52 protein-coding genes and 4 pseudogenes (1 of these 56 cut by a window edge) are annotated in these 57253 nt (G+C 71.2%); 40 read left to right on the forward strand and 16 right to left on the reverse strand.

What is annotated here, in order from left to right; translation table 11 throughout:
- On the forward strand, positions 1-266 hold the final stretch of the coding sequence (locus tag Pma05_RS44315; RefSeq protein WP_239312356.1) for a hypothetical protein. Its footprint begins 769 nt before the window's first position; the window shows 266 of its 1035 coding nt (coding positions 770-1035); its start codon lies off the left edge, out of view; it ends in the stop codon at positions 264-266.
- A gap of 485 nt (positions 267-751) precedes the next feature.
- Here the strand turns inward: Pma05_RS44315 and Pma05_RS14520 are convergent, their stop codons facing one another.
- Positions 752-2149 (reverse strand): MDR family MFS transporter, encoded by a 1398-nt coding sequence (locus Pma05_RS14520; RefSeq protein WP_203857909.1) that lies wholly within the window; start codon positions 2147-2149, stop codon positions 752-754.
- A gap of 187 nt (positions 2150-2336) precedes the next feature.
- Here Pma05_RS14520 and Pma05_RS14525 point away from each other — a divergent pair, with 187 nt between their 5' ends.
- The gene (locus tag Pma05_RS14525; protein WP_203858062.1) at positions 2337-3104 is read left to right on the forward strand and encodes a phosphoglyceromutase; all 768 of its coding nucleotides are present in this window, start codon (positions 2337-2339) and stop codon (positions 3102-3104) included.
- A 60-nt stretch (positions 3105-3164) separates the two neighbouring features.
- Here Pma05_RS14525 and phoU read toward each other — a convergent pair whose 3' ends face one another.
- Complete coding sequence (gene phoU, locus Pma05_RS14530; RefSeq protein WP_203857910.1) at positions 3165-3812, reverse strand: phosphate signaling complex protein PhoU; 648 nt, start codon at positions 3810-3812, stop codon at positions 3165-3167.
- A gap of 219 nt (positions 3813-4031) precedes the next feature.
- On the opposite strand from phoU, the gene Pma05_RS14535 reads away from it, so the two are divergent.
- Together Pma05_RS14535 and Pma05_RS14540 are read left to right on the forward strand one after the other, a co-directional pair.
- Positions 4032-5315 (forward strand): sensor histidine kinase, encoded by a 1284-nt coding sequence (locus Pma05_RS14535; RefSeq protein WP_203857911.1) that lies wholly within the window; start codon positions 4032-4034, stop codon positions 5313-5315.
- A 34-nt stretch (positions 5316-5349) separates the two neighbouring features.
- Positions 5350-6033, forward strand: a complete 684-nt coding sequence (locus Pma05_RS14540) for a response regulator (RefSeq protein ID WP_203857912.1) — start codon at positions 5350-5352, stop codon at positions 6031-6033.
- A gap of 84 nt (positions 6034-6117) precedes the next feature.
- Here the strand turns inward: Pma05_RS14540 and Pma05_RS14545 are convergent, their stop codons facing one another.
- Positions 6118-7017, reverse strand: coding sequence for a DUF3109 family protein (locus tag Pma05_RS14545; protein ID WP_203858063.1), 900 nt, complete (start codon positions 7015-7017; stop codon positions 6118-6120).
- A gap of 80 nt (positions 7018-7097) precedes the next feature.
- Between Pma05_RS14545 and Pma05_RS14550 the strand changes: the two genes are divergently transcribed.
- From Pma05_RS14550 to Pma05_RS14580, 7 genes are all read left to right on the forward strand, one after another.
- Positions 7098-8063, forward strand: coding sequence for a Ppx/GppA phosphatase family protein (locus Pma05_RS14550; RefSeq protein ID WP_203857913.1), 966 nt, complete (start codon positions 7098-7100; stop codon positions 8061-8063).
- A 147-nt stretch (positions 8064-8210) separates the two neighbouring features.
- Entirely contained in the window at positions 8211-8948 is a 738-nt protein-coding gene (locus tag Pma05_RS14555; protein WP_372441479.1) for a sugar phosphate isomerase/epimerase family protein, read from the forward strand.
- 125 nt (positions 8949-9073) lie between these two features.
- Positions 9074-10126: a helix-turn-helix domain-containing protein gene (locus Pma05_RS14560; protein ID WP_203857915.1), complete on the forward strand. Its 1053-nt coding sequence runs from the start codon at positions 9074-9076 to the stop codon at positions 10124-10126.
- Positions 10123-10485, forward strand: coding sequence for a hypothetical protein (locus Pma05_RS14565; RefSeq protein WP_203857916.1), 363 nt, complete (start codon positions 10123-10125; stop codon positions 10483-10485). Before Pma05_RS14560 ends, Pma05_RS14565 begins: the two co-directional genes overlap by 4 nt.
- 13 nt (positions 10486-10498) lie before the next feature.
- The gene (locus Pma05_RS14570) at positions 10499-10795 is read left to right on the forward strand and encodes a hypothetical protein (protein ID WP_203857917.1); all 297 of its coding nucleotides are present in this window, start codon (positions 10499-10501) and stop codon (positions 10793-10795) included.
- Positions 10796-10804: 9 nt separating this feature from the next.
- On the forward strand, positions 10805-10954 hold the full coding sequence (locus Pma05_RS14575) for a hypothetical protein (RefSeq protein WP_203857918.1): 150 nt from the start codon (positions 10805-10807) through the stop codon (positions 10952-10954).
- Between the two features lie 85 nt (positions 10955-11039).
- Positions 11040-11381 (forward strand): MmcQ/YjbR family DNA-binding protein, encoded by a 342-nt coding sequence (locus Pma05_RS14580; protein ID WP_203857919.1) that lies wholly within the window; start codon positions 11040-11042, stop codon positions 11379-11381.
- A gap of 282 nt (positions 11382-11663) precedes the next feature.
- Here the strand turns inward: Pma05_RS14580 and Pma05_RS44320 are convergent.
- Positions 11664-12020, reverse strand: a pseudogene (locus tag Pma05_RS44320) (cellulose binding domain-containing protein); the annotation flags it as partial.
- A 498-nt stretch (positions 12021-12518) separates the two neighbouring features.
- A pseudogene (locus Pma05_RS44325) lies at positions 12519-13847 on the reverse strand (DUF6055 domain-containing protein); the annotation flags it as partial.
- Between the two features lie 240 nt (positions 13848-14087).
- Between Pma05_RS44325 and Pma05_RS14590 the strand changes: the two are divergent.
- The 6 genes from Pma05_RS14590 to Pma05_RS14615 all read left to right on the forward strand — a co-directional run bounded on the left by Pma05_RS14590 (position 14088) and on the right by Pma05_RS14615 (position 22369).
- Positions 14088-15533, forward strand: coding sequence for a family 43 glycosylhydrolase (locus tag Pma05_RS14590; protein WP_203857920.1), 1446 nt, complete (start codon positions 14088-14090; stop codon positions 15531-15533).
- Between the two features lie 315 nt (positions 15534-15848).
- Entirely contained in the window at positions 15849-16727 is an 879-nt protein-coding gene (locus Pma05_RS14595; protein WP_203857921.1) for a hypothetical protein, read from the forward strand.
- The gene (locus Pma05_RS14600) at positions 16724-17893 is read left to right on the forward strand and encodes a hypothetical protein (RefSeq protein WP_239312360.1); all 1170 of its coding nucleotides are present in this window, start codon (positions 16724-16726) and stop codon (positions 17891-17893) included. The genes Pma05_RS14595 and Pma05_RS14600 overlap by 4 nt, the downstream gene beginning before the upstream one ends.
- A gap of 49 nt (positions 17894-17942) precedes the next feature.
- Entirely contained in the window at positions 17943-19466 is a 1524-nt protein-coding gene (locus Pma05_RS14605; RefSeq protein WP_203857922.1) for a hypothetical protein, read from the forward strand.
- Positions 19467-19483: 17 nt separating this feature from the next.
- Entirely contained in the window at positions 19484-20860 is a 1377-nt protein-coding gene (locus Pma05_RS14610; protein ID WP_203858066.1) for an AAA domain-containing protein, read from the forward strand.
- A 12-nt stretch (positions 20861-20872) separates the two neighbouring features.
- Positions 20873-22369, forward strand: a complete 1497-nt coding sequence (locus Pma05_RS14615; RefSeq protein ID WP_203857923.1) for a DUF4246 domain-containing protein — start codon at positions 20873-20875, stop codon at positions 22367-22369.
- A 1001-nt stretch (positions 22370-23370) separates the two neighbouring features.
- Here the strand turns inward: Pma05_RS14615 and Pma05_RS14620 are convergent.
- Positions 23371-23940: a cysteine hydrolase family protein gene (locus Pma05_RS14620; RefSeq protein ID WP_203857924.1), complete on the reverse strand. Its 570-nt coding sequence runs from the start codon at positions 23938-23940 to the stop codon at positions 23371-23373.
- Positions 23941-24228: 288 nt separating this feature from the next.
- Between Pma05_RS14620 and Pma05_RS14625 the strand changes: the two genes are divergently transcribed.
- Both Pma05_RS14625 and Pma05_RS14630 read left to right on the forward strand, forming a co-directional pair.
- On the forward strand, positions 24229-25440 hold the full coding sequence (locus tag Pma05_RS14625) for a helix-turn-helix transcriptional regulator (RefSeq protein WP_203857925.1): 1212 nt from the start codon (positions 24229-24231) through the stop codon (positions 25438-25440).
- A 389-nt stretch (positions 25441-25829) separates the two neighbouring features.
- Positions 25830-26090, forward strand: coding sequence for a hypothetical protein (locus Pma05_RS14630; protein ID WP_203857926.1), 261 nt, complete (start codon positions 25830-25832; stop codon positions 26088-26090).
- Between the two features lie 167 nt (positions 26091-26257).
- Here Pma05_RS14630 and Pma05_RS14635 read toward each other — a convergent pair whose 3' ends face one another.
- Positions 26258-26797 (reverse strand): flavoprotein, encoded by a 540-nt coding sequence (locus Pma05_RS14635; RefSeq protein WP_203857927.1) that lies wholly within the window; start codon positions 26795-26797, stop codon positions 26258-26260.
- On the reverse strand, positions 26794-28047 hold the full coding sequence (locus tag Pma05_RS14640; protein ID WP_203857928.1) for a helix-turn-helix domain-containing protein: 1254 nt from the start codon (positions 28045-28047) through the stop codon (positions 26794-26796). Before Pma05_RS14640 ends, Pma05_RS14635 begins: the two co-directional genes overlap by 4 nt.
- Before the next feature lie 243 nt (positions 28048-28290).
- Between Pma05_RS14640 and Pma05_RS14645 the strand changes: the two genes are divergently transcribed.
- The 7 genes from Pma05_RS14645 (at position 28291) to Pma05_RS14675 (ending at position 33951) form a co-directional block, all read left to right on the forward strand.
- Positions 28291-28554 (forward strand): hypothetical protein, encoded by a 264-nt coding sequence (locus Pma05_RS14645; RefSeq protein ID WP_203857929.1) that lies wholly within the window; start codon positions 28291-28293, stop codon positions 28552-28554.
- Positions 28551-28895 (forward strand): DivIVA domain-containing protein, encoded by a 345-nt coding sequence (locus Pma05_RS14650; RefSeq protein ID WP_203857930.1) that lies wholly within the window; start codon positions 28551-28553, stop codon positions 28893-28895. Before Pma05_RS14645 ends, Pma05_RS14650 begins: the two co-directional genes overlap by 4 nt.
- Positions 28892-29152, forward strand: a complete 261-nt coding sequence (locus Pma05_RS14655) for a hypothetical protein (RefSeq protein ID WP_203857931.1) — start codon at positions 28892-28894, stop codon at positions 29150-29152. Before Pma05_RS14650 ends, Pma05_RS14655 begins: the two co-directional genes overlap by 4 nt.
- A gap of 234 nt (positions 29153-29386) precedes the next feature.
- Positions 29387-30148, forward strand: coding sequence for an HNH endonuclease (locus Pma05_RS14660; RefSeq protein WP_203857932.1), 762 nt, complete (start codon positions 29387-29389; stop codon positions 30146-30148).
- Between the two features lie 162 nt (positions 30149-30310).
- Positions 30311-31084 carry a hypothetical protein gene (locus Pma05_RS14665; protein WP_203857933.1) on the forward strand — a complete coding sequence of 258 codons (774 nt, stop codon included), beginning with the start codon at positions 30311-30313 and terminating at the stop codon, positions 31082-31084.
- A 127-nt stretch (positions 31085-31211) separates the two neighbouring features.
- Entirely contained in the window at positions 31212-31805 is a 594-nt protein-coding gene (locus Pma05_RS14670) for a hypothetical protein (protein WP_203857934.1), read from the forward strand.
- Positions 31806-32067: 262 nt separating this feature from the next.
- Positions 32068-33951, forward strand: a complete 1884-nt coding sequence (locus Pma05_RS14675) for a LamG-like jellyroll fold domain-containing protein (RefSeq protein ID WP_203857935.1) — start codon at positions 32068-32070, stop codon at positions 33949-33951.
- Between the two features lie 140 nt (positions 33952-34091).
- Here the strand turns inward: Pma05_RS14675 and Pma05_RS14680 are convergent, their stop codons facing one another.
- Positions 34092-34973: a serine hydrolase gene (locus Pma05_RS14680; protein WP_203857936.1), complete on the reverse strand. Its 882-nt coding sequence runs from the start codon at positions 34971-34973 to the stop codon at positions 34092-34094.
- 59 nt (positions 34974-35032) lie between these two features.
- Between Pma05_RS14680 and Pma05_RS14685 the strand changes: the two genes are divergently transcribed.
- The 3 genes from Pma05_RS14685 (at position 35033) to Pma05_RS14695 (ending at position 37247) form a co-directional block, all read left to right on the forward strand.
- Entirely contained in the window at positions 35033-36007 is a 975-nt protein-coding gene (locus Pma05_RS14685; RefSeq protein ID WP_203857937.1) for a LysR family transcriptional regulator, read from the forward strand.
- Positions 36008-36121: 114 nt separating this feature from the next.
- The gene (locus Pma05_RS14690; protein ID WP_203857938.1) at positions 36122-36649 is read left to right on the forward strand and encodes a GNAT family N-acetyltransferase; all 528 of its coding nucleotides are present in this window, start codon (positions 36122-36124) and stop codon (positions 36647-36649) included.
- Positions 36650-36794: 145 nt separating this feature from the next.
- Positions 36795-37247 carry an Rv0361 family membrane protein gene (locus Pma05_RS14695; protein WP_203857939.1) on the forward strand — a complete coding sequence of 151 codons (453 nt, stop codon included), beginning with the start codon at positions 36795-36797 and terminating at the stop codon, positions 37245-37247.
- An 88-nt stretch (positions 37248-37335) separates the two neighbouring features.
- Here Pma05_RS14695 and Pma05_RS14700 read toward each other — a convergent pair whose 3' ends face one another.
- Genes Pma05_RS14700 through Pma05_RS14710 form a run of 3 tightly spaced genes read right to left on the reverse strand, consistent with a single transcriptional unit; the run spans position 37336 to position 39368 of the window.
- Positions 37336-37917 carry a CGNR zinc finger domain-containing protein gene (locus Pma05_RS14700; RefSeq protein WP_203857940.1) on the reverse strand — a complete coding sequence of 194 codons (582 nt, stop codon included), beginning with the start codon at positions 37915-37917 and terminating at the stop codon, positions 37336-37338.
- A gap of 18 nt (positions 37918-37935) precedes the next feature.
- Entirely contained in the window at positions 37936-39117 is a 1182-nt protein-coding gene (locus tag Pma05_RS14705) for a glutathionylspermidine synthase family protein (RefSeq protein WP_203857941.1), read from the reverse strand.
- A gap of 2 nt (positions 39118-39119) precedes the next feature.
- The gene (locus tag Pma05_RS14710; protein WP_203857942.1) at positions 39120-39368 is read right to left on the reverse strand and encodes a hypothetical protein; all 249 of its coding nucleotides are present in this window, start codon (positions 39366-39368) and stop codon (positions 39120-39122) included.
- Between the two features lie 183 nt (positions 39369-39551).
- Here Pma05_RS14710 and Pma05_RS14715 point away from each other — a divergent pair, with 183 nt between their 5' ends.
- Positions 39552-40472: a proline dehydrogenase family protein gene (locus Pma05_RS14715; RefSeq protein ID WP_203857943.1), complete on the forward strand. Its 921-nt coding sequence runs from the start codon at positions 39552-39554 to the stop codon at positions 40470-40472.
- Between the two features lie 109 nt (positions 40473-40581).
- Entirely contained in the window at positions 40582-41352 is a 771-nt protein-coding gene (locus Pma05_RS14720) for a DUF1963 domain-containing protein (RefSeq protein ID WP_203857944.1), read from the forward strand.
- Between the two features lie 161 nt (positions 41353-41513).
- On the opposite strand, the gene Pma05_RS14725 is transcribed toward Pma05_RS14720, so the two are convergent.
- Positions 41514-43787, reverse strand: coding sequence for a hypothetical protein (locus Pma05_RS14725; protein WP_203857945.1), 2274 nt, complete (start codon positions 43785-43787; stop codon positions 41514-41516).
- A 415-nt stretch (positions 43788-44202) separates the two neighbouring features.
- On the opposite strand from Pma05_RS14725, the gene Pma05_RS14730 reads away from it, so the two are divergent.
- The 9 genes and pseudogenes from Pma05_RS14730 to Pma05_RS14770 all read left to right on the forward strand — a co-directional run bounded on the left by Pma05_RS14730 (position 44203) and on the right by Pma05_RS14770 (position 53904).
- Positions 44203-44907 (forward strand): permease prefix domain 1-containing protein, encoded by a 705-nt coding sequence (locus Pma05_RS14730; protein ID WP_203857946.1) that lies wholly within the window; start codon positions 44203-44205, stop codon positions 44905-44907.
- Positions 44908-44950: 43 nt separating this feature from the next.
- Positions 44951-46759: a YML083C domain-containing protein gene (locus Pma05_RS14735; RefSeq protein ID WP_203857947.1), complete on the forward strand. Its 1809-nt coding sequence runs from the start codon at positions 44951-44953 to the stop codon at positions 46757-46759.
- Positions 46760-46912: 153 nt separating this feature from the next.
- Positions 46913-48271 carry an efflux RND transporter periplasmic adaptor subunit gene (locus Pma05_RS14740; RefSeq protein WP_203857948.1) on the forward strand — a complete coding sequence of 453 codons (1359 nt, stop codon included), beginning with the start codon at positions 46913-46915 and terminating at the stop codon, positions 48269-48271.
- 113 nt (positions 48272-48384) lie between these two features.
- Positions 48385-49344, forward strand: a pseudogene (locus tag Pma05_RS14745) (ABC transporter ATP-binding protein); the annotation flags it as partial.
- A 152-nt stretch (positions 49345-49496) separates the two neighbouring features.
- Complete coding sequence (locus Pma05_RS14750) at positions 49497-50681, forward strand: ABC transporter permease (protein ID WP_203857949.1); 1185 nt, start codon at positions 49497-49499, stop codon at positions 50679-50681.
- Positions 50682-50842: 161 nt separating this feature from the next.
- The gene (locus tag Pma05_RS14755) at positions 50843-51055 is read left to right on the forward strand and encodes a helix-turn-helix domain-containing protein (RefSeq protein ID WP_101369425.1); all 213 of its coding nucleotides are present in this window, start codon (positions 50843-50845) and stop codon (positions 51053-51055) included.
- Positions 51056-51449: 394 nt separating this feature from the next.
- A complete protein-coding gene (locus Pma05_RS14760; protein ID WP_007465623.1) occupies positions 51450-51551 on the forward strand; it encodes a 30S ribosomal protein bS22 in 102 nt (33 codons plus the stop codon).
- A gap of 119 nt (positions 51552-51670) precedes the next feature.
- Entirely contained in the window at positions 51671-52795 is a 1125-nt protein-coding gene (locus Pma05_RS14765; protein ID WP_203857950.1) for an NAD-dependent epimerase/dehydratase family protein, read from the forward strand.
- A 251-nt stretch (positions 52796-53046) separates the two neighbouring features.
- The gene (locus Pma05_RS14770) at positions 53047-53904 is read left to right on the forward strand and encodes a lysophospholipid acyltransferase family protein (protein ID WP_203858068.1); all 858 of its coding nucleotides are present in this window, start codon (positions 53047-53049) and stop codon (positions 53902-53904) included.
- A gap of 22 nt (positions 53905-53926) precedes the next feature.
- On the opposite strand, the gene Pma05_RS14775 is transcribed toward Pma05_RS14770, so the two are convergent.
- The 3 genes and pseudogenes from Pma05_RS14775 to Pma05_RS14785 form a co-directional block, all read right to left on the reverse strand.
- Entirely contained in the window at positions 53927-54805 is an 879-nt protein-coding gene (locus Pma05_RS14775; RefSeq protein ID WP_203857951.1) for an HAD family hydrolase, read from the reverse strand.
- A gap of 316 nt (positions 54806-55121) precedes the next feature.
- A pseudogene (locus Pma05_RS14780) lies at positions 55122-56009 on the reverse strand (DUF5667 domain-containing protein); the annotation flags it as partial.
- Positions 56010-56263: 254 nt separating this feature from the next.
- Positions 56264-57130, reverse strand: a complete 867-nt coding sequence (locus Pma05_RS14785) for an ECF subfamily RNA polymerase sigma factor, BldN family (RefSeq protein WP_203858069.1) — start codon at positions 57128-57130, stop codon at positions 56264-56266.
- Between the last annotated feature and the right edge of the window lie 123 nt (positions 57131-57253).

The raw sequence follows: 57253 nt of genomic DNA on the forward strand, positions 1-57253 counted from the left end.
ACCACGACGTGATCCGGCGCTGGGCGGAGGGCCGGAACGCCCAACCGGCCACGATCGAGGGCACCGAACGCGAGGGTCGGCTCGGCGTACTGACGTTTGACTTCCCCGGTTGGCGGGAAGGCGGACGACTGAAGCCGGTCAGCTGGGACGAGTGGTTCCACACCTTCGACCTACGCCAACTGAATTTCATTTACCAGGAGCAGCTTTCCGACGGTCGGCAGAGCAACTTCTTCCGTACCGAATCGCCGATGCGCGAGGACGGCTGAGTTCCGGGTGGGTGGACCGGGAATGTTCCGGGGTACCTGCGGTGTTGCACAACGATGGCGCCGGAAATCGATCGCCCTTGGATGTGATGGGCGAGACAGAGTTACCGGCTTGTGTCGGTCATCCGGCGACAACTAACGTTATTGCACGCGCCACGCTCGGAAGCGTTCGGGGGAACGGCAGATCGCGCAGATCTGTGCACCGGGCACTGGCGCTGGGGGACGGGTGGCAGTCGAAGCCGTTGGGGGACGGCGCCGCCACCTGTAACCGGCGGTGTGTGCGGGCGACGTTTACGGGGGTGAACGTCGCCCGCCGCCGCCGGTCCACCCTGTCCGGTCTCGTTACCCGGCGGTGAAATCCCTTGTCGCCCACCGCGTCGTCGCGGTGTCGATCTCGACGACCTCTCCGTTGCCCGCTACGCCGATTCCCCGTCAGGCGAGCCAGGTGAACGGAATTCCCCGCGCGACGTCCGGATCCGGATTGTCCGTCAACTGGAAGTGGACATGTGGTTCGGTCGAGTTGCCGGAATTCCCGCACTCCGCAACCGGCTGCCCGACGACCCGCCGGCCGGTACGCCCACCTCCGCCTCCGGTCCGGGCGCGTCGGCCTTCGGTTCGGCCGGCTCCGCGGCTCCGGCCCCGGTCGTGCGTAGCGCCCTGACCCGCCGTTCCCGGGCCGGGCCGGAGAGCAGGTGGGCGACCGCCACCACCCCGCCGAGCGCCGCGCAGCCCAACCAGAGTGCCGCGTTGCCGAACTGTTCCCGTACGAAGCCCCCGGTGATCGGGGCGGCGAACGTCGCCACCGACCAGGAGAGCGAGAAGAGCCCCTGGTAGCGACCGCGCAGCGCCGCCGGGGAGAGCTCGGCGATCAGGGTCGAGTTGGACGGCGAGTTGAGCATCTCGCCGAGGGTCCAGATCAGTACGGTGAGCACGTAGAACCAGGCCACGTCCGCGAACGCGGTCAGCCCGAAGCCGACCCCGACGATCAGCGCGGCCAGCGCCAACACCCGGGACCGGCCCCGTCCCCGGATCAGTCGCGGTACGAAGAGTTGCCCGGCCACGATCAGCACCCCGTTGACCGCGATCACCGACCCGTACGTCGACGGCGACAGCCCGTCCTGGCCCATCGCGATCGGCAGCATCGAGATGTGCTGCATGAAGACCAGCGCCATCAGGACGTTCAGCGCCACGAAACCGACGAAGACCCGATCCCGCAGCGCGCTGCCCAGCCCGCCCCGGTGCGGAGCGGCCCGCCCGGCCCGGTGCGGAGCGGCCCGCCCGGACGGCTCGGTACGGACCCGCCGGGTCTCGCCCACCTTCAGGAAGATGATCAGCGCGGTGCTGACCGTGGTCGCCGCGTCGACCACGAAGAGCAGCAGGTAGCTCGCCTCGGCGGCCAGCCCGGCCAGGATCGCGGCGGATGCGAAGCCGAGGTTGATCGCCCAGTAGTTCAGGGTGAAGGCGCGCAGCCGGTCCCGTTCGGGTACGACGTCGACCATCATCGCGCCGAAGGCCGGCCGGGCCGCCTCGGCGAACATCCCGAGCAGCAGCGCGCCGAGCCCGACCAGCCACAGGTCCCGGGCGAACCCGAGCGCCAGCATCATCGCCGCCGCGCCCAGGTGTGCGGTGAGCAGGGTGGGTCGCCGGCCCCACCGGTCGGCGAGGATCCCGCCGGTGAGGGTGCCGACCGCACCGCCGGCGCCCCAGAGCCCGAGCACGATCCCGGCCTGGAACTCGGAGAAGCCCCGTGCGGTGGTCAGGTAGATGGCCAGGAAGACGAGGACGAAGGAACCGAGCCGGTTGACCAGCGTGCCGGCCCAGAGGTACCAGAAGGTCCGGGGTAGACCGCCGGTGGTGTCCTGGAACCACTTCCCGACCGTCCGCATCCGCCGCCCCCGTACTTGTAATGACCGCTTATCCTCAAACGCCTTACGAAGCTAGTGCGGCGGGTCCGGCCTGGTCATCCCGTTTTCCACGTGTCGGTCGTCACCCCGGGTCGTCGCGTGCCGGCCAGCCGGGTCCGGCAGGATGAGTTCCATGACTGCGAGCACGAGTGATCGGCCGGAGGAAACCGTGGTGGCAGGCGAGGGCGCCGCGGTCGGCACGTTGGTGCTGCTCCGGCACGGCGAGAGCGACTGGAACGCCAAGAACCTCTTCACCGGCTGGGTCGACGTGGACCTCACGGCCAAGGGTGAGAGCGAGGCCCGGCGCGGCGGCGAGCTGCTGCGCGAGCACAACCTGCTGCCCGACGTGCTGCACACCAGCGTGCTCCGCCGGGCGATCCGCACCGCCGAGCTGGCGCTGAACGCTGCCGACCGGCACTGGATCGCGGTACGCCGCTCGTGGCGGCTCAACGAGCGGCACTACGGCGCGCTCCAGGGCAAGGACAAGAAGCAGACCCTGGCCGAGTACGGCGAGGAGCAGTTCATGCTCTGGCGCCGGTCGTACGACACCCCGCCGCCGCCGATCGCCGACGGCGACGAGTGGTCCCAGGTCGGCGACCCGCGCTACGCCCTGCTCCCGCCCGAGCTGATGCCGAAGACGGAGTGCCTGAAGGACGTCGTCGACCGGATGCTGCCGTACTGGTTCGACGCGATCGTGCCGGACATCCTGGCCGGCCGGACGGTGCTGGTCGCCGCGCACGGCAACTCGCTGCGGGCACTGGTCAAGCACCTGGACGGCATCTCCGACGAGGCGATCGCCAAGCTCAACATCCCGACCGGGATCCCGCTGCGCTACGACCTCGACCGGTCGATGCGCCCGCTGGTGACCGGCGGGGCGTACCTCGACCCCGAGGCGGCCAAGGATGCCGCCGCCGCGGTCGCCAACCAAGGCCGCTGAACCGTCCCGCTACGCCGAGAGCCCCTTCCCGACCGGGGAGGGGCTCTCGGCGTCCGCGGCTCAGTCGGTGACGGTCTCGCCGGTGACCAGGTAGACGACCCGGCGGCCGGCGTTCACCGCGTGGTCGGCGTACCGCTCGTAGAAGCGGCCGAGCAGGGTCGCGTCGATGGCGGTCTCCACCCCGTACGGCCAGTCGTCGGCGAGCAGCACCGCGAAGAGTTGCCGGTGCAGGCTGTCCATGGCGTCGTCGTCCCGGTCCAGTTCGGCGGCGAGGTCGGCGTCGGGCTTGGAGAGTACGTTCGCGATCTTGTCGGCGATCCGGTCCGCCACTCCGGCCATCTCGGTGAAGACCGGGCGCAGTTCGGCCGGTACGGCGGGCGACGGGTGCCGGCGTACGGCGGTCTTGGCCACGTGGTCGGCGAGGTCGCCCATCCGCTCCAGGTCGGCGGCGACGTGCAGGGCGGTGACCAGGGCGCGCAGGTCGGAGGCGACCGGCGCCTGCCGGGCCAGCAGGTCGCAGACCCGCTCCTCGACCTGCCGGTAGAGGGAGTCGATCTCCGCGTCCCGCTCGATCACGGTCTCGGCGGCCGTCCGGTCGGCGGTGAGCAGTGCCCGGGTGGCCTGGCGCATCGCGGCCCGGATCGCCTCGGCCATGTCGACCAGCAACTGGCTCACGATGTTCAGGTCGATCCGGAATTCCTCGCGCATGATCACGTCCTGGTGGGAGTGGCGGTTTCGCCGACCGTGGTGGTTTCGCCCACGGACGGTCGTACAGGTGTCGGTCCCGACCACGGTAGGGGGATTGGGCGGCGCCGTGGTGAACATCTGTGAACGGCACTGGGCCGGGGGGTGAACATTCTCCGATCGGCGCGTGATTCGCCCAATTTTGCCTGGTCGACAGGTTAACGATGACCCTACGATCGCCGCGTGGAATGGGGGGTGGTCGCGGGCGTGCTCGTCGGGCTCGGTCTCGGCCTGTCCCTCGGTCCGCTCCGCCACCGGGTCTCCGGATGGTTCTCGGCCGGCGGCACCACGACCGGACGAGGCGGGACACGCAGTAACAGGAGGCCGGCGATAGGCACTGACGAGCAGGCCGGCGGGTTGCCGGGACTCGGCCGCAAGAGCCTCGACTCGCTCCGGGTCGGGGTGGTCGTCCTCGACGCACACGACGTCCCGGTCCTGGTGAACCCGGCCGCCCGGGCGATGGGACTGCTCCGGGTCGGCAGTACCCCCGGCACGGTCGTCGCGCACCCGATCATCCGTACCCTGGCCGGCCAGGTGCGGCGCACCGGAGTGCGCCGCGAGGTCGAGCTGGACCTGCCCCGGGGTCGCGAGGGTGGCATGTCCGACCCGCTCGGCGTGCACCTGCGGGCGATGGGCCTGGGCTCCGGCTACATCGCGGTCGAGGCGGCCGACGTGACCGAGTCGCACCGGGTCGCCCGGGTCCGCCGGGACTTCGTGGCCAACGTCAGCCACGAGCTGAAGACCCCGATCGGGGCGTTGCAACTGCTCGCCGAGGCGCTGCTGGACGCCACCGACCAGACCGCCGGTAACGCGACGCTGGACCCCACCGAGGACATGGCGGCGGCCCGCCGGTTCGCCGAGCGGATCCAGCACGAGTCCACCCGGCTCGGCAAGCTCGTCAACGAGCTGCTCGAACTCACCCGGTTGCAGGGCGCGGAGCCGCTGCCCGCGCCGGAGCCGGTAGCGCTGGACTGGGTCACCGCCGAGGTGGTCGACCGGACCCGCACCGCCGCCACCGCCCGGGAGATCACCGTCGTGGTCGAGGGCGAACGGGACCTCACCGTCTACGGCAGCGACAGCCAGATCGCCACCGCGGTCAGCAACCTGGTGGAGAACGCGATCGCGTACTCGGCGGAACAGACCCAGGTCACCGTGGCGATCAAGAGCACCAGCGAACACATCGAGATCGCCGTCACCGACCAGGGCATCGGGATCGCCCCGGACGACGTGGGCCGGATCTTCGAGCGGTTCTACCGGGCCGACCAGGCCCGGTCACGGCAGACCGGCGGGACCGGCCTCGGCCTGGCGATCGTCAAGCACATCGCCACCAACCATGGCGGCCGGGTCGAGGTTTCCAGCACTCTTGGTGGAGGCTCGACGTTCACCCTCCGGCTTCCCGCGCGTCCGCCGGACGCCTTCCTACCGCCAGCCCCGTCAGTTGAGATCGAGACCGGTTCCTTCGGATAGTTCCGAGGCGGACCGTCACCAGAAAGGAAAGTCCGTGGCCCGCGTACTCGTGGTCGAGGATGAGGAGTCGTTTTCCGACGCCCTCTCCTACCTGCTGCGCAAGGAAGGATTCGAGGTCTCGGCCGCGGCGACCGGCACGGCGGCGCTGACCGAGTTCGACCGTACCGGCGCGGACATCGTGCTGCTCGACCTGATGTTGCCCGAGATGTCCGGTACCGAGGTGTGCCGGCAGCTCCGCCAGCGCTCCCAGGTGCCGATCATCATGGTCACCGCCCGGGACAGCGAGATCGACAAGGTGGTCGGGCTGGAGATCGGCGCCGACGACTACGTGACCAAGCCGTACTCGCCACGCGAGCTGGTCGCCCGGGTCCGGGCGGTACTCCGGCGGCGCGGCAACGAGACCGTCGAGCCGGGCACCCCGACGCTGACCGCCGGCCCGGTCCGGATGGACATCGAGCGGCACGTGGTCACCGTCGACGGCGCCCCGGTGCAGCTTCCGCTGAAGGAGTTCGAGCTGCTGGAGCTGCTGCTCCGCAACGCCGGACGGGTGCTCACCCGGGGACAGTTGATCGACCGGGTCTGGGGCGCGGACTATGTCGGCGACACCAAGACCCTCGACGTACACGTGAAGCGGCTGCGCTCGAAGGTCGAGCCGGAGCCCTCCGCGCCGCGCTTCATCGTCACCGTCCGGGGCCTGGGCTACAAGTTCGAGCCGTAGGCCGCGCAGCCGGTCGGGGCCGTGGTCCGCAGCCGGGTCGAGGCCGGCGCGGGGCGTCGCCGTTTCCGGGCGGCGGGCGGCGGCTCAGCCTCTGGTGCCGCGCGGCCTGCGCTGCGGTGCCGGCCGCCGGCCGGCGGTGGCGGCCCTCGGGCTGGCCGGCTCCCGGCCGCCCTCCTCCCGGCGGTCCAACACCGGGTCGGCCCCGGCGGTCGCCGGGTGTGTCGCCACCAGGCCGCGCCGCTCCCGCTCCGCGCAGAGCTCGGCCAGTTTCGCGTACGCCGGCTTGCCGACCAGCGCGGTCAGCTCCGGCTCGTACGACAAATACATCGGCTCGGTGCCGACGTGTGCCTCCGGCGACGAGGTGCACCACCAGTCGAGGTCGTGACCGCCCGCGCCCCAGCCGCGCCGGTCGAACTCGCCCAGCGTCGAGACCAGCACCTTCGTCCCGTCCGGTCGCTTCACCCAGTCCTGGTCCCGGCGTACCGGCAGTTGCCAGCAGACGTCCGGCTTGTATTCCAGCGGGTGTACCCCGTCGCGCAGCGCCTGGGCGTGCAGCGCGCAGCCGCCCCCGCCGGCGAAGTCCGCGTCGTTGAGGAAGACGCACGGCGCCTCCTCGCCCCGGGTCGCCGTACGCCGGGCCGGGGTCTCGCCGTCCACCGAGTCCAGCTCGGTGTAGTTCTTGAAGCCCCGCCGGTAGTGCTGCCAGGTCTGCGGGGTGAGCCGCTTGACCGCCGAGCGGACCCGCTTCTCGTCGTCGGCGTCGGTGAAGAACGCGCCGTGCGAGCAGCAGCCGTCGGCGGCCCGGCCGGCGATGATGCCGTGGCAGGTCTGGCCGAAGACGCAGGTCCACCGGGAGAGCAGCCAGGTCAGGTCGGCCCGGATCAGGTGCTCGGGGTCGGCCGGGTCGGCGAATTCGAGCCACTCCCGGGGAAAGTCGAGCGGGACCTCCCGGCCGCGGGGGTCGTCGGGGTCGTCCACCAGGATCCGGAGCTGGTTACGTGCTGTTGCCACCCGGCCAGCCTACGCCCGCTATCCGCCCGCGACCTGCGTCTAGTGTCTTTCCCATGCGACTCGGCGTGCTTGATGTCGGTTCCAACACCGTGCACCTTCTGGTCGTGGACGCGCACCACGGCGCCCATCCCTGGCCGGCACACTCCGAAAAGGCGGTGATCCGGCTCGCCGAGCAGATCGGCCGGGACGGTGAGCTGACGGTCGCCGGGGCGGATGCCCTGGTCGAGGCGGTGAACGAGGCGAAGATGGCCGCGGCCCGGCTGACCGCCGACGACCTGCTGGCCTTCGCGACCTCCGCGGTCCGGGACGCCACCAACGCGCCGGAGGTGCTGACCCGGGTCCGGACCGAGACCGGGGTACGCCTCCAGGTGCTCTCCGGCGCCGACGAGGCCCGGATGACCTTCCTCGCCGTACGCCGGTGGTTCGGCTGGTCCGCCGGTCGGCTGCTGGTACTGGACATCGGCGGCGGTTCGCTGGAGCTGGCGGCCGGGATCGACGAGGAACCCGAGTTCGCCCACTCGCTGCCGCTCGGCGCCGGCCGGCTCACCCGGGAGTGGCTGGACGTGGGGCCGGACAGCCACCACACCCCGTCGTCGGCGGCGGTGACCAAGCTGGAGGCGTACGTCGAGGAGATGCTCGACACCGTGGTCGACGACACCGTCGAGGTCGGCTGGGACCAGGTCGCCGCCACCAGCAAGACCTTCCGGAGCCTGGCCAGGCTGGCCGGGGCGGCGCCGTCGTCGGACGGGCTCTGGGCGCCGCGCAGCCTCTCCCAGACCGGGCTGCGGCAGGTGATCGGCTTCATCCGGCACATCCCGCCGAGCAAACTCTCCGAACTCGAAGGGGTCAGCGCGCGCCGGGCGCACCAGTTGCTGGCCGGGGCGATCGTGGCCGAGGCGGCGATGCGCCGGCTCGGGGTGGAGAACCTGGACATCTGCCCGTGGGCGCTCCGGGAGGGTGTGATCCTGCGCCGGCTCGATCTGCTGGAGCCGGCACAGGGTCCGCGGCAGCCGGTGTGACCTGCTGTTTTGTCCGTTGCTGCGGCTTTGGGCCCGATCCGCGGCCGGGTGTGGTGTGCCTGGTCGGGCTACCCTGAGACCGTGACCACCCGCGTACTGCTGTCGAGTTCCTCGGTCTTTCCCGAGCCGACCGCAGCCGCCTTCGAGATGGCGGCGGCGCTCGGCTACGACGGCGTCGAGGTGATGGTCTGGACCGACGCGGTGAGCCAGGACGCCGGAGCGCTGCGCGGCCTGGCCCGGCACTACGACGTACCGGTGCTCTCGGTGCACTCGCCCTGCCTGCTGGTCACCCAGCGCGTCTGGAGTTCCGACCCGTGGGAGCGGCTGCGCCGCTCGGCGGTACTGGCCGAGACCCTGGAGGCGCCGACGGTGGTGGTGCACCCGCCGTTCACCTGGCAGCGGGAATACGCCCGCTCGTTCGTCGACGGGCTCGGCACACTCGGCGAGGAGCACCCGGGGATCCGGTTCGCGGTGGAGAACATGTACCCGGTCCGGATGGCCGGCCGGGAGTTCGTGCCGTACATGCCGGGGTGGAACCCGACCGAGACCGGCTATCCCGCCTACACCCTGGACCTGTCGCACTGCGCCGCCTCGCACAGCGACGCGCTGGAGATGGCCGACACGATGGGGGCCGGGCTGGCGCACGTACACCTCGGGGACGGCACCGGCGAGGGCCGGGACGAGCACCTGGTGCCCGGCCGGGGCACCCAGCCCTGTGCCGAGCTGCTGACCTCGCTCGCCGGGCGGGGCTTCACCGGCTCGGTCGCGGTCGAGGTCTCCACCCGGCGGGCCCGCAGCCGGGCCGACCGGGAGGGCGACCTGCGGGCGGCGCTGGAGTTCGCCCGCCAGCACCTGGCCGCGCCGACCCCGGTCGACGCCCGCTGAGTTACCGTCCGCGACTGCATCTGCCGTCGGCCGCCACCGCCGATTGATAGATATACTTCGATTTCTACATCTCGCCCCCTCGTGCCCCAGGGCATGCTATAAGTATTGTCAGAGGAGAGCTGATAATGCTTATGTCGTCCCGGCCATGGCAGGCTCTGGCCGACGCGGGCGTTGTCGTCGTGCCGGTCGATGCCGAGCGCGTCGAGCTACGTCACGCCGAACACCATGCATCGACCAAAGTCCTCGCCCGGGCGAGACCACTGCACCCTCGCGATCTCGTCGGCATCCTCGAACGGCAGACAGAGCCGGGGTTGCTGATCGTGCCGGCGGCGTCCCCTGCGGTGCGGGCGATGCTGGATGCCGCTGGTTGGTCCTGGCTCGTCGATGACGGTCGGCAGGTCACGGGTGTGTTGCGCGTCGCGGGGAATCGGCTGGACGTCGGGGCCTCCGGCAACGAGGTCCAGCGCCGTTCCTCGGGGCGGCGCCGGACCGGCCCGGTGCCCTGGGGAACGTTCACCCTGGTACGCCGGCTTTTGAAACAGCCGTACGCGACCCAGCAGCAGTTGGCGGATCTGACGGGGCTCTCGCAGCCCCGGGTGTCCCAGGCACTCCGGTGGTTCACCGACCAGGGGCTGGTCGAGCGCACCGGAGTGGGCTGGCGGATACGAGACTTCGACCGCCTGCTGGGCTGGTGGCTGGCGGAGTATCCCGGCCCGGGCGGGCTCAGCACGTACTGGTACAGCCTGGACCCCGCCATCACGCAGGCACGCACGGTGATGGAGCAGGTCGACACGGCCACTCGTCGGGCCACCACGGTCGACCAGCCCGCGGCCGTGCTGTCCGGTGACGTCGCCGCCGACCTCATCGCGCCGTGGCGCAGTCCGAATCGCGCGGTCGTCTACGCCCGCAACGGCGTCGATCCGGCCGCGTCCGGGTTCGTGCCGGCGGCGGAGGAGGACGCGACACTGGAGTTCATCGTGCCCCAGGATCCGGGGGTGTGGCCGGTCGGTGTGCCGGGCGCGTCCCGACGGAGCACGCCGTTGCCGCTGGCGGACCTGATGCAGGTCATCTGGGACGTCCACCGGGCACCCGGCGCGGACGCCGAGGAGGCGGTGGTGCGGTTGTGGCGAGAACTGCGGAGCCGCAGTCGGCGCGCGTACGGAGAGGCCGTGGCATGACAGGTCGATCGCCGACCGGAGCTGCGGCGCCGCCGCCGGCACTTCCGATCTCGATCGTCTCCACCAGTCGAGCGGCGGACGCGGGCTACCTGACCCTTGCGGATCTCTCGATGATCGCGGCCACGCTGGGTGTGGACTATCGAATCGTCGGCGGGCACATGGTGACACTGCTCGTCGCCGTACACGGAGTCGCGGACCAGGTGCCGATGCGGGAAACGGCGGACGCGGACTTCGCGGCGCTGCCGGCGGTGATCGCCGACCCGCGTCTTCCGCCGGCGCTGACCAGGCACGGGTACCTGCCGCGCGGGGCGGCCAACCCGGTTCGTGCGGGAGCTGTCCGACCCGTACGGGCCGCTTGAGTTGGTGATCGACGTGCTGGCCCCTCATACCGAGGCGCGCTCGTACCGAACCAGCGGCACGGGGGAACTCGTCGTCGATGAGGTGCCCGGACTACTGCTGGCACTACACCGTCCTGGCGCGGTCGTGGAGGTTCAGGTACGCCTCACCAGCGGAACCGAACTCGCAATCCGGCTCGTGCTGCCAGAACTCATCTCGGCGGTGTGCCTCAAGGCGCTGGCCTACCGGGGGCGGTTCGCCGCGAAGGACGCGGTAGACCTCTGGCGACTACTGAATGCCGCGTACGCCGCTGGCCTGCGGGAGTCGGCATAGCCGAAGACGGTGACCGGGCGCCAGGCCGCACTGGTGCTGTGCCGATTCTTCGGCGCGTCGAACGGTGCTGGTCTGAAGCAGATGTCGGCCTCGTCCACCGAACGGACCCGGATGCGGGCGCTGGTCCGCCGGCTCGTACCAGAGGTCGAGTCTTCGTGACTCGTGCAGGGATTGCACGGATCACCCGTTTCCCGGTGCCGGCCGAGTCGACCAGAGTGTCGGTGCTCGGCGCTACGCTCGGCGGGTGGTGACCGTAGCCGACGTGCGGGCGCTGGCCCGGACGCTGCCGCGCAGCAGCGAGCACCTGATCCGTGACCGGGTGAAGTTCCGGGTCGGCGCGATCGTCTACGTCGCCTTCTCCCGCGACGAGACGACGATGGGCTTCGGCTTCCCCAAAGAGGAGCGCGACGCCCTGGTCGCCAGCGACCCGGAGCTGTTCTTCCTGCCCGGCGAGTCCGACCTGCGGTTCAACTGGGTCTGCTGTCACCTGGCCCGGCTCGACCACGACCAGATGACCGAGCTGGTCACCGAGGCGTGGCGGATGGTCGTGCCCAAGTTCCTGGCCCGGCAGCGGCTGGGCGGCTGACCGTCAGCCGCCCATCTTCGGTGGCAGCACCACCCGGGTGACGCCGGGCAGCCGGCAGAGTTCGACAGCCGGCCAACCCGGCGGCCAGCAGGGTCCCCAGGATCAGGGCTGTCGCCAATCGGCTCGGGCCTTGGCGGCCATCCCCGCGCGGGCCTTCACCCCCGCCCTGAAGGGCGGAGTACTGGCCCGCATTCCGGTAGCGAAGCGCCTCGTCCCGCCGCAGCCCGGACTCGGGGCGGCTTCCGGGGTGGGGCGGCAACCGTGCCCCACCCCGGTCGGCCGTCAGGTGGTGCAGGGGGAGCCGTTCAGGGTCCAGCCGGTGGGCGGCTGGTTGGTGCCGCCGTGGGTGCCCTGGAAGCCGAACGAGGCGGTGCCGTTCGGTGTGATCGAGCCGTTGTGGGCCGCGTTCCGGGCGGTCACCGTCGATCCGCTCTGCGTCACCGTGGCGTTCCAACTGTTGGTGACCTGCTGACCGGTCGGGAACGAGAAGCTCAGCGTCCAGCCGTTGACGGCGCTGGTGCCGGTGTTGGTGACCGTCACATCGCCGGTGAACCCGTTGTTCCAGGAGTTGGCCGCGTACGCCACCCGGCAGGCGGCCGTGCCACCCGGCGGCGGCGTACTGGCCGGTGGCGTCGTCGGTGTCGGGGTGGTCGGTGTCGGGGTGGCGGTGGGCGGCGGGGTGGTGGGATTGGTCCCGCCGGTGATGGCGAGTTCGTCGGAGCTGAACGTGCCGTGCGGCGGGTTGACATCCGCCTCACCGCCGCCGCCGTCGCAGCTCCGGCTCGGGTTGAACATCAGGTACGTGCCCGACGAGCAGTTGCCTCCGGTCGGCCCGGCCGGTGGTTCGGCGTCGCCGCCGACCACCGCGCTGCCGCCGATGGTCACGCCGCCGTGGATGATCGCGTTGCCCTTGACGACCGCGTTTCCGTTGACGGTGCCGCCGTTGACCCAGGCCAGATCCTCGATCCGGGCGTTGCCGGTCACCGATCCACTGTAGACGGCGGCGCGCGGCCCGACGTACGCGGTCGCGGCCACGTTCGCGTTGCCGGCGACCCAACCGCCGCCGTTGGAGTGCCAACGCCCGCCGTTGGTGGCGGCCGGCTTCTGGTAGCCGGGCTCGTGGCCGGACGGGATCGCACCGGAGATGCGGAACTCGTACGGGTAGCGGCGGTTCTTCGGCCAGCCGTCGAGGAACGCGTACTTCGGCACCGCGCTGGCCGGGGTGCCGGTGACGACCAGGAACACCTCGCGTTCACCGGGTTGGGTCTGGAAGCTGAGCTGACCGGAGGTGCCCTGGGTCAGCGGCCCGTACCTGGGTGTGCCGTTGCGCACCGCGACGAACCCGAACGTCCAGCCGGTGGCCCCGGTCTCCGCATGACCCTTCAGGTGCAGGCGGATCAGCGCGCCGTCGCTGTCCGGAACGAGCTGGATCTTGTTGTAGCCGTAGTCGGACGGCGCCATCGCGTCGGAGACGCGGTAGTGCCGGGCGCTCGCGTTGACCGCCTCGACCGGTACGCCCTTGTAGGCGTTGAGGAAACCGGCGCCGTAGACACTGTTGATGAACGGCATGAAGTCGGCGCGGTTGGCGTAGTCCCAGGTGACGTTGTGCTGGGCGTACTCGCCGACGCGCCGGTTGAGTTCGGCCTGGTTGATGCCGGTGATCCGCCGGTACACCTCCAGCGGGTGTTCGGTGTTGCGGGCCTCGTTCCAGATCCGGTTGACCATCTCGATGCCGTCGCGGTCCTTGATGTACTGCAACAGCATCCAGGCGCCGTAGTGGTGCCGGGACGAGGAGTAGTACAGGTTCTCGGTACGCAGCCAGCGGGTGAGGTCACCGGCGCCGCCGCGCGGGTAGACCTGCATCGCCATGAACTCGGCGCTGGCCTCCCAGAAGGTGCCGGCCGAGGCGTGCGTGAAGCCCATGCCGGAGCGGCCGAGGAACGTGTAGTTCTGCATCACGTGCCCCAGCTCGTGCGCCAGGCCCCAGGAACCGGGCTGCGCGGCACCGGGCGCGATGTTGATGACACCCACCCGGCCGTCGGTGGAGCCGCCGGTTGCCCAGGCGTCGAGCGCGGTCCGGTTCCAGGTACGCGTGACGATCACGATGATCTTGTGCTGGGCCAGCAGCCCGGTCTCCGGCGTGAACCGCATCGTGTTCACGTAGAACGAGTACAGGTTTTCGAGTTGGCTGAGGATGTTGTCCGGGTCGAACCGGTACTCGCCGGGCGCGGTGAGCGGGTTGGTGCCGGACTTCTCTCCCCAGAGCAGGATGAAGTTGGTCGATTCCCTGGTGCGGTTCGACGCCCAGGGCACCTCGCCGGTGCTCTGCCAACGGTCCGGAATCCAGACCGTCTTGGCCGCCGCTTCGGCGGCGGGCGCCAGTTGCGGCGCGACCAGCGTCGTCGTACTGGCTGCGACCAGCGCGAACGCGGCCAGCCAGCGACGCCATGCGGATCGGGTTTTCATCGTCGCATCCCTACGTGTCCGGGGCAGATACGGGTGTGGCCGCCGTGATCCCTGCCCGGATCAGGATGCGTGGAGTGGCCAGTCACCACATCTTGGGTGGGGTACGCCGACACTGTCAAGCGATTGATCTCAATCGTTTGCGGTGCCTTGCGGGGACGGAGATGATTGACATACGTTGATGCATGAAGCCGGCTCCCGGGCGACCGCCTTCGTCATGACCCCTGCCATCGGGAGCCACCCATGCGCCTCACACGATTGCGCTCTGTCATCGCCGCCGTGGCCGTCTGTGCCGTCGGATCGGTCGGCGCCGTCACCGCCGTCACCGCGGCCTCCGCCGCCGCCGGATGCTCGGTGACCTACCGGATCGGGTCCCAGTGGCCCGGCGGGTTCACCGGCACCGTCGACCTCAGGAACCTCGGCGACCCGCTCGACGGCTGGACCCTGACCTGGTCGTTCACCGCCGGGCAGCAGGTCAGCCAGGGCTGGAGCGCCGTCTTCAGCCAGAGCGGGGCCCAGGTGACCGCCCGCAACCAGAGCTGGAACGCCGGGCTCGGCACCGGCGCCCAGGTCAGCATCGGTTTCAACGCGTCGTGGAACAACTCGACCAACCCGGCGCCGACCAGCTTCGCGCTCAACGGCGTCGCCTGCACCGGGGCGACCACCCCGACGACCGCGGTGCCGACGACCGCCGCGCCGACCACCGCGCCACCGACCACCGCGCCGCCGCGCACCACCTTCACGAACCCGCTGAAGGCGCGCGGCCCGGATCCCTGGTTGACGTACTACAACGGGTACTACTACCTGGCCACGACGACCTGGAACAACACGATCACGATGCGTCGCTCGCGCACGCTGGGCGGTCTGGCCACCGCGGCGGACACGCTGTTGTTCACGCTGACCCGGCCGAACGGTGCCGGCACGATGTGGGCGCCGGAGTTCCACCTGCTGGACGGGCCGAACGGGCGGCGCTGGTATTTCTACTACACCGCCGGTCGTGAGCCCTTCGACCTGGGCAGCCAGCGGATCCACGTGTTGGAGAGCGCCGGGTCGGATCCGATGGGGCCGTACACGTTCAAGGCGGACCTGCTCGACCCGACCGCGGACAACACCTGGGAGCTGGACCCCGGCATCCTCCAGCTCAACGGCAACCTGTACCTGCTCGGCACGTTCTACAACGGTTCGCAGCCGATGTTCATCCGGCCGCTGTCCAACCCGTGGACCGCCAGCGGTACGCGACGGATCCTGTCCACGCCGACCTACGGCTGGGAGACGGTCGGTGGCGCGGTGAACGAGGGTGCGGAGGTGTTGCAGCGCAACGGCCGGACGTTCATCGTCTACTCGGCCAGCCACTGCTCCACCCCGGACTACAAGCTGGGCATGCTCACCTACAACGGTGGCGATCCGCTCAACTCGTCGTCCTGGGTGAAGTCGTCGCAGCCGGTGTTCCAGCGCAGCAACGCCAACGGCGTGTACGGGCCGGGCCACAACGGCTTCTTCACGTCGCCGGACGGTACCGAGGACTGGATCGTCTACCACGCCAACAGTTCGGCCGGTGGCGGCTGCGACATGAACCGCTCCACCCGCGCCCAGAAGTTCACCTGGAACGCCGACGGCACACCCAACTTCGGCACCCCCGTGCCACTCGGTGCGCAGTTGGCCGTACCGTCCGGCGAGCCGGCGGCTTGACCGCGGGCCGGGTAGCCGAAAGCCTTCCGAAATGTCTTTCGAAACAGGGGACAATGCGCCCGAGGTATAGACACTCGTCTTGACGTGCCTGTCCTGGTGTGCCTACATTGCCGAAAAGGATTTCGGGGCGGTGCCCCGATGGGTCCCCGGCTGGTGGCTCCGACCTGTGCCCGGCTCGTCCGGGCCGCCAGCCGGTCCCGGGTGCCTGCGCGGCAGCGATCGGGGCAGCGGTTCGGCGGCTCGCCCGGTGCTTCGTCTGCGACACGAGAATCAGGGTGATTGCTGGAGAACACTGGAACTTGTACCCTCCGGCTCGTGGCCGAGTCCATGGAAGCGCTCGAACGCAGGATCGACGCCCTCCGGGCCGAGATCCGGCGCTCGGTCGTGGCCCGGGACACCGCCCGCACCAAGGGGCTCCGCGCCGAGCTGCGGATCGCCGAGCAGGAGTGGGAACAGGCCATCAGCGACCTCGCCGAGGAGGCCGGTGACCCGCCGCCCGCCGCTGCCGGCCGGTCGTCCGCCGGCTCCCTGCTGCCGGTACGCGAGCAGGTGCACCACGCGCTCACCCTGCTCTCGGTGCCGGCGGCGCCGAAGCTGGTCGCCGAGGTGCACGCCGCGTTCTTCGGTGCGGCGGCGGCCGGTGGACTCGCCGCCGGCAAGCTCACCCACCTGCGCCGGGACGAGAAGCGCTCGTTCGGAACGGCGCCGTACGCCCGGCCGTACTATCTCTGCGCGGCGCTGACCGCCGAGCACCTGGCGCCGGCGCGCGGCCTGGTCGCGGTCTCCACCTGGCCGCTGGAGCGGCGGATCGTCGGCCCGCTCAGTCCCCGGGTCGACTTCCTGACCGCCGCCGTCCGGGTTGCCGAGCGCGCCGGTACGGTGCCGGCCGGCAGCAGCACGCTCGCCCGGCTGGTGTGGCGGTTCGCCAGCAACATCCCAGGCGCGCTTGACATCGCCGGCCGACCAGACACAGTGGACCCGGTGACGGTGATCAGGGCCGCCGAGGCGGAACGCGTGGTGCACGCCGACGCCGACCGGGCGCATCGGGCGGCGGCGGCCGAGCGGGCCCGCCGGCAGCTCGACCAGGTCGACCAGCTCTTCGGTAATACGCTGCGGACGCTGCCGGGCAAGGTGACCCGGCGGGGCGGGGCAGTGTCGCGGGGCAACCCGACAGTCCAGGAGAAGACGGCATGACGAGCATCAGCATGGGCACCAGCAGGACTACCGCCGAGCGGCTGGCCACGATCCGGGGCGGGGCGAAGCCGAAGCGGCACAACGCCCGTACGATCGCCGCGCTGACCCGCAATCCCGGGTGTGCCCGGCGGGCCGTACTCGACACGGCCGGGGTGGACAAGCAGCGGCTGGCGGCGTATATCGACTTTCCGGCCCGGTTCGGGCAGTCGGGGTTCGCCATCGCCCGGGGTAACGCGTTCGAGGCGCAGGTGAAGGCGAGTGGCGCCGCCGAGCTGGTGAAACTGCTCCGGGAACGGCTCGGGCTGCCGATCCCCGAGGTGGCGTACGACGACCTGGAGACGGTGACCGGGCGGGAGAAGGAGACCGCCGAGGTCCGGTACGCCCGCTCCCGCGCCCTGCTGCTCCGGGCCGCCGCCGGGGAGGACGGCGCCGGCACGCTCTTCGACCATCCGCTGCTCGGGCTGGACGTGGCCGGCCAGCGGGTCTATCTCGAACCGGACCTGATCGCCTTCCAGCACGAGGGGCGGTTCCACGTCGTCGAGATCAAGTCGTTCGCGGTGGTGGACGGGCAGGCCGACCCGGGCAAGGTGTCGGCGGCGGCGATCCAGTCCGCCGTCTACGTGCTGGCGATGCGGCAGATGCTGGCCGAGGCCGGACACGACCCGGAGATCGTGGCACACGACGTGGTGCTGGTCTGCCCGCGCGACTTCTCCAACCAGCCGACGGCGGTACTGGTCGACGTACGCAAGCAGTTGGCCGTGCTGCGGCGGCAGCTCGGCCGGATGACGAAGGTCGAGGAGATGCTGGCCGTCCTGCCGCCGAACCTCTGTTTCGACCTGGCGCCGGACGCCGACGGGGTGCCGACCCGGGCCCCGGAGGCGCTGGTTGACGCGTTGCAGACGGTCGACGCCCGGTACGCCCCGGACTGCCTCTCGGTCTGCGAGCTGGCCTACTTCTGCCGGGCCGAGGCGCGGGGCTGCACGGCCGCGCTCGGCACCTCGGCCCGGGAGGAGCTGGGCGGGATCGAACGGGTCGAGACCGCGCTCGGGCTGGCGAAGGGCGAGCTGACCCCGGCCGACGACCAGGCGGAGGCGGCGACGCTGCTCCGGAACGCCGCCCGGCTCCGCGCCGAGGTGCTGGTGGCGGCGGCCGGGGCGGCCGGATGACGCTGCTGCCCGGACCCGCCGGTTCGGTGGCGGGTGCCGGGGCGGTGGTGTGAGTACGCTGACCGCGCTGGCCCGGGCCGAGGCGGTGGCGGTGGGGCAGGCCCAGCGGATTACGACCGTACGCCACCTGCACGTCGCGGACCGGCCGCTGGTGTTCATCCCGCTGAGCATGGCCGGCGAGGCGAACGCACCGCTGGCCGCGCTGGTCGGCACCGTGCCGGATGATCCGAGACTGCTGGTGGTGCCGCAGCCGCGCAACCGGGACCAGCGGTTCGGCTTCGCCGCCGAGCTGGCCGAGGTGCTGCTGCCCTATCTGGACAGCTTTCGCGGCGTGACGGAGGCGGTCGCGGCCAACCGGGGCAAGGAGGTCCGCTACCGGTACGTCGACGCGCCGCAGGTGCTGGTGCCCAACTCGGCGGGGATCGGGTTCGTCCGGATGTTCGGGCGGTCGACGCGGTTCCGGCGTACCGACGGGGACTATCCGGTGCAGCCGTCGGTACCGTTGCTGGGGCAGTGGCTGACCTTCCTGGCGGACCGGGCCGAACATCCCGGCTCGGGGATGCTGCTGGCGATGACCGAGGCGCTCGGGCTGCACTGGGCGACCGGGCAGTCCGCGCTGGAAGACGCGCATCTGGCGGCGCTGCTGGCCTGGATCGACCCGGCGGACGGGCTGAGCGGTGCCGACGCGGCGGTGGTGGCCGAGGACCCGTTGCGCTGGCCGCCGGCCGGGCCGGCCACCGATCCGACCTTCGACAACGAGATGCTGGCGCCGGCGATGGCCGCGTACCAGGAGGCGGTCGGCAGCGGTGACGAGGTGCGGCGGTCGCGGGCTCGGGGCGTACTCGAAGAAGCCGTGCGGTCGCAGCTCGGGCCGACCTGGGAGCTGATGTGGCGGGGCGTCTCGCTGCTCCGGGAACTGCCGGTCGGATCGCGGGTTCCCGGGCGCTGGGCCGAGGACCGGGACGTGTTCAGCACCTTCACGCTCTATGTCGACGGGGGCGGCTATCCGCAGCCGCGCCGGGACGGGGCGGTCAACGCGGCGCAACGGTTGCACCGGCTCGAACGGGCCTTGCAGTCGTACGCCGTCCAGCGCGCCTACGACGATCCGCTGGTGATGGCCGACCACCGGCTGACCGGGGAGGCTTTCGTCGGTGAGGTGACGCTGGCCGACGCGCACCGGATCGACGACAGCGGGAAACGGCGGGTACTGCGGCCTCGGATCCAGGTGACGACCGGGGATGTGGTGCTGGTGACGGCGGGTGCGGTGCTGCACTCGCCGAGCCGGCCGGGGCAGAAGGCCCGGGTGGTCTTCGTGACCCCGGATCCAGCGTCGGGCCGGACGGACGTGGTGTTGGAGCTGTCGGGTGGGTTGGGGCGGTCGCTGAGCCCCGCGCCGGGGAGCGTACCGGAGGTGGGGGACCGGCTCTGCTACACGACGCTGTCGGATTCGTTCATGCCGCCGGGGGAGTTCCCGAGCCGGGAGGAGACGCCGTGGACGCACGGCGGGCCGCCGAAGGCGTACGAGGAGCCGGTGGAGCCGAGCGTCGACGACGCTCGGGAGGAGTGGTCGTGAGTTCTTCTGGCTTGCTGATGCCCCGTGGCGGGGCCGGGCGGTTGGTGTTGCCGCCGGGTGAGGCGGCGCGGCGGGTGATCGGGGAGGTGCTGGCCGACCTGCACAGCGGGGACCACCGTGGAGTGGTGGTCGACTCGCCGCCGGGGGCCGGAAAGTCGACGCTGGTGGTGCGGGCGGCGGGGGAGCTGGCCGAGGCGGGCGAGCCGCTGATCGTGATCGCGCAGACGAACGAGCAGGTCGACGACCTGATCGACCGGTTGGCGCAGGCGAAGCCGGAGCTGCCGATCGGGCGGTTGTCGGCCAACGACTACACGGCGACGGACCGGATCAAGAACTATTCGACGGTCCGGGTCGCGGCGAAGGTCGCGGACCTGGGCGGGTCGTCCGTGATCATCGGTACGGCAGCCAAGTGGGCGTTGGTGCCGGAGGGGCGCTGGCCGTGGGCGATCGTGGACGAGGCGTACCAGATGCGGTCGGATGCGTTGCTGCGGGTGGCAGGGCGGTTCGACCGGGCGCTGTTCGTCGGTGATCCGGGGCAGTTGGATCCGTTCTCGACGGTGGAGACCGAGCGGTGGACCGGGCTTACCTGGGATCCGATGCAGTCGGCGGTGGCGGCGCTGCTGCGGCACAACCCGGAGCTGCCCGTACACCGGTTGCCGGTGTCGTGGCGGCTCCCGGCGTCGGCGGCTCCGGTGGTGGCGGAGGCGTTCTATCCGTTCACTGGCTTCTCGGCGGGGACTACTGCCGCGCAGCGGTCGCTCTCGTTCACTGCGGCGGGGTTCGGTGGTGGGGCGGTGGACGAGGCGTTGGAGATGGCGGCGGCCACGGGGTGGGCGTTGTACGAGTTGCCGGCGCGGCACACGTTGCGGACCGATGGGGAGGCGGCGGCGGCTTGTGCGCGGTTGGCGTTGCGGGTGTTGGAGCGGGGTGCGGTGGCGGTGTCGGAGCGTTCTCCCGGGGGTGCGCCGGTCACGGCTGACCGGATCGCGGTGGGGGCGGCGCATCGGGACCAGGTGGCGGCGATCCGGGCGCAGCTCGGGGCGGCCGGGGACGGGATCACGGTCGACACGGCGAACCGGTTACAGGGGCGCGAGTACGACGTGGTGATCGTGCTGCATCCGTTGTCGGGCCGGCGGGACGCGACCGCGTTCCACCTGGAGGCGGGGCGGTTGTGTGTGCTGGTGTCGCGACATCGGCACGCGTGTGTGGTGGTGGCTCGGGCGGGGATCAGCGAGCTGCTGGACGCCCACCCGTCGACCGAGCCGGTGCACCTGAACGTACCGGTCAGGTTCCCGGACGGCTGGGAGGCGAACCAAGCGCTGCTGGGACATGTCGCGCGCCATCGAGACATGAATTCAACTGCCGTATCCTTGCCGTCGCCAGGAATCCAGTGAGGAATTGAGCAAATGACTGAGCTATCTGCTTTCCCGCTACCCTTTCGGGCATCCCACAGGGATCCGGTCGTGGCGCCCCGGACGCTTCGGGAACTTCAGATGATGCAGCTGAGCGCCCACATTCGGGCAAAGCCGCAGTGGTTCGTCAAGATGAGCGACGTCGACCTCGTCGCTAGGTGGACGCGGGAAGCGGCTGCTCAGGGCCTGACCGAGGCTGAGATTCGTTATGTGTTCGCGGAACTGGCGTACTACGCCGAGCTCCGAGACAAGCGAACCGGCATCGAGGTGTCCACCGTTGACGGGGTGTGGCAGTCGGACACATTGATCGATAACGAGCTGAGGTCCCGCTTGCGGGAGGCGGTTCGGGTGTTGGAAGAGGTCCCCGACGCGGAGCAGGATTGGCATCCGGGATCGAATGAACAGGTACTGGATCTGGTTCATCCCTCACTGTTCTGCCTCGTACGTCAGGTGAGCCGCATGGACGACGCCGCATGGCAGAGCCCGGGAATCGGCAGGGCGCGGTACGCTCACTCGGAAAAATTCCAGTGGCTACCCACTGATGTCGAGGTCGGCGACGACGGCAATGCTGTCTTCGCTGCGTACGTCAACAACGTCCACCCCGTGGCCCATCGCGAACTCGATTCCATCCTGCCTGTCCTCTTCGCGCGCATGCGCCCGCTGTTCGAAAATGTGCTCACGGATCTGCGCCATCCGCGGCCCCTGCGGATCGAGGTCAACCCCTTCAACTGGTATGACGATGACCCGAAGAAGCCGGTCGAACCGTCCGATGACGACGGGGAAGCCTGGGATACATGGTACGAAGCCATGCACGAATGGCGGAACATTCGCCGCCCGGTTGTCCCGGACGCCCCTGTCTTCAGCCCGCCCGCACTCCCCGACAACTCTGCTCGAGTTGACCTACGCGCCCGCCGGCTACAGGTCATCGTCAAGCTCGCCAATATTCATCTCACCCCAGACAAGCCCGAGTACCCCGGCGGTACCTGGCATGTCGAGGGGATGATGAACGAGCGCATCGTCTCCACCGGCATCTACTACTGGGACAGCGAGAACACTACCGACAGTCAGCTGAGTTTCCGGGCGGCGATCGCCCACCCGGACTACGAACAGAACGACGCCGACGGTTTGCGCGACGTCTACGGTCTGAATGACGAGGACCCGCTGAATCAGGCGCTGGGGTCGGTGCAGACCCGTGCGGGCCGCTGCCTAGCGTTCCCGAACATCCTCCAGCATCGCGTCTCCCCGTTCCGCCTTGCGGACCCCACCCGGCCGGGACATCGCAAGATCCTGGCCTTCTTCCTGATCGACCCCTCGGTAACGATCGTCTCGACATCCGATGTGCCGCCACAACAGCCATGGTCCTCGACGTCGACCATGACGCTGGACCAGGCCAAAGGGTACCGCGAGCAACTGATGCAGGAACGAAAGTTCTTCGTCGACGAACACAACGAGGAGCTGTACGAGCGAGAGTTCTCCCTCTGTGAGCATTGAATCATCTCGGCCTCAGAATCACCGAGCCGAGGACGGTGGGGAGCGTTTTGATTTCGAGTCACTAATATGGCCGGTAAGAACGTCGACGGGTCGACGGACCGGACTGCGGGATGTCGCATCTCGTGCGTGCCCGGCGAGGTTGCTGCTTGCCAAAGCTCCTGCACTGCGTTGAACAGAGGACCGACCCGAGGAGCAGCCTTGGCGCCCTGGGACTGGCTCGCATCGAAGGTGACAGGTCGCCATCCTCCGTGACGGGTTCGGTGCTCCGAGTTCGCCAGTGGGCGGAGCCACCCCTGGAGCCGATGCTCAAGAGCGAGGCCAGCGACCTTTGGGGGATATCGTCGGGAACGCTGGCGGCCTCGGGAAGCGCCGGCCACATCACGACAAGTACGCGGTGCCAGATCTCCGGCGGAAACGTGTTTGCCAGATGGTGGCTCTCTCCGATGGGTAGGTCACGCAGGCGGCGCTGAGCGTTGGTTGTCTGACCTACGTACAGCAAACCTGAGCGCAACCACACGCCGTAAAGCGCGGGGCCGGTGACGGGACCTTGATGTTCTGTGGCTCCTGCCAGCGCCTCCCCGAGCCGATGCGCAAATGCAGAGCGTGTCTGCCGCCAGGCTCGCACACCTTCCTCGTCCGCAACCAACTGCTGTAGCGCCTCGTGCCAGTTTCGGATGACGCGCAGTCGTCCGGTGTGCGTCTCGGCCACCGGGGCATCGCCGTCGACAGTAAGCGGTTCGCGCCTGCGATCTGGTAGGCCGCCGGGCTCTTTCGGTCGAGCCATCCACAGTCGATCCGACGCGCCAGCTCCGCCACGTCGCCGAGGATAGCCCGCTCAGTCGAGTCTGAATCAGGCACCGGCCGGAATCCTGATCCTCCGGTCAGCGCGGGTCTGCTATCTGACGCCTCTGGAGGTCATCGTTCGGCCTCGGTGGGTCGAAGCGCCTGACGTACCAGGGGAGCGGCGCAGACCACGAGGTACAGCATCAGGCACTAATTCATTACGTCAGCCTGGTCTGGTCCGGGCGACTGTTCGTCTGCCACACCAGATCGACGGCGGAAATGAGCTGGCCAGCGCCGATGAAGCGGCGTGCGACCAGGAGCCCGGCCTCGTGGGCTGCCTCACCTCCGTGACTGGCGGAGGAGTCCGTCACCAGCCACGGGATCAGGTCACGTTCGAAGGCGTCAACGACCGACTTCAGGACGCAGCTCTCCGTCGCGATGCCGCAGAAGAAGAGATCAGTCCACCCGTGCTGTTCAACGAGAGCGTTGAACTCGGGGACGAAGCAGGAGTAGGTCTTTTTGTCGATCACGGCGTGGGCCGCCGCGGCGTGCGGCAGCAGTTCGGGCACGATGTCCGTCTCCGGTGGCTCCTGCACCTTCGACCAGTGGATCAGCCGCTCGTAGAGGCTGCCGGGGTAGTTGTGGTAGCGCGTGAAGACGACAGGTCGGCCGGCGGCTTGCCAGCGCTGCACCAGGTCCACCACCTTGGGCACCACGTGCTCGCTGCGCTCGTTGACGAAGCCGTTCTGCATGTCGATGACCACCAGCGCGGCACGCTCGACGTTCATATCCCGAGTGTGCCAAGCATCGCTTCGGTCTCGCGAAGCGCGGCCTGCGCCTGGACCAGGCGCTCCGGTAGTCCGCTCGTCTCCAAGACCGCCTGCCGCATGACGCAGTGCTGCGCGGTCTCCCGAGCGCGTGCCGTTGTCAGCCGCGAGTGCGCTGCACGTAGGAACGGCCAGCCGAACTCCGCTGGCATCCGAGCATGCAACCCGGTCGCCGTGGTGCTGGCCGGGGGGCAATCGATAGGCGTACCGTATGGGTACACGATGTACCCAGAGGTGGTGAGGTGTGCCATGACCGAACAGACTGAGCCCACACCTGGCAAGCGGGTCGAGCGACTTCGTCGTGCGGCAGGGCTGTCCCGAGAACGCCTTGCCGGACTCGCCGGACTCTCCCCGACCACCGTGAAGTTCATCGAGAACGGCAAGCGGTCTCTCACCCTACGAGCCGCCCAGCAGATCGCCCCACACCTTGGCGTCCGTGACCTCGGCGACCTGTTCGGGCCAACGGTCACGTTGTCGCTTGATAGTCGGCCCGCCCACCCGAGCGTCGAGGATGTTCGTAGGGCACTGACCGCCTGGCACGTCAACGTCGGCGGCGAGCCGGCGTCGCCGGACTACCTTCGCGGTGCGGTTGACTCGGCGTGGCAGACCTGGCACACATCCCGGCACCAGCGGTCGGAGGTCGGAGCGATCCTGCCAGGTCTACTCGATGCCACCCAGCGAGCGGCCCGCCTGCACGCCGGTACCGAGCGGCGGCAGGCTCTTGCGATGCTTGCCCAGTCCTATCACCTCGCCCAGGCGTTCCTGGCGTGGCACGGAGACCGGGAGCTGTGCTGGTTGACGGTTGACCGAGGAATGACGGCGGCCTTGGACGCGGACGATCCGATCGCCGTCGCCCAAGCGATCTGGTACGCCGCCCACCTACTCCGTTCCGTCGGTCGTGGCGACGAGGCCCTGGAACGGCTCGGCGAGGCGAAGGCGTTGATCGAGCCACGGGTTGCCGACGGTCCGGTCGAGTATGCCGAGATGCTTGCCGACCTGCACCTCTGTGCGGCGTTGACCCGCGCCCGGACAGGCGACCAGAGCGCCTGGTCGGACTGGGACACCGCCCGGGATGTGGTGCACCGAGTTCTGCCGGCCGATTTCGTCGGGCTGCGTACCCGGGTGTCCCGCCCCCTGGTCGAGGTGTACGCGGTGATGTGCGCGGTCGACCTCGGCGACCCGGAGGAGGCGCAGCGTCGTGCTCACTCGCTCGACCCGGCATCGATCCCCTCGACGGAGCGCCGTGGTCGGCACTACGTCGAGCTGGCCCGTAGTGCCGACCTGGAGGGGGCACGGGAAGCCACACTGCACCTGCTGCACAGGGCGGATGCGACCTCGCCGGAGACCGTGCGGTTCAACCCGGCGGCTCGGGACATGCTGAACCGGCTTGCGACGGAGGCTCCGGCGTCGATCCGAGCCGAGGCGATCGACCTGGCCCAACGGGCAGGCGTGGCGCCGTAGGGGGACGCCGCGTAACCGGTTACGCCCTGTACCCCGGCACTCACTCCCGTCGCACCTAGGGTGACCGCACGGTCGCGGCGAGATGCGGCATTGGCGGTGTCCAAGCGCAGCCTCAAGTCTCGTTTCGCCGCGACCGCTGTAACCGACGCGGTGACACGACCTCCGTCAGCACGAGCCCTGGCCGCGCGCCGCGTCTGCTCTGGTCGGGATCGGTGCGGATCTCCCCGTGCGCCGATCCCGACCTCCAGACCGGGGTGTGGTGGCCGACGCAGGTCGCGCTCGGCCTCCACGCCCTCTGACCCCCACCCCCAGCACCGGCGGCCTGTCACCGGCCGCCGACCCAGGCACGGCGAGGAGCAGGCCCAGCAGCCCCGCAACGGCGGCCACTGGTGAGCGGACCGCACTGGGTGATCCACCTCCCCACCACCCTTACCGACCACCAGGCGGCCGTCGACCTGCTCGCCGCTCTGCGTACCTCGCTCGCGCACGTGTCCGTACTCGACTTCGGCGAGGCGACCATCTCGGTGGAGGACGAGCAGTCGACGCGTACCCGAATATGGTGTGACGCCCCGGTCGGCGAACCGCGCGCCGGCCCCGGCAGCCGGCGCTGCCACCGGTTCGTCAACCACCCCGGACCCTGCGCCAACTGACCCGGCCCCGCGATGTTCCTGGCAGCCGAATAGACGTCGGGCGGGAGTGGTTTGTCGAGCCGCCACAGTATTCGCATGGGCCGGCTGCCGGTGTGCGAGTCGCGGGTTACCCGCCCGGCACACAGGCATGGTGGAGCGCCGAGGTCCCCTGGGGGCTCGTCGCTCGTTCAGTCGAGTCGCTGCGCTGAAGGGGGTAGCCGGGCTAACTCACCGGCCAACCGGGGCCACTGGAATGGCGCTCCTGGATCTGCTGGCCGGATGAGATCGGCTGCGGTAAAGGTGACCCCGGAGGCGCTGAGCGTCTGCACATGGGTTTGGTAGGCAGGGTGGGTGACCAGCGCGTTCTTGGCGTACGGGGAGACGAGGATGGGCAGGCCGAGGCCGAGCATCTCGTTGAGGACGCCGAGGGCGAGGGTGTCGTTGATGCCGAGCGCCCACTTATTGATCGTGTTGAATGTGGCCGGTATTACCAGCACCACGTCTGCCTTCGGCAGGAGGTCCGGCTCGGCAGGCTTTCGGCGCTCGGAGCGGACGGGGTTGCCCGTCTGCTGTGCCAGCGTTTCCCGATCGATCCAAGTCGCGGCTGTCGGCGTTGCGATCACCCAAACCGCCCAGCCGTCATCCATCAGCAGTGCAATGAGTTCGTCAATCTTGAGTGCAGGGGGTGCAGCGCAGACCACGAGATACAGGACCGGTCGTGCGCTCATGTCAGCAAGCCTGCTCGTTCGGCGAGCGGCCGGAGCCCTGGGGTGGCCGATCGGCGTTCCCTGGACATCAGGTCGAGCAGCAGGGCTCGGGCCTGCACGTTGACACGTACGGACTCGGGGGCGACTCGTTCGGCCTCCAGGAGGTGCAGCACTGCGAGCGAGCCGCCGTCGGATGTCGTAGCCGTGGCCGCTGCCAGGTCCAGGTGCACCTGCGCCCGTCGGCCGACGAGCGCGGCCGGCAGGCGGGAGGTGTCGAGCTTCGCACCGATCTCGATGGCCCGGCCGCCGTTGCCTGCCTTCACCGCTGCCGAAACGCTGTGGATCAAGACATTGGTCGGGCCAAAACCCGTCCACAACCGGCTCTGGTCTGTCTTGAGCTCTCCGGCCAAGGTCTGGCCCTCGGTCAGCCGGGCGTTTGCTGTCGGCGTCTGGCCCTGGTGCGCCGCGATGACGGCGGCCAGAAGCAGCAGGGCACCGTGCGCAGAAAGCAGATTTAGGTCAGCCTTGTGCTTGTTCTGCGCCAATTGCTCGATGCTGGCCTGTGTCACTCGCTCTGCTTCGTCCAACCGGCCCGGCAACCGAAGCAGCGCGCAGGCCGCCTGGTAAGCGGCGATGGATGCAAGTCCCAGGTCATCGGCGACCCGTGCGGCGGTAGCTGCCCGGTCAGCGGTCAGCAGCGCCGTGTGGCCATCTCCGATCTTCACGGCGACTTTCGAGGCCGCGAGATACGCGCCGGCCAGCAGCCGAAACGCGCCGCTCCGTTGCGGCCACGAGCCCCTGTTCGTCAGCTCGGTGCAGTGTCGAAGCAGCTCAGGCAGGAGGCGGGCAACCATGCTGTAGCTCGCCCGGTGGTAGAGGGCGTGGATGCGGGTGACGTCGCGTCGTACCTCGGTGAGAGCACGAGTGGACCGCTCCGGTTGCGACTCGGGCAGGTAGTCGGTGAGGAAAGCGCGTAGGCCGCTGAGCAACTCGGCTCGGACGGCTGCCGAGGAGGCATGACGCGGGGTGTCTCCCATGATCTGTCCCCGTCGGATCGGTGTAATCACATCGCCGAGCATGTCGTCGAGCTGATCCAGCGTGACCTGTAGTACCTCGGCGATACGTATGCGATGCCAGGGCTGCGGATCGGTTTCGGCGCTCTCCCACCGTACGACGGTCGACCGCTCCACTCCGAGGAGTTCGGCCAGCCGTTCCTGGCTGTATCCGAGCGCCTTGCGGCGCTGGCAGAGCCGGTGTCGCTTCAAGGCCACGGCAACCCCCTCCGTATGCCGCCACTGTAGTGACACTCCGTCGATCGAGCAGACACCCACATGCCTCAGTTTTGCGTCGATCGGGCTCCCGAACCGCTGTAGTCCCTGCTCACGTTCATTGAAAGGGTGAGGTTGTGGCCAGGGGCGGGTGCTGGGCTCCGGGCGGTACGAGCGCGCGGTCGTACCGGTCGTCCCCGCCCGCCTCGGCGCCAACCCACCAACCGATCAAAGCGAGGGAGGGTCATGAGCCAGGCCGGTGAACTGTCCGACGAACTCCCGATGCCGCCGTACGTGACGGCGGAGGATGTCGGCTTCGCGGTACGGGCGATCACGGTCCACGCCTCCGAGCAGCGGCCCAACGGGCTGCTGCTCTGCCGTAACGACTACCACCCACACCCGTGCCGGCTGCACCGCTGGGGCCAACGGGTTCTCGCCCAACGCGGCCTCACCGCCACCGAGATAACCGCCCTCGTCACCCGCTACCAGACACCGGCGGCACAGCGATGATCTACCGGTCCGGTGAACGGCTGCGCCCTGCCGTCATCCGTGTCGCGTCGGCGGTGATGCGCCGTCGCTGGCGGGGCCTCGATCCCGAAGAGGTCTACGAATTTCTCCGCCTGGTCGCCAACGAGGTCGAACGCCTCGAACGGGAAGCCACCACCGCCCGTACCCAGGCCGAACGCGTCCGCCAAGGGCTGCGCCAGTGGCAGTCCCGGCACATCGGCTGCAAGTTCGCCGACCCACCTGCCGACCCCGGACTTCCACCGCATCCCCGACCCATCTCCGGCCGCTGCTCCGTCGACAACACCGAGCAGGACCAGCGGCGTCGCAACGGCGGCCACTGGTGAGCGCACCGAACTGGGTGATCCACCTCCCCACCACTCTCACCGACCACCAGGCGGCCGTCGACCTGCTCGCCGCTCTGCGTACCTCGCTCGCGCACGTGCCCGTACTCGACTTCGGCGAGGCGACCATCTCGGCGGAGGACGAGCAGTCGACGCGTACCCGAATATGGTGTGACGCCCCGATCGGCGAACCCCGCGCCGGCCCTGGCAGCCGGCGCTGCCACCGGTTCGTCAACCACCCCGGAGCCTGCGCCAACTGACCCGGCCCGACCCGGCCGCCGGCTCCCAGCCGTCCGGCACTGGCCGCCGAACGGACCACGACGGGCCGACGACGACCGCCAGGCCCGGCCGCAATCGATGCTTACCTGAAGGGTCGTCGGATACCGTTCCGGGATGCCGGACCCGTCCCCGACGAGCTGCTCGCCGACTTCACCCCGCCACGGCCCTACACCGTCGACCTCGTTTCCACCGCCCCGACCGCCGGTGGCGTGCACGTGGTGATCGATGACGGCGAGGTCGTCTACGTCGGCGAGACCGGCCACCTGCGGCAGCGCCTCCGCACCCATTTGCGCGGCAACCGGGGCTCGTCGGTGCTACACAAGCAGGTCGGCGAGGAACTGGACAGCACCGGGACGACGATCGCCTCCGCCGACGACATCGCCGGCTGGCTGGGGGAGCGAACGCTCCGCTGGCAGGTCACCGAGAAGCGGCTCGCGCTCAAGGCGGCGCTGGTGTCGCGGCTGAACCCCCGCTTCAACCACCAACTGCGGTCCGACCTACCGGACCGGCTGGCCGAGCCCGCCACCCCCGACGGGTCGCTCGACCCGCCCGAGGACTCCGGGCCGGCCGAGCCGGCGGCGGGCCGGCGGCGCCGGCAGGCCGAGGTCACCGTCCGGCAGGGCCAGCCGGACTTCCGGCGCGACCTTATGCAGGCGTACGACGGGCGGTGCGCAATCTCCGGCTGCGACGTCGAGGCCGCGCTCCAGGCGGCCCACATCAGCCCGTACGACGGGCCGGCGACCAACACCGTTCGCAACGGTCTGCTGCTCCGGGCCGACCTGCACAACCTCTTCGACCGTGGCCTGCTCTGGATCGACGACGAATTCCGGGTACGCCTCGCCGGCAGCGTCCACAGCCACTACGCCGAACATTACGGGCGACCCCTCCGCCTCCCGACCCGCCCCGAACACCGGCCGGACCGGGCGGCACTGCGACTGCACCAGGTCACCATCGCCAAGGTCCCGTCCGCCCGCTGACCGGGTCGGCCGGCACCCCGGCCCCCGCCTGGTCCCGGCAACTGTGTCCCCGCCGTGTCCGCTGTCTCCACTAGGGTGCCCTTTCGGAGGATCTAGTCGAGGCGCACACCGCCGGCCACCACGAGGTCGACGCCACCGAGCGGACGGGGCAAGAGGAGCACGATGTCGTACCTGCCTAGTGGTACCTGGCATGCACCGGTGCAGCCGGCACCGACCTCCGCGCCCCCAGCGCCGAGCGTGTGGTGGCGGATCGGCCACAGTTGGTGGCTGCTGCTGCCCGTACTCGGCTTCAGTTGCCTGGCCGGCTTCGGCTTCCTCTACATCGGGCTGCGCGCCAGGCGGCCGGCCTGGTGGCTGCCCGGCATCGGCTACCTGGTGGTCTCCTGGACCTGTTTCATCCTGATCGGCGGCGTCAACCAGGGCACCGCCCTTTCCGACTGGGCCGCCGGGATCTTCCTGCTGAGCTGGCTGGCCAGCATCACGCACGCCGGCATCCTCAACTCGTCCTGGCTGCGCTGGCGGGCCGGGCACCGCCCGTGGTATGCCCCACCGCCGCACGCGCCCGGCTGGCCCGTCACAGGGTCGCACCAGACTGGCCACTTCGGGGCGCCGCCCGTGTCACCCGGCTACCCGCCGAGCTACGGACCGGGCAGCCCGGTGGCACCGGCCAGTCCCGCCCTGGCCGGGCCGCCACCGATGCCCTACCAGCCGACCTCCGGCCCACCCACCGGCGGGTACCCGCCCACGGCGGTCGATTCGCATCTGCTCCCACCGGTCGATTCGTATCCGCCCACGGCGGTCGATTCGTATCTGCCCCCACCGGTCGACCCGTACGCCAGTCCGCCGCTCGACCCCGACCTGCCGCCGCCGGTCGACCCGTATTCCGGCCCGCTGCCCGGCCAGGAGCCGCCGTCACCGCCGCACGGCTACCGCTGAGCCGACGCCGCCCAGCACCGGTCACCGGTCACCGGTCACGACATCCACCGCTCGTTCGCGCACCCGCTCGACCGAGAAGGCATCACCTGGCATCGATGGCGAAATGTGCCAGGATAGTCGTACATGGATGTCCGAGCTGCGGGAGGATTCGGTGGCGTTCTGGCACGTCCTCGACCGAATACGCCTCGAAGCGGGCCACGTCCTCGACCGGTCGTCCGCCAGCGGCCCGCACAGCATCGAGTACTGCGAAACGGCCCGCACCGCCACCCGCCCGGCGCACGGCAAGGCCAGCCAACGCATCCGCTGTGGTCACTGCGGCTATCCGGTACCGTTCACCGTCTTCTCCGTCGCCCTGACCCGGCGTCGCCGCTGCTACGCGTACGCCCTCGGCACCGCCCTGCTGGCTGTCGCCACCCTGGTGTACGGCGCCGGCATCGACGCCGTGGTCGGGGCCGACAGTGCGGTGTGGCCGCTGCTCCTCGCCGGGGCGGAGATCGCCCTGATCGTGCTGGCCGTCGCGGTCCTGGGCTATGCCGCCCGGTTCGAGCACGGCGTCCGGTCGCCAGGTCTCTGGCGCGGCGGCCGGGTACCGCGCGACGGGCATCTCGCGATGATCGACCCGTACCTCGGCCGGAAACCGTCGGTCCGCAACGGCCGCCTGATCCCCTCGGTCCACCGCCACCCGCCGGACGACCACCCCACGGGATCCGGCACCACCTGAGCCCACCCCGCCAGCACCCCCACCGGATCCGCCATCACCTGACCCACGCGGCCACCCCCATCGGGTACGCCGCCGCGACACACCGTCGACGTGCGCGTCGAACCGCCCGCCGGCCGGCTACGTGAGCCAATTCGGATGGAGTGCTGCCGACCGGCCGAGGTTTCACGCTGAGTTCGGGCGGTGTTGCCCGCCGGCCTGAGCGGTGTTCGCCCGGCCGGCACGTACTGTCGGCGGACCGCCCCGGAATCCGAGGAGGACGATCATGCGAGAGAGCCCGAGCCGGCGGGGATTTCTCCAGGGGGCCGGACTGGTCGGGGCCGGGCTGGTCAGCGGCGCCACCACCGGCGCACTGCTGCCGGCCGCCACGCTGGCCTGGCGGCGGATCGGCGACGACGACCAGGGCACCGACCCCGACTCGCCCCGGTTCACCCTCGCGGTCATCCCGGACACCCAGTACCTCTTCGACGGCGACCGGGGCGATTCGGAGCCGCTGGCCGCGACCCTGCGCTGGATCGTGGCGCACCGGGCGGAGCGGAACATCGTCTTCACCGCCCACCTCGGGGACATCGTCGAGAACGCGGCTGCCGGCGAGCTGGCCGAGGCGGGCCGGGTCTTCGAGATCCTCGACCGGCGCCGGGTGCCGTACAGCGTGCTGGCCGGCAACCACGACATCGACCAGTCCACCACCGACCAGCGTGGACCGAGCCACTATCTGGAGGTCTTCGGGCCGCACCGGGTACGCCGGCTGCCGACGTACGGTGGCGGCACCCCGGACGGCTACAACACGTACCACCTTTTCACCGCCGCCGGGCGTCAGTGGCTGCTGCTGGCGCTGGACTGGCGGCCGTCGGACGGCACGCTCGACTGGGCCCGGTCGGTGCTGGCGGCGCATCCGACCAGCCCGGCCATCCTGACCACCCACGACCTGGCGGACGCCGACCACACCGGCGCCACCTGGCTCTCCGGGCACGGCCAGCGACTCTGGGATCGGCTGATCAAGGGCAGCGACCAGATCTTCCTCACCCTCAACGGGCACTTCTGGCCGCCGGGCCGCCTGGTGCTGCGCAACGACGCCGGCCGGGACGTGCAGGTGCACATCACCAACTACCAGGACCGCTACTACGGCGGCAGCGGCATGGTCCGGCTGTACTCGTTCGACCTGGCCCGGAACACGATCGACGTCGAGACGCTGTCGCCGTGGACCCTCGACCAGCCCTCGGAGCGGCGCAACGCGCTGGCCCGGCGGGAGGTCGAGCTGACCGACCCGGCCAACCGGTTCAGCCTGCCGGTCGACTTCGCCGAGCGGTTCGCCGGCTTCGCCCCGGTCACCCGGCGCCCGCCGCGCGACCCGGCCGCCGTGGTCGGCGACGGCACCGTCGCGTACTGGCGGTTCGACCAGGGGCGCCGGGACGGCGAGGCGATGCCGGACGGCTTCCGGGTCGAGGATCTCTCCGGCCAGGGCAACCACCTGACCCGGGTGACCCTGCCGGGCAGCCCGCCGGAGGCGCTGCGCTGGTCGGCCGATCACCACGACGACCAGCCGGCGCACGCCAGCCTCTTCTTCTCCGGCGGCCGGCGAGGGCGTCCGTCGTCACACGAAAGCCAGCCGGCCCGGGGCGGCTACCTGCGTACCGTCGACGGGGCGCCGCTGAACGCGGCGACGTTCGGGCAGGGCTACACGGTCGAGGCGTTCGTGAAGCTGCCGGTCGACGTCCGGGAGACGGACTCGGGCGGGATGGGCATCCTGAGCCGGTTCGGTGCCGGTCGGGACGCCGGCAAGACCGGTGCCGACCCGGCGGAGCCGATCGCGTTGCTGGGCCTCTCCGCCGGAATGGCGCTGAAGTGGGCCGTCTTCCCGGTCGAGCTGGACGGCATCGTCGCCAACTGGGGGCACGAGCTGCGGGCCGGGGAGTGGTTCCACGTCGCGGTGGTGAACGACGGCCGGCTCAGCACGCTCTACGTCGACGGGGCGCGGTTGCTCCGCAACCCCTCCGTACCGGCCTCCGGGCTGGCCACCTCGGGGGAGTCGTGGCTGGTCGGGGCGTACCACCACGACCGGATCGTGCAGCAGGGCTTCTACGGGTGGATCGGCGACATCCGGATCGCCGACCGGCCGCTGCCGGTCGACCGCTTCCTCCGGGCCTGACCTCGGCGCCACCCCGGCCCGGCCGCCCGGGGAGGCTGATATCCGAACAGATATCAGCCCAGCTCGAAGCGGTTGGCCAGCGGGTGCCGGGCGGCGATTGCCGGGCGATTGCCCGGCAACGAGCGGATCGTCGCCGAGACTCAGCGGGCGCGCAGGGCCTCGACGGCGGTCCGGGCCGCCTCGCCGATCGCCAGGTCGACGTCGATCCGGCGGGTGGCCAGCCGCCGGGTCCGGGCGAAGACCGCGATCGCGTACCGGCCACCGTCCGGATACTCGGCGACCCCGGCCTCGGCGTGCAGGCCGGGCAGGGTACCGGTCTTCGCCGCCACCCGTACCCCGGGCGGGAAGCCGGAGGCGATCCGGGTCCAGAAGAGCTGCCGGCCCATCAGTTCCCGGACCAGCGCACCCGCTGCCGTCGGCCCCGCCTCGTCCCGCCAGATCAGTCCGAGCAGCCGGGTGACGTCCCGGGCCGTGCTGGAGGTGGTCCGCTCCGGGTCCTGCACCCGCATCGCCCGGATCCGCTCCTCCGGCAGCAGCGGGAAGATCTGCGCGAACTCGGCGTCGTCCCGCGCGCCGACGTCGGCGTACATCGACTCCAGGAGTTGCCGGGGCCCGCCGAGGATCCGGGTACGGGTCAACCCCAGCTCGGCCGCGAGCAGCGGTAGCACGTCCGGACCGACCCGGCGCAGCAGCAGGTCGGCGGCGCTGTTGTCGGTGACCGTGATGGCGAAGTACGCCAGGTCCCGCAGCGACACCTCGACGTCGTCGGCGCAGCCGGCCGTACCCCAGCCGCCCAACCGGTCCTCGGCGCGTACGACCACCCGCTCGGTCGGGTCGAGCTGTCCCGCGGCGGCCTGCCGGGCGAACTCCAGGACCAGCAGGATCTTGAAGATCGACGCGAGCACCACCGGGTCGTCGGCGCCGATGCCCAGCTCGGCCCCGCCGTCGATGTCGGTGACGTGCAGCCGGGCGTCGACCCCCACCTCGTCGAATATCCGGGTGATACGTCCCAACGTCGGCACCTGGCGACGATAGCCCGCCGGTGGGCCGCTCCGATATCCGAACTCATATCATCGGCCGGGTGGACCTGGCCCGGCACCTGCGGCAGTTCGTCGTGGTGGCCGAGGAGCTGCACTTCGGCCGGGCCGCCGAGATCCTCGGCATCGCCCAGCCGCCGCTGAGCCAGTCGATCCAGCGGCTGGAACGGGATCTCGGCGTCCAGCTCTTCGACCGCTCCCGGCGCCAGATCAGCCTGACCACCGCCGGGCAACTCCTGCTGGCCGAGGCGCCGACCCTGCTCGCCGCCGAGGAACGCATCCGGATCGTGATGCGCAAGGCCCGGGACGGCGAGATCGGGACGTTGCGGGCGGGCGTACCGCCGGAGACCCCGGCCGTCACGCTCCAGGCGCTGCTGCACGGGATGGCCGCCCGGGCGCCCGGCCTGGACGTGGATCTCCAGGAGCTGACCAGCGCGGAGCAGCTCCGGACGCTCGCCGAGGCCCGCCTCGACGTCGGGCTGGTGCACCATCCGGTCCGCGCCGAGGCGCTGCGGGTCGGGCCGGCCGTCGAGGTCCGGTTGGGGGTGTTGCTGCCGCGCGCCTCCCCGCTGGCCCAGTTGCGGGAGGTCGCGCTGGCCGACCTCGCCGGGTACGACCTGGCGATTTTTCCTCGGGCCACCGCGCCGGACTGGCACGACCGGATACTCGACGTGTGCCGCCGGCACGGCTTCACACCCCGGCGGATCCGGCACGCCGGCAACCCGGAGTTCCTGCTGGGCCTGCTGCTCGCCCGGGGATGCGTGGCGTTCGAGCCGGAGTCGACGGCCCGCCGGGAACCCCGGGTCGCCTGGCGTCCGCTGACCGAGCCGGTGCTGCGCCGTCGCACCTCGGCGGTCTGGCCGGACCGGTCGGCGCATCCGGCCGCGTCGACCTTCGCCCAGGTCGCCGCCGAGATCCTGGCCGGCCCGGCACCGGCCGCCCCGGCCGTGCTGGCTCCGGGCCAGCCGCGCCCGTGGTCGGTGGTCTATCCGCCGGGCGACTTTCCCGGGCGCGGCTGAGACAGAGGATCGATTTCGGCGGTACGGCTGACCGGATTTGTCGGTCCGGCCCGCTTGAATAGCGGGTGGAAGCAAGTGGAAGTGGGCGGAAGGGCGACCGGGAGGTGTGGCGGCGTGGCCGGGGAGTCGAAGCGGGTCCGGATCGAGCCGTGGAGCGAGGGCGATCTCGACCTGCTCCGTGAGATCAACAGTCCGGAGATGAAACGGCACCTCGGCGGCCCGGAGACCGAGGAGCAGGTCGTCGCGCGCCACCAGCGCTACGTCCGGTCCGGCGGCACCGGGCAGGAGCGTATGTTCCGGGTTGTCGCGCTGCCCGAGGAGGTACCGGTGGGCAGCGTCGGCTACTGGGCCCGGGACTGGCAGGGGCAGCACGTCTACGAGATGGGCTGGAGCATCCTGCCGGCGTACCAGGGGAGGGGGCTGGCCACCGCCGCGCTGCTGGCCGCGGTCGACGAGGCCCGCGCCCGGCGGACCTTCCGGTACGCCCACGCCTATCCCTCGGTCGACAACGCCGCCTCCAACGCGGTCTGCCGCAAGGCCGGCTTCGAGCTGCTCGGCGAGACCGAGTTCGAGTTCCCGAAGGGGCGGCCGATGCGTTCCAACGACTGGCGACTCGACCTGACCGGAACCGATCTCCGCTGACGCCGCTACCCGGCCACGGCTCGAACCCACCAGCATGGCCCGGTACGGATTCCCTGGAAACTTCCCGGCTCGGCGCCGATCTGCCGCTGGTATGGACCGATCCCGGGCGGTACGGCAGTGGCGGACCACTCCTAGCCTCGGTGACATGGCCGATCAACAGTTCGTCCCGCCGCGGCCGAAGCGGAAGCCCCGCAACACGACCTGGAATGTCCTTATCGGCGCGATCGTAGTGCTGGTGTGCTGTGTGGGCGTTGGCGGCCTCGGATTCGTGGGGTTCCGGGGTTTCTCCGAGGCGATCGGCCCCGCCCAGGACGCCGGCAGCCGGTACGCCGCCGAACTGGACGCCGGAAACTGGCCCGCCGCGTACGCGCAGACCTGTGCCGCGACCCGCCGCCTGATGACCGAGCAGCAGTTCGTCGCCAGCCAGGAGGCCGGCCCGAAGGCGACCGGATACGAGCTGACCGGCACGCACGTCGGCAACTACAACGGGCGGCGGACAGCGACGATCACCCTTCGGGTCAGCTATCCGGGCGGCGACGTCCGGACGGTGGAGGTCCCGATGGTGCAGGAAGGTGGGCAGTGGCGCCCCTGCCCGTGAGCGGAGGCGCCGCCGACCCCGGGGTGCTCTTCTGCGCAGGGCACGTGCAGTTGCGCGACGGCCAGCCCGCCGGGGCCGGCGTGCCCGCTCAGCCGACCGGGGCCGGCGTCTTCTCCTCGATCTCGGCCGGGACCGGTGCCTTCGCCTCCACCGCAGCCCGCTTGCGGGCCCGGTGCGCCGCCACGTGCGAGCGGGTGGCGCAGCGTTCCGAGCAGAACCGGCGGCAGCAGTTGGACGAGGTGTCCAGATAGACGTTGCCGCACCGGTCGTCGGCGCAGACCCCGAACCGGGAACTGCCGTACTCGCACAGCCAGACCGAGAGGCCCCAGACCGCGCCAGCCAGGAACTCGGCGCTCACCGAGGCACCCCGGCTGGTCACGTGCATGTGCCAGTCCTTGGCGTCGTGCCCGGAGATCCGTGGCTGGACGGGGTAGCTCTCCAAAAGCGAATTCAGCTCGGTCACCGCGTCGGCGTCCCGTTCCGAGGAACCGAATTCGAAGACGTCCCGCAGGCGTTTCTGGGCCCGGCGGAAGGCGGCGACGTCCCGTTCGGCCACCTCGTCGCGCATCCAGCCGTGCTCGTCGGTGAAAACGGCCCGCAGGTCGTCGAGGTCGTCGAGTCGTGCGTTGACGAGATCGACCCCGGTCCGGGCGTACGCGTCGAAGTTCACCCGACAACCGTAGACGACTTACGGCTCCCGTGCCGCGTCCACGTAGTGGGGAAGGAACCGCGCGTAGCCGTCGGTGATCAGGCTCCGGCTCTCCCGCAGCCCGGCACCGGCAGCCTCGCCGGCCACCACCCAACTGCCCAAGACCAGGTGGTTATCCGAGAACGACGGTAGTGCGCGGAATTGCTGGTAACACCATCCTTCGTCACCGTAGATCCCCGGGTTGTCGATCTCTCCGGCTGTGGTGACGATCCGCACCGAACCGCCCTCCCGGCCCAACAGCGGCTTGACCACGTATTCGGTCATCCCCCGGGGCGAGTCGAGATAGGCCGGCAGCAGGTAGGGATGGTCGGGATAAAGCTCCCAGAGCACGGCCAGCAGCGCCTTGTTGGAGAGCAGCAGTTTCCAGGCCGGCTCGATCCAGGTGGTGGGGGTGCCCGGGTCGAGCGCCGCCCGGCCGTACGGCTCGGCGAGCATCCACTCCCAGGGATAGAGCTTGAAGCAGGTGAGGATCGGCGGACTGATCCCGTCCGGGCCGGGCGGGCCGGTGAACCGGCGGCCGTCCCAGCCGATCTGGAGCATCGGCAGCAGCTCGGTCTTCAGCCCCGCCTGCCGGGCGGTCTCGGCGAGGTAGCCGGCGGTCATCTGGTCCTCGCCGGTCTCCTCCTCGTCCGACCAGGCGACGTGCACCAGCGGGTCGTGCAGGTCGGCGCCGATCCGCCGCCAGGCCGCGACCAGCCGCTCGTGCACGCTGTTCCACTGGTCCAACGCGGGGCGGGTGTCCTCCAGCCAGTACCACTGGATCACCGACGCCTCGACCAGCGCGGTCGGGGTGTCCGCGTTGTACTCCAACAGCTTCGGCGGCCAGGAGCCGTCGTACCAGAGGTCGAACCGGCCGTACAGGGTGGGCGGCTGTTCGCGCAGCGACCGGGTGACCGCCTCGGCGGCCCAGGCCGGGATGCCGAACTCGGCGAACCGGTTCCGGGCCACCACGTGCTCGGCGGCGGCCACCGACATCCGGTGCAGTTCCTCGGTCGCCTCCTCCAGCCGGAGCACCTCGTCGAGGTCGAAGGCGTAGCAGGCGCTCTCGTCCCAGTACGACATGAAGCCGCCGCCCGGCAGTTCGGTGTCGGCGTAGACCAGGCCCTGGGCCCGGATCGTCGCCGACCAGTCCGGCCGGGGCGGGCAGGTCTCCCGGCGCACCGTCAGCCGCCGCAGGAGGCGAGGTGGGTGCCGAAGCCGCCCCGCTCGGGGAGTACGTCCGCGACGCTGGTGGTCGACCCGGCGGTCGTGCCGACCGCGACGGTGGCCGGCACGGTGGCCGGGGCGTACGCCGCCAGGGCGAGCGAGCGGGGCCGTGGCGTGCTCTTCCGGGAGTCGCAGTCGTCGTCGTCACCCACCTGGTTGCACCCGGAGAGGGTGACGGCGAGGGCGGTGAGCGCGCCCAGCTGCACGCTCGCGGACCGGAGACGGCGTCGCGAAACTTTTTCCACGAGATCGTTGTAACCGATCCGCGCCACTGCTGGACACCCCGCCCGACGTCCGTACCTGCCCGGACCAGGTGTGCGTGCGGCGGGGTGCGGCCGGAGGGCTCCGGTCCCCGCGTACCGGGAACCGGCTGGCGTTACGCTCGGCTCATGCTCCGATCGGTCATCCTCGCCGCCTCCCGGTCATCCCGGATCGAGCGGCTCGTCGAGACGGCCCCGTTCACCCGGGACGTCGTACGCCGGTTCGTCGCCGGCACCACCACCGACGACGCGCTGCGCGCCACCCGCCAGCTCGTCGCCGACGGTCTCGCGGTCTCCATCGACCATTTGGGCGAGGACACCGTCAGCGGAGACCAGGCCACCGCCGTCCGGGACGAATACCTGGCCCTGCTCGGCGGGCTCGCCGAGGCCGGGCTCACCCCGCCGGCCGAGGTCAGCGTCAAGCTCTCGGCGCTCGGGCAGAAGTTCGACGAGCGGCTGGCCCGGGAGAACGCGCAGGCGATCTGCGCCGCCGCCGCGGCGGCCGGCACCACGGTCACCCTGGACATGGAGGACCACACCACCACCGACTCGACCCTGGACATCCTGGCCGAGCTGCGCAAGGACTTTCCGGGTACCGGGGCGGTGCTCCAGGCGTACCTGCGGCGTACCGAGGCGGACTGCCGGGAGCTGGCCACCCCGGGGTCGCGGGTGCGGCTCTGCAAGGGGGCCTACAAGGAGCCCGAGTCGGTGGCTTACCAGTCGGCCCGGGAAGTGGACAAGTCCTATGTCCGGTGCCTGAACGTCCTGCTCGCCGGCCAGGGGTACCCGATGATCGCCACCCACGACCCCCGGCTGATCGCGATCGCCGAGGACCGGTCCCGGTGGTTCGACCGTACGCCGGACCAGTTCGAGTTCCAGCTCCTCTACGGGGTACGCCCCGACGAGCAGGCCCGGCTGGCCGAGGGCGGCCACACCGTACGCGTCTACCTGCCGTACGGCACCGACTGGTACGGCTACCTGATGCGCCGGCTCGCCGAGCGCCCGGCCAACCTGGCGTTCTTCGCCCGTGCCGTGGCGACCCGGAGGTAGCGCCCCGCCGACCCGGAGCCGACCGGTCCCGGCCGCCGTTCGGCCCGGCTGACCGGCTGGGGTCGGGCCGGCTGGGATCGAACCGTTTCGCCTGGCATCCTCGGACGCCATGGACTTCTCCCGCGCGGTGGCGGCGTTGCGTGCCGCCCTCGCCGACTCATCCCGGGCGCAGGCCGCTCCCGATCTGCTCGAACAGGTACTCGGCCTGATCCGCCCCTCGATCGGACTCGCCGTACCGGCCCGGTCCCGCAACGGCGCCCCCGCCGGCCCGGTCGCAGGCTGGTACGGCGGACTGCCCGGGCTGCCGGACGGGGTGCCCTGGCCGGACCACCAGGGTCGGCCGATGACGCTGCTGGCCCAGCTCGACTGTGCCGCGCTGGCGCCGCTGCTCGGTCCTGAGTGGATGCTGCCCGGGTCGGGGACGCTGCTCTTCTTCTCCGACGAGTGGTTCCACGCCGACTTCGGGGCGGACCCGGGCGACGACGGTTGCGCCGTGCTGCACGTACCCGCCGGGATGCCGGACCGGACGGCCCCGCCGGAGGCGACGGTGATCCCGGCGCTGCCGCTGGTCGCCGCGGCGGTGCTGGCCGCACCCGACTACGCCGAACCGGAACTCGCGGCGGTCTTCTCGGCCGATGCGATCAGGGTGATGGGCCTGGTCGCCGAGATCCGCGACCGGCTGCCGACCGTGCGGCACCGGCTGCTGGGCTGGCCGGACAGTCCGGTGACGGGTCCGGCCGGCCGCCGCCCGCTGCTGGCGCTGGAGGCCGAGCAGGGGACCGCCTGGGGCGAACTGGTCGGTGTCTCGTTCTGGATCGACGGCTCGGACCTGGCCGCAGGCCGGTTCTCCCGGGTACGCCGGTATCTCGACGTCGCCTGATCCACCCGCCCGCCCCCGGTACCCGGACACGCGCATCCGGCCCGCCGAGGGTGCGATCTGCTGATCGTCCCCCGACGGGCCGGATGCGTCCGCTCCGTCACCGGCTGTGGTCTCCGTTACCGGCTACCGTCACCGGTCACCTGCGCCTCGGATGTCGAGGATCAGGCGAAGCAGTTCTCGATCTCCTCGCCGGCACAGTTGTCAGGCCGGTTCTTGCTGATCACGGTGTCGTCGTCCACCCGGACCTTGGCGTGCTCGGCGAAGAGCCCGCCGCCCTTCTTGGTGGCCTCGTTCTCGACGATCTTGTCCCGCTTCAGTTCGAGCGAACCGCCCTCGACCGCGATGCCGCCACCGACCGAACGCGCGCCGACGGCGCGGTTCTTGCTGACCTCGGTGTCCCGCACGATCACCTCGGACTTCTCGGCGAAGATGCCGCCGCCGTCGCCCCGCGTGGTGTTCTTGGTGATCTTGCTTTCGTCCACCGTGAGCAGACCCTTGATGGTGGCGATGCCGCCGCCGTCCTCGGTGCCGAGGTTGTCGCTGACGTTCAGCCCCCGGATCGTGAGGGTGGCTTCCTTGTTGAAGATGCCGCCACCGACCTTCGCGGTGTTGCCCTTCACCTCGCCGTCCCAGATCTTGGTCCGGGCCGAGATGCTGGCGATGCCGCCGCCCTCTGCCGCGTTGTTGTGCTCGAAGGCGCTCTTGTTGATGTCGGCCGCCCCCTGGTGGTTGGCGAGCCCACCGCCGGCCTTGTCGGCGCTGTTGTTGAAGAACTCGGACTTCTCCACGGTGAGGACACCACCGTTGAGGATCCCGCCGCCGTCGCCGGCGGAGCTGTTCCGCTCGAACTTGCTCTCCAGGACCGCCAGGTGGCCGTCGTTGAAGATCGCGCCGCCGCCGCCCTCCTTGCGGAGTGCGGTGCTGTCCGAGATCGTGACCCGCTTGACCGTGGCGGTGGCGCCGTGGTCGATCGAGATCGCGCCGCCCTCGCCTGCCCGTCCGTTCCGCAGGAAGACGTTGCTCAACTCCAGGTCGCCACCGTCGCGGACGGTGAAGAAGCGGAAGTCCTTGGCGTACGTGTCCCGGCGGATGGTCGCGCCCTCACCCTTGATCTTGATCGGCGCCTTGATCACCGGCAGGCCGGACCTGTCCTCGTTCTTCTCTTCCTTCTTCTCGTGCTTCTTGTCGTCCTTCTTTTCGCCCGGGCTGCCCATCGTCTCAGCAGCAGCCGCGGCAGCCGGAGCACCTGCGGCACCCGCAGCGCCGCCGGCACCCATGGCACCCATGGCACCCATGGGGCCGGCGTCGGTCGGCGCCTTGCCGGTTTCCTTCTCGCCCTTGCCGTTGTGCTTCTCACCGCTCTCGTTCGACGCGGTGAGCGTGTAGGTGCACTTCGGCGCGAGCTTGAGGCTGCCGCCACCCTCGGCGTTGGCGTGCACCAGCGCGGCGATGAGCTTGTCGGGGTCGCACGGTACGGACGTCACCTTCTCGTCCTCGCGCTTGTCCGAGCCGCAGCCCTCGCGGCCCTCCTGGGACCCGCCGTTCCAGCCCGAACCCTCCGAGCCCGAGCCCTGCCAGTCCGAACCGCTCTCGCCGCCCTGGGACCCGTTGTGCCAGCGCGAGCCGTCGGAGCCGGGGGTTTCCCCGGACCAGTCGTTCTCGCCGCCACCCTGGGACCCACCCTGCCAGGCGGAACCGCCCTGCGATCCGCCCTGCCAGCCGGAACCCTCGGAGTCCCTGGACTCCTTGGAGTCCTCGCGCTTCTCCTTGGACTCCTCGTTCTTCTCCTTGCGGTCCTTCGGCTCGGGTCCGGCCTTCGGGTCCTTGGACTCCTTGGACTCCTTCGACTCCTTGGCGTCCTTGGACTCCTCGTCCTTCTCCTTGCGGTCCTTCGGCTCGGGTCCGGCCTTCGGGTCCTTCGACTCCTTGGACTCCATCGACTCCTTGGACTCCCCGGGCTTCTCCTTCGACTCCTCCGGCTTCGCCTTCGGATCCTTCTGGTCGCTCGGCCCGGCCTTCGGGTCCTTCCGGTCCTTCGGGTCTTCGGCCTTCTTGTCGCCCTGGCCCTGCCAGCCGCCACCGGGCTTGCAGTAGTCCTGCCAGTCGCCCTGGGAGTCCTCGCCGCCCTCGTGCTTGCCGTTCTGGTCCTTGCGCTCGGTCGGTCCGGCCTTCGGGTCCTTGGGATCTTCGTGCTTGCCCGGGTCCTTGACGTTGTCGCCCTTGTCGTTCTCGGCGGCGACGACGGACAACTGACCCAGGTCCACGTCTGCCAGACCCCTGTCGCTGGCCAACGTGGCTACCCCGGCCAGGCCAGCCGCGCCGGCCATCAGGCTGCCGGCGACGATGCCGCCGGCTAAGAACCACCGGGACCGCCGCCTTTTCGGCCGAGTCGTGGGCTGACCGGGATCCACGTGGCTCCCTTGGAATTCGGACATCAAGCTCCCTGCCTTTCGAATACAAGACACGGCCGCACCATCTGGGGCGCGGAGGGCCACAAATAGGTTGTAGCCACTTAACGTCACCGTACGGCGCCCTTCAGTGCATCGCGGGCCTATATGAAGAAAACCCACGAACAAGTGGAATTAGGGCTACTCAGCGCTTGAGAAGCGCTAACCGGATAGATACGGACCAGATCCTGGCAATCCGATTTCGGGCAGAAAAAAGCAGACGGTTACTCTGTCGGACGTACCGCTCTTAGTGGCTGAGTCAACCGGTCCAGGCATGATTCGTACATCACGCCCACCGAGCGCATCCGGCATGTTTGAGGCAGCCGGGGCGTGAAAGCAGCCGCATCCGGGTCAGGGTTCCTCCGGATGGCCTCACCGGCGTCTACCAGGAGAGACTGGGCCGGTGAGCGCCCTGATCGACGACTACGTCTCGACGGTCGGCGCCCGGTTGCGCGGTTCAGCCGGGTTGCGGGCCGACATGCTGACCGAGATCCGGGACGCGTTGGTCGACGCCGCCGAGGGGCACCGGCACGACGGGCTGACCGACCCGGAGGCGCAGCGACTGGCCGTCCGGGAGTTCGGTTCGGCCGACCGGATCGCGGCGGGACTCCAGGACGTGCTGGCGGTGGCGCAGGGCCGGCGTACGGCGCTGCTGCTCGTCGGAGTGCTCGGCGCCCAGTACGGCACGTCGGAGTTGCTGGGTCGGATCGGCGGCTGGCAGCAGTTCTGGGGCGGCGTCGAGCCGGGGGCGGCGTACCTGTGGCTGGCCCGGGCGACGGACCTGTTCTCCGGGCTCGCCCTCGGTACCGCCCTCGTCGCGGTCGTGCTGCTGCGCTGGGGACCACGGCACTTCGACATCCGTCCGGCGGCGATCCGGCTGACCGCCGTACTCGCCTCGCTGGTGGTCGGCGTGACCATGGTCTGTGGCGTGCTGCTGGCCGTACTGCCACCGGGGGACGGGGGCGCGCAGGCCCTGGTCGGCGGGGTGGGTTGTGCGGTCTCGTCGGGCCTGCTGCTCGGCTCGGCCCGGCACTGCTGGCGGGCCGCCGCCGCGCGCCCGGACTTCCGGCCGGCGACACAACTGGCCGGGTCGTGGGCGGTGCGGTGAGGGCCGGTTCGCACGGCTGGACGATGGGCCGTACTCTCCGGCCGTGACCGACGGGGAGTACCGCGACCGCCCAGCGGCCGACCACCAGGCGCAGACCGGCTACCCACCGGCCGACCACCCGCCCTCCGGGTACCCGCCGTCGGGCGGCTACCAGCCCTCCGGGTCCGAGCCGGCCGCGCACGGCCTCCCGCCGGTCAGCGGCTACCCACTGCCGCCCACCGGCTACCAGCCGGACCCCCGCCACCACCAGCCCGCCGGTTACGGTGCCGGAGCGGAGCCGCCCGCCGGCTATCAGTCCGCCGGTTCGCGTGTTGGTGCGGAGCCGCCCGCCAGCTATCAGCCCGGTGGTTCGCGTGTTGGTGCGGAGCCGCCCGCCAGCTATCAGCCCGGTGGTTCGGGGGCTGGTGCGGAGCCGCCCGCCGGTTACCAGCCCGCCGGATACCAGTCCGGTCAGTACCCGCCGGGGCCGGTCGGTTACCCGGCTCGGGCCGGCTATCCGGTGCCGGACGGGTACCCGGTGCCGGGCGGCTATCCGGGGCCCGGCGGCTATCCGGTACCGGCCGGGCTCGTCCCGCCGCCACGCCGTCGCCGCTGGCCGCTCTGGGTGGGGCTCGGGACCGTCGTGGCCCTGCTGCTCTGCGCGGCGCCGGTCGCGATCGGGGCGGTACTGCTCGACCGGGTGTCCGGGCCGGGCGGTGGCGCCGGGGCGGCGGCCAGCCCGAAGGCCGGCGACCCGGCCTCGGTCACCGGCGACTGGCTCACCGAGCAGATCCGCGGCCTGCTCGACGGGCAGGCCAAGGCGCTGCTCGGCGGCGACGAGAACGGCTACGTCGGGCTCGCCGAGCCGAACACCGCGATCGCCCGGCAACTCCGGCGCGACTTCCGGACGCTGCGCGCGATGCGGGTGAGCAAGTGGGAGCCGAAGCTGCTGGGCCGGGTGAGCAAGCTCGACACGTCCGGCGAGTGGCGGGCCAACCTGACCGTCGGGCACTGCTTCGTGAGCCCCGGCTGCGAGCCGAACGAGATCACCATGGTCACCCGGTGGAAGGACGCCGCCGGCCAGCCGCGCCTCTTCGCGATCGACACCGACAGTACCGGCGGGCCGGGTCGGCCCCGGCCCTGGGAGAGCGACGAACTGGTCGCCTCGATCGGGGAACGCACCCTGGTCGCCGCGCCCCGGGCGTTCCGGGACCGGCTGCCCGACCTGCTGCGCGAGGGGGAGCGGGCGGCCAAGGTCGCCGACCGGTACGCCGTGGACGGCTCGCCCCCGGAGCGCTACCTGATCTTCTACGCCGGCCCGAACGAGTGGAGCCGCTGGTACGGCGGCAACCGCCCGGACTGGACCGCCGGATACGCGGTACCGGTCGGCGAAGACCAGTACGATCTGGTGCTCAACTCCAAGGCCGTGGTGCCGGGCCAGTACGCCGACCTGATGCGGCACGAGCTGACCCACGCCTCCTCACTGGCCGGCGCCGAACGGATCGACGACGACGCCTGGTGGCTGGTGGAGGGGATCGCCGAGCAGGCGGCGGCCGGTGGCCGGGCGGCGAGCCGGTACGACAGCCTGGACGACGTCGACCGGCTGGTCAACTCGGGCTGGAACGGCGAGCTGGCGGACGTGGCGCCGAGCGACGGCTCCGAGGACTGGCACGTCGCCGGCAGCTACGGCGTCGGCTACCTCGCCGTCCGGCATCTGGTCGACCGGTTCGGCGAGAAGGACGTACTCACCTTCTTCAAACTGGTGGTGCACGACGGCAAGTCGGAGGCGGACGCGTCCCAGGAGGCGTTCGGCCAGGACTGGGCGAAGCTGCACGACGAGTGCGTGGCGTACGTGAAGAAGACCGCCTCCTGATCAGCCCCAGCTCGGCGAGATCCAGCGCAGGTCAGTGGGCTCGCCGGCCCGCGCGTCCTGCGGGGTGGGGCGGGTGGTACCTCGTACCATGGCGGCGTGCGTCGTGCCTCCCCGCCGCGCCTGTCCGCAGCACCGCGGCCCCGTCGCCCCGTGATGTCCGCTACCCTCCTTGCCGCCACCGTCCTGTTCGGCCTCTCCGCGGCCTCCTGCGAGTCCGACGACCTCGTCGGGCTGGCCAGTGTGGAGCGGGCCGACGTCGCCGAACTGGTCGACGCGCCGGCCAGCGTGACGGCCCGGGCGGCGGCGACCCTGAGCGCTCCCGCCGACGGCACCCTGGCCGAGCTGCGGGTCAGACCGGGTGCCCTGGTCAAGCCGGGCCGGGTGCTCGCGGTCGTCGACTCGCCCTCGGCCCGGGACCGGCTGGCCAAGGCCCGCCGGGCCCTCGACGCGGCCCGGGGCGCCGGGCGGGGCGGCGGCGGCACCGACCTGTCCCGGTTGCGCCGTGGCACCGACCGGGCGGCGGCGCAGGCGTTCCGGGCCGCCCGGGACGCCGCCGACAAGCTCACCGACCCGGGCGCGCGGGCCGCGCTGCTGGCCCAGGTCCGGATCGCGGAGCGGCAGTACGAGGCGGCGGCCGAGACCGCCGAAGCGGCGCTGCGCGCCGTCCAGCGTGGCGTCGCCGGGCTGAACTCGGCGGTACGGGCGCTCTCCGCCGCCCAGCGTCTCCAGGCCGAGCAGGCGTACGACCTGGCGAAGGCGACCGTCGACGCGCTCGTGTTGCGGGCGCCGATCGGCGGGGTGGTGCAGCTCGGCGGTCCCGTGTCACCGGCCGCCGGGGCGGGTTCTGCCGAGGCGCTGGCCGGACTGCTCGGCGCGACCGGTGGGCTCGGTGCCCCGGCCGGGGTCGATCCGTCCGGGATGCTCGGCGGGGGCAACCCGACCGCGCCGGTGGCCGGCGTCGACGGCGCGGTGCCGGTCGGCGGCCGGGTGAGCGCGGGCACCCCGATCCTGACCGTGGTGGACCTGACCGACCTCGGCCTGGTCGCCGAGGTGGACGAGACCGACGTGCTGCTGGTCGGCCAGGGGGTGCCGGCGAGTGTGGAACTGGATGCCGCCACCGGGGCGGAATACTCGGCCCGGGTCCGCTCGGTCGACGTACTGCCGACCGCGTCGGCCCGGGGTGGTGTGTCGTACCGGGTGCGGCTCTCGCTCGGTCCCGGGCGCTTCGCCGACGGGCGGGCCGCCCCGGCACCGCGTCCCGGGATGAGCGCCGTGGTCCGGCTGCGGGTCCGGGAGGCGGCCGGCGCGGTGACCGTACCGGCCGCGGCGGTGCACTCGGCCCAGGGACAGGACGCGGTCTGGCTGGTCGAGGACGGGATCGCCGAGCAGGTGCCGGTGACGGTCGGGGTGCAGGGCCAGGACCTGGTGCAGATCGTCAGCGGGGTGCAGCCGGGCCAGCAGGTGGTGGTCAGCGGCGGCGACCAGGTGCGCCCCGGAGAGCGGGTACGTTGACTTCCTCGTCGGTGGGCGATTCCGGCGACGAGGCGACCGGTGGACCGACCCGGCGTTCCGGGGTCGCCGGTGCGGCGGCCCGGCGAGCCGATGGAGGGAGCTGGCGTACCGGGGTGGCGGTCGAGGCGGTCGACCTGGTCCGGACGTACGAGCTGGGTGGGGTGTCGGTGGCCGCGCTGCGCGGCGTCTCGCTGACCATCGCCGCCGGCGACTACCTGGCGGTCGTCGGGCCGTCCGGGTCGGGCAAGTCGACCCTGATGCACCTGCTCGGCGGGCTGGACCGGCCCACCACCGGCCGGCTGGTGATCGGCGGTCGGGACGTCGCCACCCTGGACGCCGGAGAGCTGGCCACGCTGCGCAACGAGACCATCGGCTTCGTCTTCCAGTCTTTCCACCTCCTGCCCCGGACCTCCGCGCTCGACAACGTGGCGCTGCCGCTGGTCTACCGGGGGATCGGCGGTCGGCGGCGGCGGGAGCTGGCGGCGGCGATGCTGGGCCGGGTCGGCCTCGGACACCGGCTGGACCACCGGCCCAACCAGCTCTCCGGCGGCGAGCAGCAGCGGGTGGCGATCGCCCGTGCCCTGGTCACCGACCCGGTACTGCTGCTCGCCGACGAGCCGACCGGCAACCTGGACAGCGCCACCGGCGAGTCCGTGCTGATCCTGCTGGAGGAGCTGAACGCCGAGGACGGGGTGGCGCTGGTGCTGGTCACCCACGACCGGGAGGTCGCCGAGCGGGCCCACCGGCAGATCACGATGCGCGACGGACTGGTCCTCGCACCGACCGCAGGGCTGGAACCGACCGCAGGGCTGGAACCGACCGCAGGGCTGGAACCGACCGCAGGGCCGGAACCGACGGCGGCCAAGCCCTCGGCGGCCGAGGCCGGCTTGGCGACGACCGACCTACCATCCGCGGCCGAGGCGGATTCGCCGACGGTCGTGCCGGCGGCGCGGCGGGGGCCTGAGATAGTAGATCCCGCTCCCAGCGCGGAGCCCCGACGAGCGTCCGGAAGCGACTCGGGGCACCCGTCCGGTGGCTCCGGTGGCGCCATCGGAGCCACCGGACGCCGCGGGCCGACCCGTCTGCCGGTCTCCCGGCCCGACCCGGTCGATCCCGGCCCGGACCGCGGTCACCGCCTCGGGGAGCCGCTCGACGCCGGCTCTGGCGAGCTCGACGCGCCGGCCGGGTCCGGCGGAGGCACCGCCGCCGAGTCGGGGAGCGACTCGTGAGGATCGCCGAGGCGTGGCGCGTCGCGCTCGACGCCCTGGCGGCGAACCGGCTGCGCAGCATGCTCACCATGCTCGGGGTGGTGATCGGGGTGGCCGCCGTGGTGGTGCTGGTCGCCATCGGCACCGGCGCCAAGCGGGAGGTGGAGCAGCAGGTCGAGGGGCTCGGCTCGAACCTGCTCGTGGTGGTGCCCGGCCGGCTCGACTTCGGCGCGGCGCCGGCGGTCTCCCGGCTCTCCCTGGCCGACGTCGAGGCGGTCAACCGGGTGGTCGGCGATCCGCGCCGGGTGGCGGTCACGGTCACCTCCGGCGAGACGGTACGCGCCGGCACCCGCTCGGCGTTCACCACCGTGCAGGGCGTACTGGAGACCACGCCCGAGGTCTTCGTCCGGAAACTGGACCGGGGCAGCTACCTGACGTCGTCCGATGTGGACACCAGTCGCCGGGTGGCGGTGCTCGGCGCCACCGTCGCGGGTACCCTCTTCGGCGACCGGGAGCCGGTCGGGCAGCAGGTCGCGATCGCCGGCGTACGGTTCCGGGTGATCGGGGTCTTCGCGCCGCTCGGCCAGAGCCTCGGGGTGGACCGGGACGACGAGGTGCACATCCCGGTCACCGCCGCGCACCGGCTCTACGGCACCCAGCGGATCGACGGGATCGCGATCAAGGCGCCGGACCGGGAGGAGATCGACGACCTCGGGGCCCGGGTCGTCGCCGAGCTGACCCGACGGCACCCGGAGACCGAGTTCAGCGCGGTGACCCAGGAGCAGATCCTCGGCGTACTCGGGGACATTCTCGGGGTGCTGACCGGGGTACTGGCCGCGATCGCCGGCATCTCGCTGCTGGTCGGCGGCGTCGGGGTCTCCAACATCATGCTGGTCTCGGTACGCGAGCGGACCCGGGAGATCGGCCTGCGCAAGGCGGTCGGCGCCCGTCCCCGGGACATCGGGGTCCAGTTCCTGCTGGAGGCGGTACTGCTGACCGCGCTCGGCGGGGTGCTCGGGATGGCGCTCGGGGTGGGCGCCGCGCTGCTGGTGGCCGCCCTCTCCCCGGTACCGGCGGTGGTCACCTGGTGGTCGCTGGCGCTCTCGTTCGGAGTCTCGGCGGCGGTCGGGATCATCTTCGGGGTCGTACCGGCGCAGCGGGCCGGGCGGTTGGACCCGGTGGTGGCACTCCGCGCCGAATGACGGGTTCCCACGCGTCGACGGACGAGTCAGGGATGATCAATTGTCCGAAGGGATCGCGCCGGTCACAGCCGCCCCGTTACCGTACTGGTAACACGCGCGTAGCCGCGGCGCGGAAGCATCCCGCCGGGCCCGCGCCGGGGATTGGGATGGGTTGGTGAGCCATGGCAGGATCACCACAGCCGGACAGCCGGATGCCGGAGGTCAGGTTCCTGACCGTCGCCGAGGTGGCGACGCTGATGCGGGTGTCGAAGATGACGGTCTACCGGCTGGTGCACTCCGGCGAGCTGACCGCGGTACGGGTCGGCCGGTCGTTCCGGGTGCCGGAGCACGCCGTGCACGACTACCTGCGCGGTGCCTTTCAGGAGACCGCCTGACGGCTGAGCCGCGACGGCAGCTCGGCGGCGGCACTCGGCGGCGCCGGTGGTGGCAACGTGGCCCAGCTCGCCGCCCACGTCCTGACCGGTCCGCCTGCATGCCGCGGACGCGCGTCCTGACCGTCCGCCTGCACGGCGGGCGCGACGTCCTGACGGTCCGGCCTGACGGCTGAGCCGCGATGTCCTGACGGTTCCGGAGCGCTCCGGGCGGTTCCTCGTGGGGGCGCTTTCGCCCGGCCGACGGCCGAGGGCTAGTCTGGACCGCGACCGTGGCCACGTGCCGATATGGGTGCGAGCCCATCGTGCCGGCCCGGTCCGTTGTCCAGCTCGGTAGCCGGCCGCACCCGCGGGTGAGGCCGGTCCGATCAGCACGTCGCATCAGAAGGGCTGTCGTATGGGCTCGGTGGTCAAGAAGCGCCGCAAGCGCATGGCCAAGAAGAAGCACCGCAAGCTGCTGCGCAAGACCCGCGTCCAGCGTCGCCGTCTCGGCAAGTGACCCCGGCCGGGCGTCTGCCCGGCCGGCGGTGAGCCGGTTAGCTGTCGACCTTCGGAGGCCCACGTGACGACGTCGCGGCGGTCCGGGCCCGGCCCGGGTCGTCCCGCGCGGAGCGCGAGGTGACCCCCGGTAGCACCCCCGGTGCGCCGGGGGTCGTCGTGGTGACCGGAGTCAGCCGGTTCCTCGGCGCGCACGTCGCGGCGCGGCTCGTCGCCGACGGCCGGATCGCCCGGGTCGTCGGTCTCGACGTGCACGAACCGGCGGCCGAGATCGCCGGGCTGCTCGACGGCGTCGAGCGGGTCCGGGCCGACGCCGGCGCGGTGGGCACCATCGTCGAGGAGTTGGGCGCCGACGCCGTCGTGCACCTGGCGCTGGTCACCGCCGCCGATCCGCAGCACGGCGGCCGGGCGGCGATGAAGGAGCAGAACGTCATCGGCACGATGCAGCTGCTCGCCGCCGCCCAGCGGGCGCCCCGGCTGCGCAAGTTGGTCGTCCGGTCGTCGACCGCCGCCTACGGGGCGTCGTTCCGGGACCCGGCGGTCTTCACCGAGGACACCGAGCCCCGGGCCGTGCCGCGCGGCGGCTTCGCCCGGGACATCCTCGACATCGAGGGGTACGTCCGCGGCTTCCGGCGGCGCCGCCCCGACGTCACCGCCACCGTGCTGCGCTTCGCGCCGTTCGTCGGCTCGATGGCGAACACCACGCTGACCCGATACTTCGCCCAGCCCGTGGTGCCGACCGTGCTCGGCCGCGATCCCCGGCTCCAGTTCGTGCACTTCGACGACGTACTGGAGGTGCTGCACCGGTCGGTGGTGGAGGAGCACCCGGGGACCTACAACGTCGCCGGGCCGGGGGTGCTGGCGCTCTCCCAGGCGATCCGCCGGGCCGGCCGGGTCGCCCTGCCGGTGGTCGAGCCGGGGCTCTCCGGCGCGGCCGGGCTCGCCCGGGTGTTCGGCTTCGGGCGGTACGGCCTCGACCAGGTCGACCTGTTCGTGCACGGCCGGGTGGTCGACACCACCAGACTGACCACGGAGTACGGCTTCACTCCGCGCTCCACCGCCGCCGCCTTCGACGAGTTCATCGCGAGCCACAGCGACGGGACCGTGCTCGGGCCGGAGCAGCTCCGCAGGGCCGAGCAGGTGATCATGGACGGGATCCGGCACACCCGGGCCACGGTCCGGGACCGGATCACCCAGCTCGGCGCGGTCGACGGTGCCGATCCGGTGGAGCGGGGCGGACGATGACCGGCGACGACCGGCGTACCGGCGGCGGCGACGGGGAGGCCGCCGGGGCCCGCCACGAGCCCGAGACCGCAGAGGCGCGGCACGAGCCGGAGATCGCCAGGGCGCGGCACGAGCCCGAGAGCGTAGAGGTGCGGCGCGGGTTGGAGGGCGTAGCCGGGCGGGGGTATTCCGCGTTCCCGGAGGACGGTGGCACCGAGCTGGACCGGCTGGCGCGGCAGAACGGGCACCGGCCGGGGTCGACCGAGCCGACGGTGGCCGACCATCCGGGGGACGTCTGGGACCGCCGGGTCGCCGCCGGGCTCGCCTTCCTGCGCCGACGGCTCTCCGGAGAGTACGAGGTCGACGAGTTCGGCTTCGACCCCGAGCTGACCGACCAGGTCTTCCATCCGGTGCTGCGCCGGCTCTACCGCGACTGGTTCCGTACCGAGGTCTTCGGCGTGCACCACCTGCCGGTCGATGGTGCCGGGCTGGTGGTGGGCAACCACTCCGGCACGGTCGCGATGGACGCGCTGGTGTTGGCGGCGGTGCTGCACGACCGGCACCCGAAGCACCGCTACCTGCGGCTGCTCGGCGCCGACCTGGTGTTCCGGGTGCCGGTCGTCTCCGAGCTGGTCCGCAAGACCGGTGGCACGGTGGCCTGCAACCCGGACGCCGAGCGGCTCCTCGGCCAGGGCGAACTGGTCGGCGTCTTCCCCGAGGGCTTCAAGGGCGTCGGCAAGCTCTACGCCGACCGCTACAAGCTGCAACGGTTCGGCCGGGGCGGCTTCGTCTCCGCCGCACTCCGTACCGGCACGCCGATCGTCCCGGTGGCGATCGTCGGCGCCGAGGAGACGTACCCGATGCTGGCCGACATCAAGCCGCTGGCCCGGCTGCTCAAGCTGCCGTACTTTCCGGTGACGCCGACCTTCCCGTGGCTCGGCCCGCTCGGCGCGGTGCCGCTGCCCAGCAAGTGGCTGATCGAGTTCTGCCCGCCGATCCCCACCGACCACCTGGTCGACTCCGCCGACGATCCGCTGGTGGTCTTCAACCTCGCCGACCAGGTCCGGGAGACCATCCAGCAGACCCTGCACCAGTTGCTGGAGAAGCGCCCCGACCCGTTCGGCCCCTGACCCGCACCTGGACCGGACGCGGTTACCGGGTCAGCCGGCGCCGCATCGCCAGCCCCGCCGTCACCGCGCCGGCCACCAGCCCGGCGGCGACGGTCGACGGTACGGCGATCCGGGCCGCCTTCCGCCCGGTCCGGAAGTCGTGCACCGCCCAGCCCAGTTCCCGGGCGTGCCGGAGCAGCGTGCCGTCCGGGTTGATCGCCACCGCCCGGCCGACGGCGGAGAGCATCGGCAGGTCGTTGGCGGAGTCGCTGTACGCGGCGCACCGCTCCAGGGCCAGCCCTTCCACCAGGGCGAGCTGGACCACCGCGTCCGCCTTGGCCGGCCCGTGCATCAGGTCGCCGACCAGCCGCCCGGTGTACGCCCCGTCCCGGATCTCGGCGACGGTGCCGAGCGCGCCGGTCAGGCCGAGCCGGGCCGCGATGATCCGGCCGATCTCCACCGGGGCGGCGGTGACCAGCCAGACCCGCTGGCCGGCGTCCAGGTGCTGTTGGGCCAGGGCACGGGTACCGGCCCAGATCCGGGGTGCCATCAGCTCGTCGAAGATCTCCTCGGTGAGCCGTTCGACGTCGTCGACCCGCCAACCGGCGACGAAGGCCAGCGCCGCCTCCTTGACCCGGGACATGCTGCCGGGGTGTTCGACGGCGAGTACCCGGAACCGGAGCTGCTGCCAGGCGAACCGGGCCAGGTCACCGGTGGTGAGGTAGTTGCGGGCCGCCAGGCCGCGGGCGAACCAGTAGATGGAGGCGCCCTGCATCACCGTGTTGTCCACGTCGAAGAAGGCGGCGGCCCGGGGGTCGGTCCGGGCCGGGCCCACCGGTGGGGCGTCCGGCCCCGCGTCGGCCCAGCCGGCGGTGTGACCGTGGTCGTCGGTGCTGACCGTCACCTTGCGGGCCCGGGCCACGCGGGAACCTCCTCGCTACGCGCTACACAGCGAGGGTAGCCGGATCAGCCGAGGCGTACCCGCAGGTCCGGGACAGCCGTCGCCAGTCCGGGCCGCTTCGGGATGGTCAACTTCGGGATGGTCAGCCGACCCGGTGCACGGGTTCGGTGGTGGTGCGGTCCCGTACCGCCGGTGGCTGCTCCTGGCTGGGCGTCGGAGCCGGGGACCGGGGCGCCGAGGTCCGGTCCGGGGCACGTGGCGCTTCCTCCGGGGTACGGCTGCCGCCGTCCTCCTCCGCCGCCGGTGGCGGGGAGTCCGGTGGCGTACTGGCCGGGCCACGGCTGACCGGGCAGGCCCGGGGAAGCGGTCCGATCGAGTCGGCCCGGCCGATCGCGCCCACTCCGCAGGCGAGCGCGGCCCGGAGGCTCTCGGACCGGTTCTGCACGTCGTCGAGGAGCTTCAGCGATTCGTTGGCCCGGCTGCGGGTGGCCCGGGTGGTGTCCTCGAAGAGGCGGGCGACCTGCGGGCGCTGATGGTGCAGGAAGCTGTCCACGGCGTCGAGCGCGGCCGTGTCCTGTCGTTGCACCGCCGCGCTGGTCAGCAGCTTGATGCCCTGTCGGGTGTCGGCATCCATGTCGTCGAGTACGGCGGAGAAGCCGAAGTTCTGCCCGCCGACCGCGACCGCCTCGGCGAGCCGGGTACGCGCGAAGTCGAGGAAGAGCTGCCCGCGACTCAGGTCGGAGCTGGCCAGGGCGAGCTGGGCGCGTTCGGTGTGCCGCTTCATGCCGTACAGCGCGTCGCCGGGTACGGCGTTCTCGCTGGCGGCGGACATCCCGGAGACCGCGATCGCGCCGACCGCGACCCCGATCACGACGGCACCCCTGGCCCGGGCCCGGGTGCGTGGACCCCGGAACGCGGGCTGGCCGGACCGGCGGGTGGCGGGTTGACCGCCGCCGTCGACGATGGCGTCGTCGGTGGCGGTCGCGCCGATCCCTTCCCGTTCGGCGGTGGCGACGAGCATGGCCCGCAGGCCGGCCCGGAAGTCGGGGTCGACCTCGACGGTCTGGACGTCCCGGAGTCGTTCGCCGATCGCCAGAGGCTGCGCCAGGTCGTCGTCGATGCGGGACCGGACGTGGTGGCGACGGCCTCCGTTGGCCTCGTCGAGCAGCTGCGCGAAGCGCTCGGCGCGTTGGCGGTAGAAGGTCTTCCAACTCACCGCCGACACCTCCCTTCGCTGGTCGCGATGCTGCGGTCGGCGTCGTCTCGCCGTCCGGTCAGACGGTGGTCGACTTCAGGAGCAGGCCACGGTGCCCGAGGCCGGATCCGTTGTCCGACCGACCGGCCGGAGGGATGTCAGGCCAACCACCGGTCGCACCGGGACAAACGGTCGGCGGGGCCGAGCGGTTACGGGGCTGCGGCGGGAAATACTACGAAGAGTGAGCGGCGTCACGGAGCGTGGACGGCGGCCGTGGGAGCGCTTCACGGCTGGAATCCGTCCGGCAGCAACCGGGCCAGTGCGCGGACCGCGCGGTATTGCAGAGCCTTGATCGCGCCCTCGTTCTTGCCCATCGCCTGGGCGGTCTCCGCCACCGAGAAACCCTGGAGGAATCGCAGGACGATGCATTCCTGCTGCTCGGGGTTGAGTTGTTTGACGGCGGTCAGCAGGGCGACGTTGGTGATGTGCTCGACGACGGCCGCTTCCGGGCTGCCTTCCGGCCCCCGATCCTCGCGGTCCGCATCCAGAACGTCACCCGTAGTAACTTCCAGGCGGTAGCGGCCGGACTTGAAATGGTCCGCGACCAGGTTCCGGGCGATCGTCACCAGCCAGGCACCCAGATCACGGCCCTGCCAGGTGAAACTGCCGATCCGTTTCAGCGCGCGGAGGAAGGTGTCCGAGGTGAGGTCCTCGGCGAGCTGCCGGTTGCCGACCCGGAAGTAGACGAACCGGAAGACGGTGTCGACGTACCGGTCGTAGATCAGGCCGAACGCCTCGGGCTCGCCGGCCTGGGCCCGTTCGACCAGCGCCCAGACCTCCCGGGCCGGATCCGACGGGTCCGGCCGGTCCGGATAACCGGTCGGCGGGCCGCCGTTGGAACCGGTCGACTTCTCGGTCGCCGGCACCACCGGCAGTACCGCGGTCTCGGTCTCTGGCGCGTCCGGGCGGGCGGGTGGTGCCGCGGCACCCGGCTGGGCGGGCATCGCCGGCCGGGCCGGGCTGGCCACCCGGCCGCCGACCGGTCGGGCGTTGCCGCCCGGCGTGTTGTGCCGGGTCGGCGTCTCGTTCGGATGTGGACGGTGTCGGATCCGCTTCGAGCCCCCGTCGCCGCGTACCGCCAGGCTCAGCATGTCGTCCATGGACACGCGGAGCCGGTCGAGCCCCTGGGTGAGGGCAAGGCGGGTGTTCCGTGGCGCGCCGCCGGTTGCTCCGTCGACGTATCCGTATGTGCTCACTGGACCTCCCCGGCCGGC

This window comes from Plantactinospora mayteni (genome assembly GCF_016862935.1).
Taxonomy (GTDB): domain Bacteria; phylum Actinomycetota; class Actinomycetes; order Mycobacteriales; family Micromonosporaceae; genus Plantactinospora; species Plantactinospora mayteni.

Bases quoted from the DNA above. Each gene is read 5' to 3' on its own strand.
- Pma05_RS14620 (WP_203857924.1), bottom strand. From the start codon at position 23,940: ATGAACGTCGAGCGTGCCGCGCTGGTGGTCATCGACATGCAGAACGGC.
- Pma05_RS14650 (WP_203857930.1), top strand. From the start codon at position 28,551: ATGATCTACCGGTCCGGTGAACGGCTGCGCCCTGCCGTCATCCGTGTC.
- Pma05_RS14665 (WP_203857933.1), top strand. From the start codon at position 30,311: ATGTCGTACCTGCCTAGTGGTACCTGGCATGCACCGGTGCAGCCGGCA.
- phoU (WP_203857910.1), bottom strand. From the start codon at position 3,812: ATGCGCGAGGAATTCCGGATCGACCTGAACATCGTGAGCCAGTTGCTG.
- Pma05_RS14695 (WP_203857939.1), top strand. From the start codon at position 36,795: ATGGCCGATCAACAGTTCGTCCCGCCGCGGCCGAAGCGGAAGCCCCGC.
- Pma05_RS14725 (WP_203857945.1), bottom strand. From the start codon at position 43,787: ATGTCCGAATTCCAAGGGAGCCACGTGGATCCCGGTCAGCCCACGACT.
- Pma05_RS14785 (WP_203858069.1), bottom strand. From the start codon at position 57,130: ATGCTGAGCCTGGCGGTACGCGGCGACGGGGGCTCGAAGCGGATCCGA.
- Pma05_RS14520 (WP_203857909.1), bottom strand. From the start codon at position 2,149: ATGCGGACGGTCGGGAAGTGGTTCCAGGACACCACCGGCGGTCTACCC.
- Pma05_RS14635 (WP_203857927.1), bottom strand. From the start codon at position 26,797: ATGAGCGCACGACCGGTCCTGTATCTCGTGGTCTGCGCTGCACCCCCT.
- Pma05_RS14720 (WP_203857944.1), top strand. From the start codon at position 40,582: ATGGACTTCTCCCGCGCGGTGGCGGCGTTGCGTGCCGCCCTCGCCGAC.
- Pma05_RS14755 (WP_101369425.1), top strand. From the start codon at position 50,843: ATGGCAGGATCACCACAGCCGGACAGCCGGATGCCGGAGGTCAGGTTC.
- Pma05_RS14560 (WP_203857915.1), top strand. From the start codon at position 9,074: ATGCTTATGTCGTCCCGGCCATGGCAGGCTCTGGCCGACGCGGGCGTT.
- Pma05_RS14615 (WP_203857923.1), top strand. From the start codon at position 20,873: ATGACTGAGCTATCTGCTTTCCCGCTACCCTTTCGGGCATCCCACAGG.
- Pma05_RS14565 (WP_203857916.1), top strand. From the start codon at position 10,123: ATGACAGGTCGATCGCCGACCGGAGCTGCGGCGCCGCCGCCGGCACTT.
- Pma05_RS14675 (WP_203857935.1), top strand. From the start codon at position 32,068: ATGCGAGAGAGCCCGAGCCGGCGGGGATTTCTCCAGGGGGCCGGACTG.
- Pma05_RS14625 (WP_203857925.1), top strand. From the start codon at position 24,229: ATGACCGAACAGACTGAGCCCACACCTGGCAAGCGGGTCGAGCGACTT.
- Pma05_RS14670 (WP_203857934.1), top strand. From the start codon at position 31,212: ATGTCCGAGCTGCGGGAGGATTCGGTGGCGTTCTGGCACGTCCTCGAC.
- Pma05_RS14645 (WP_203857929.1), top strand. From the start codon at position 28,291: ATGAGCCAGGCCGGTGAACTGTCCGACGAACTCCCGATGCCGCCGTAC.
- Pma05_RS14590 (WP_203857920.1), top strand. From the start codon at position 14,088: ATGCGCCTCACACGATTGCGCTCTGTCATCGCCGCCGTGGCCGTCTGT.
- Pma05_RS14760 (WP_007465623.1), top strand. From the start codon at position 51,450: ATGGGCTCGGTGGTCAAGAAGCGCCGCAAGCGCATGGCCAAGAAGAAG.
- Pma05_RS14610 (WP_203858066.1), top strand. From the start codon at position 19,484: ATGCCCCGTGGCGGGGCCGGGCGGTTGGTGTTGCCGCCGGGTGAGGCG.
- Pma05_RS14555 (WP_372441479.1), top strand. From the start codon at position 8,211: ATGGCGGCGGCGCTCGGCTACGACGGCGTCGAGGTGATGGTCTGGACC.
- Pma05_RS14550 (WP_203857913.1), top strand. From the start codon at position 7,098: ATGCGACTCGGCGTGCTTGATGTCGGTTCCAACACCGTGCACCTTCTG.
- Pma05_RS14600 (WP_239312360.1), top strand. From the start codon at position 16,724: ATGACGAGCATCAGCATGGGCACCAGCAGGACTACCGCCGAGCGGCTG.
- Pma05_RS14715 (WP_203857943.1), top strand. From the start codon at position 39,552: ATGCTCCGATCGGTCATCCTCGCCGCCTCCCGGTCATCCCGGATCGAG.
- Pma05_RS14740 (WP_203857948.1), top strand. From the start codon at position 46,913: ATGTCCGCTACCCTCCTTGCCGCCACCGTCCTGTTCGGCCTCTCCGCG.